This window comes from Paenibacillus sp. TSA_86.1 (assembly GCF_052691815.1).
In genome coordinates, this window is record NZ_JBQZGE010000018.1 from 1 (window position 1) to 57,671 (window position 57,671).

The window sequence follows — 57,671 nt, forward strand, 5'->3', positions numbered from 1 at the left end:
TTTCATTTAGTGTATCTGAGGTGAGTTAAAGTGTCCAATTGGATTAGGGGGCTTTAAAGGTCATGATCGTTAGCATTTGGAAACACACCCGGTCCTCACTATTAAGCATCTATTCCAATATCCATACAAGACTGCAATGCACTTTCACTCGGGTTTGCACTTGCATTTGCACTTGGGCTTTCCCTCGGGTTTGCACTTGCATTTCCATCGGCACGCTTCCACCAGCACTTACACCATTGCCGCTGTCTGTAACTCTACAACCGACTCAGCGTGTTCGGTTTGATCTTCAACTTGAACTTGATCTTCAACTTGAACCCGTTTCCCTTGTAACAGATTCAGAATATCACGCGTCAGCGCATCCACGTTTTCCGGGAGAGTCGCCCAACTGGTACAGAAGCGAACCGCGCTGTGAGAGTGATCTACCTTTTCCCAGAATGTAAACGTATAGTGTTCACGCAGCTGTTCCAATAAAGAATCCGACAGAATTGGGAACTGCTGATTCGTTGGTGAAGCATACAGGAATTCCACCCCGTGCAACACAAGCGTATCATGAATTCTCAAAGCCATATCAACCGCATGACGCGAAATATCCAGATACAAACCGTCTTCAAACAACGTTTCAAACTGTATACCAAGCAATCTGCCCTTAGCCAGCAGGCCGCCTTTTTGTTTCATAATATAACGAAAGTCCCGCTTCAACGCGTCATTCAAAATGACCACCGCTTCGCCCATCAATGCACCGATCTTGGTTCCGCCAATGTAAAACACATCGCACAGACTCGCAAGATCTGCCAACGTCATATCACAATCTCTGGATGCAAGAGCGTAACCCAGACGTGCTCCATCGATAAAAAATGGCAGACCACACGCTCGGCTCACCGCATACAACTCTTCAAGTTCAGCTTTGCTGTACATCGTGCCATATTCGGTCGGTTGAGATATGTATACCATGCCCGGCTGTACGCTGTGCTCCGGTGACGATTCCTGCTTGTGAGCATCATAGATCGCTTGAACTTGTGCAGCGGTGATTTTGCCATCCAGACTCGGAGCCGTAAGAACTTTATGTCCTGTCGCCTCAATCGCACCCGTCTCATGGACAGCAATATGACCGGACACCGCTGCAATGACACCTTGATGTGGACGGAGAATAGAAGCAATCACCGTTGTATTGGTCTGCGTACCTCCGACGAGAAAATGTACATCCGCATCGTCGTTACCGCAAGCCTGCCGAATTAACAGACGGGCACGCTCACAGTGAGCATCTGTGCCATACCCACTCGTTTGCTCCATATTAGTCTCTATTAATCGCTGAAGAATGCGTTCATGCGCGCCTTCGTTATAATCACATTCAAATCGTATCATCGTGCCGTCTCTCCTGCCTTCTTGTTCAACTTCTCTTGGATGTTCATCATGGAGGTATAGACCTCATGAATCTCTTCTTCACTCAGGTTTTGCATTAATTTCAAAATCTGCTGATCGGATCGGTCATTCAGTTCTTCAAACAACACCTGCCCTTTATCCGTCAGACGAATCAGGCTAACCCTGCTGTCTTCCGTAGAATCCACCTTAATGAGCAGCCCTTCCTTGGTCAGCTTGTTCACAATGCGGCTCATATAGCTGCGATCAATCGTGAGTGTGTCGACCAGATTGTTTGCAATGCTTTCGCCGCGCATGCCAATCTCGATAATGACCCGTACTTCGGCAAAAGAATACCCTGTCCCGAGAATATGCTTATCAAGCACCCCGAGTATATTCGTATAGAAACGGTTAAACCGTCGTATATCCGTCAAAACTTCCGGTTGAATATGCTGAGAGTTCATCGCGAAGCCTCCCTATTAGTGGACAATGTCAACATTATGATATTCAGGTTTGTGGACATTGTCAACATTATTTTTCCATATTATTTGGAACTACACCCGTCAGCAATATAATACAACTTGTATGTGGCGTAGTGGAGAACTGGTCTAATCCATTCATACCTCACCTCCCATTAAATCAATCTGCCTATTACAAAGGACATTTCTATACACGTTGTGCTTGATTAGGCGCAAAAAAGCCGCGCAATGCGCGGCTCTATTCCTCAAATGAATCTGGCGAAGCATCCTACGAGTGCTTATGTTGAACTTGATGCAATCGGCTATAGATGCCTCCGGCAGCAACCAACTCTTCATGATTGCCTTGTTCAGCAATACCATCGGTATTCACCACAATAATGCGATCCGCATTTTTAATCGTAGTCAGTCGGTGAGCAATTACCAGTGTTGTTCTGCCAACAGACAATTCGGCAAGAGATTGCTGAATGAGTGCTTCCGTTTCCGTATCCAGGGCAGATGTCGCTTCATCCAGAATTAGAATCGGCGGATTTTTGAGGAACATGCGGGCGATGGACAACCGTTGCTTTTGCCCTCCAGACAGCTTGACTCCACGCTCTCCAATGATTGTATCCATGCCGTCCGGCAAGCTCAGAATCAAATCTTCCAATGAAGCACGGCGGGCCGCCTCCCAGATCTGATCCTCGGTTGCCGTCAGGTCGCCGTAAGCAATGTTTTCTTTAATCGTGCCTGAGAACAAAAATACATCCTGCTGTACAATCCCAATATGTTTGCGTAGCGATTGCAGCTTAATATCACGAATGTCGACGCCATCTACTGTGATTCGGCCTTCCTCTACCTCATAAAAGCGCGGAAGCAGGCTGCAGATCGTCGTTTTCCCTGCACCCGAAGGCCCGACAAATGCTACCGTTTCCCCCGGACGAACTGACAAACTAATTTGATTCAGAATACGCCGGCTGGATTCATAACCAAAGGATACATTTTCGAAGCGAATATCCCCCTTCACCTCACGCAGTTCAACCGCATCGTTGCGATCTGCAATTTCAGGCTCGGTGTCAATGATCTCCAGATAACGTTTGAAACCTGCAATCCCCTTTGGGTAGCTCTCAATTACGGCATTAATCTTCTCAATCGGGCGGAAGAAAATATTCGACAAGAGCAGGAACGCCATGAAATCGCCCATGTTGATTCTGCCATCGATGTAAAACCACGCTCCGCTAATCATCACAAACACGGTCACCAGACGCATCATCATATAACTGACCGAGATGCTTTTAGCCATCGTTTTATACGCGAGCAGTTTGGTTAGACGGAAATTAGCATTATCTTCAGCGAATAGCTTTTTCTCATGCTCTTCATTGGCAAAAGACTGAACAACACGCATACCACCTACGTTATCTTCAATACGTGCATTGAAATTACCCACATCACCGAAGAGTCTCCGGTATGTCTTCGTCATCCGTCCACCGAATATGATAATAACCCACGCCATAATCGGGATAATGATAAACGTTAGCAAAGCCAGTTCCAGGTTGATATTGGCCATCAGCCAGAACGATCCAATCAGCGTCATCACAGCGATAAATACATCCTCTGGTCCATGGTGAGCCACTTCGCCAATATCGTTAAGGTCATTCGTGAGATGACCGATTAGATGCCCGGTTTTGCGATTATCAAAGAAACGGAAAGAAAGCTTCTGCAAGTGGGCGAACATTTTCTCCCGCATATTTGTTTCAATGTTAATCCCCAGCATATGCCCCCAGTATGTAACGACATAATTCAATACCGTATTCAGTGCGTAGATGGATAATAATACGATACATGCAAGTAAAATAAGTGGCCAGTCCTGTCCAGGCAGCAGCTCATTAATGAATTTACTAACCGCAAGCGGAAATGCCAACTCCAGCAACCCCGCGAATACAGCACAGCCAAAATCGATTAAAAACAGTTTTTTATACGGTCGATAATACGAAAAAAAACGACGAAGCATTTCGATTCACACTCACTCTCCATATTCATATTCAGTTATACAGTGTATATCATACTATACAGTCTACCAAAACATGTAAACCTATTCTCCTTTTTTTCTACAGCCAAAAAGCCTTCTTCATATCATCGAGAAGACTTTTCGCGTGTTCTTTCTGAGACTACGATCGGATCATGAATATAATCGAACGATTTACTTCACTTTACTTTTTCAATGAAACTTCAAAACGAGAACCCGCCTCACCCGCAAATACAATCCGCCCGTTTTCGGGTAAGACTACTTCATTCTTGCCACTAATTACAGTGTGATTAATACAAACACCCGTCTGGTCATATACGGCAAAGGCCCCTTGTGCAGGCATCTTCACTGTCATTAATTTGCCTTTGGCTGCAGCTGGTACCGAAAACCATCTGGCATTAGCATCCGGCTGAATCGTTATCTTGGATTGCTTGCCTGCATAGAGTGCTTGAACAATCTCTTCACTCGCGTATTCATAACCTGTTAAATGAATATACTCTATACCGTATTTCTTGGAAAAGTAGATATCCCTCACATCCCTGCCAGCCATACCGGGAATCTGGAGTTGGTTCACTGCACGATCTGCTCCAACAATCTTGTGGTTGATCATATACCCGGGAACTCCATTCACTGTATCCAATGGAATCATGGATGAAGCATGGAGGTATGCCGTTGAGGTATATTTCTCATTCATCAAGTAATACCTCTGCCCATTGCGCTGATCCCATGCAGCCTGAATATCCTTGGACAATGGATTGTTTTCGAGCTTTTGTGCCGAATATTCCGAGAAAGCCAGTTGTCCTAGCCCAGGTACAGACAGATAGGATCGAGACCACAAGTAGACATGATCGTTTGACTCTTCAACCAATTTTAATTTTTTGGTGCCTTCTTTATTCACAAACGTTCCATCCGACGTATAGATGTACTGATCCGAAGGACTATTCGGAACCATTTGTGGAGTAATTGACAGTTCTCCAGCAGGGTTCACATCCACTTTCGATATGGCGTTATTTCCTCCATAAAATCCTGCATACTCAGACATCGCTTTTGGCATATCTGCTTTCACAGGTACACCGAACGATTTAACCGGCTTGCGTTCTTGAATGATATCTTTGGACTCAAGTGCGCTAAGTAATAGTTCGCTCGCTATCAATTGATCGAGTGCGCTCGAACCTCCTGAAGAAGTAACGGCTGCAGCCATATTATGCTCTGGAAGTACGACCAGGGATGAATGATAAGAGACGGTATCCCCGCCCTTCGTAACAGCCTTGATGCCGTAGTCACTGAATGGGAACAAGTCCACACTATCCCACCCTAATCCGTAAGCTATGGAATGTTCACTCTCTTCTGGCCACATACCTCTTTGGTATTCTTCTTGCTCCATCGCTTTCACCGACTTGTTGGAAAGAATCCCTTGGACCTCACCCGTGAAAATTTGTGAAAATTTCACAAGATCCTTAGCGGTGGAATATATGCCTCCGGTAGCGATAATATTATAATTCTCTTGTGGAAGCTGAACCTCAGACAAAGGAGAATAAATGGCCGCCATTTCTGCCGTGTTAACCACATCCTGTGGTGTTTTGGTATGATCCATGTTCAGAGGTCCTGTAAAATATTGGTGTATATATGCCGTGAAGCTCAACCCACTCACTCTCTCGACCAGAAGTTCAGCCAATGTAAATGCATCGTTAGAATATACCGAATACGCCCCTGGCTCTGCCTTCAGATTCTGAGTCGCTAATTGGTCCAAGAAAGTATCATGTGTGTAAGTATCATTATCCCCGTACAATGTTGAATTGTGACTTGAAGTGCCGAGGAGACCAGCCGAATGATTCAACAACATGCGCGGTGTGATTTGTTTGTAGCGAAGATCTTTCATCTTAAATTCCGGTATATAGTTCGTCACTGGCAGATCCAGATTCACCTTACCTTCATCAACAAGCTTCATAACAGAAGCTGTAAGGAACATTTTACTTGTTGATCCTATGCCATAGATTGTATCCGCTGTAAGAGGTACTTTCCCATGCTGATCATTCTTGCCTGTCTGTCCAGAGACTATAATCTCTCCCTGATCCATAAGAGCATACTGCACACTTGTTGTCCCGTATGTTTCGGTTAATAACTTGGCCTTTTCCATCACCGTTTTCTTGGTTGATTCATACGTCAGTTCACTGCTCTTATTGATAGCCGGTGCAGCCATAACCGTCCATGGTGTCAACAGCATCACCAGACTCAACACAGCGATTGAAGTACGTTTCATGATTACTCTCTGTGTCATGCCCTTGTTGATCTTTTTTTTGTCTTGTATTTTCATTCACATCTCCTCCTCATCTATAGTCATCACAGCCTTGATTACAGCTCCCCCGGTTCTACGAATTTCACCTCAGGATACATATCACTCGGACCTTGAACAAGGTTTCCGCCCGTTCCTTTCAAATGCTTGTTGAAAAAATCAAGTACATATTGGTCAACGATCCGCGAGCCTCTTTTACCATCGATATCTCCCGTGATGCCCGTCAGTTTAATCAACGGTGAATAGAATTGAAGATCCGTGAAATTGAAGTGCTGGGTTCCTTCTACATAAATTACATTGCCTCGATGATGGATTACATTTTTCATAATGTTCAGCTCATCATTAAGTTGTTTAATCACTTCGTTATCTGAATCTGTATTGTTTTTAAACTCTTCCAACCATGCCTTGAAAACTCCTGATCTGATGAACATAAACGGCTTATTGATAACGTCTCGATTCTCCACTTCGTATAGTGAGCCATCCATATTAATTCCGGCCTTAATTCTCTTATCTAAATATGTGGTATTAAACGCGGTAGCCCCCCCAAATGAATGACCCATTGCGCCCATATGATTTAAATCTATCTTTCCTTGGAATTGACTCTCGATTGCGCCTGAATTCAGCTTTTCTATCTGATCCATTACAAACTCCACGTCTTGTGTCCATATTTCCCCGACTTTTCTACGGTCGTCAATGGTTTTCATCTTGGTTCTATAATCGGTTACACGTGCATCTGGAAAAATCGTAGCAAAAGTACTATACGTATGATCGATGGTTACCACGATATAGCCATGACTGGCCAGATTCTCGGCCTGTGATGCATGTAAAACCCTGCTGGTTCCCATGCCATGGGATAACAGGACTACAGGATAAGGACTTGTTGAGGGCAATATTTCTACATCTTTATATGAGTTCGTTTTACTATACTTCCAGTAATCAAACACAAAGTCAGGCAGGTTTAAAGAATTAGAGTATGTCTGAACATACTCCTTGAACATTTCTTTATCTTCAGGGAAAAGAAATTCACGCTTGTTGTTATCTTTATTTTCAGTAGGATACCAAATCTGAATCATGAGTTCCCTTTTATCACCCTGCTCCTCAGTGAGGACCTCATCTCTGCTTGAATCCGTCATATGAAAGGTTTGAGTGCCCACTTTCTCTGGTCCATCGGGTTTAGGCAAATGAAAGACAGGCAAGTACACCATCAAACAGACAGATAAAGCCATTAAAATAATGATTAACGAGGCTGCACTGTATTTCAACAGCTTCCCTGTTTTGATCGTCATACTCTTCTTCACGTGCTTGAATAGAACGATGATTATAAGCAAGCCCGTCAGGATATAGATCAACAGCATCTGCCATCTGTATCCCTCAGCCAACAATTGAACTACGAACAAAACGCCGCTAACCATGCCCAGAGCCACACCCGTTTTGTGTGCCTTTCTTTTATCAAACCATAAATTAATGAACAGAGTGAAACAAGATAGCGTTAAAAGTATTTCAAATAATCTCATTTAGATCCCTACCTTTTTTAATAGCCCCACTTCATCGAGTGTTAGATCCATGTACATGTATTGACCTGGCTTAACCAAATATTAATGAATGAACATGTACTGTCCGTGACGGTTATATGAACACCATATGAACTAAGCAAAAAAAGCTGCGTTCCCATACAAGCGAACTTGTACACGAACACAGCTATAGGGAATGTCATAATCATTAATCAATGTCTTACCAAGAGGAACGGGCTATCCTGCCGTGGGGGAACTGATGGGCAGTGTAATAATAAACGTCGTTCCTTGATCTATTTTACTTTCCACCTTAATATCCCCTTGATGTAACGAAACAATTTGTTTGGTGATCGCAAGTCCCATTCCGCTGCCGTCATACTTGCGGCTATGAGAACGATCGGCCTTAAAAAAGCGCTCAAATATGCGCTTTTGATCCTCGGCAGGAATACCAATGCCATCATCCGATATCCGCACGGTTACATGCCTGATATCCCGTTCCATCCTGACGTGAATTAAACCGTTATCTTCTGAAAACTTAATCCCATTGCTGATAATGTTGGTCCATACCTGATTCAATTGATCATGATCTGCCTTGACTTGCACCTTCTGTAAATCCAGCTCAAACCGGATATTTCGAGCAGACCATTGGGGCTGTAATGCAACAATAACTCGTCTGATCTGCTCATCGAGATCACGAGTAGTGAGTTGCAGCTGATGGGATTGTGACTCAAGCATACTGAGCTTGAGCAGACTATCACTCATTTTAGACAATCGTTTCGCCTCTGAGATAATAATGTCAAGATACCGTCCTCGTTCCTGATCCGGTAACTCTACCTTCTTCAACGCTTGAGCATACCCTGATATGGAAGTAAGCGGTGATTGTACCTCGTGTGACACATTGGCAACAAAATCTCTTCTCATCTGCTCCAGCTGCTGCAGATCCTTCATCATATCTTCGAAACTGCGAGCGAGTGTGCCCAGTTCACTAGATTGCTTGATATTCAGCTTTACATTGAAATCACCTGCTGCGATACGTTTGGTTGCCTGAGTCAATGTTTTGATCGGTCTTACCAGATACATGGAAGCAATCAAAATGATCAGACTACCGGCGGCCAGAGATGAGGTGGCAAAGATCGTACCCCATTGGATCACAGCAGCAGCAGCGGGCGGTGACAAGGTTTCCAGAAACATAGCCCGAGTTCCGTTGCTCGTCCGGACGGGCAATCCCAGCAGAACTGTGCCCAGACCATTCGGTGTCGCCTCTACTACTGCTCCTTCGAGTACCTTCTGAAGCTGCTCTTTCGTCACTGAAATCGGGTTATGATCGATCGCCTTTCCGTACGTTTGGAACTGTCCTGACGGCTCATACATCCGAATATAGTATAAATCGAGTTGCTTCATTTTGTTGACGAATGCATCCGCTTCAGATAACGGTAGCGTTTTGTATATCTGTACAACATCCTGACCAAAGTTCCGTATATTGATATGTGAATTCTCATTGAGCTGATCTTCAAAAATCCAGGTGGACAAGAGGAACGCAATCACGGTCCCTGCAATTACAGAAACCAGAAAAGTCACAACGACCCGGATATACAAAGACTTAATCATGCTTGACCTCTAACCGATACCCCAGTCCACGCACCGTTTCAATCTGAAAATCAGAAGTCGTCGCAAAACGTTCGCGCAACCGTTTGATATGTACATCAACCGTTCGATCATCCCCTGTGTAATCCAGCCCCCAGATCTGATCGATCAATTGCTCCCGCGTATAGACTTGTCCTGGCGTTCCGGCCAGCTTGTATAATAATTCAAATTCCTTGAGTGGCAACGTTAACGCCTCTGTTCCCAGAATAACTTTGTAACTCTGACGATCCAGTGTGACGTTCCCAAATTGAATCATGTGGGTGGAGCCAATCTTGTAACGTTTCAGCAATGCCTTCACACGCACAGTTAACTCCAGAGGATCAAACGGTTTTGTTAAATAATCATCTGTTCCCAGCTCGAAACCTTTCACCTTTTCCCAAGTCTCACCTCTTGCTGTTAACATCAGTAAGGGCAGATCTGCGTTCATTTGTCTCAATTCTCTGCACAAAGCCCAGCCGTCCATAATCGGCATCATAATATCCAGCACCACCAGATCAATGGAGCGTTCCTTGTACAGCGTGAGCGCCTGACGGCCGTCTACAGCCTCTACGGTTTCGAATCCGTCATTTCGCAAAAACAAACAGACAAGCTCACGAATATTCGCATCATCGTCTGCAACTAATATAGTAGCCATATGTTTCTCCTTCTGGGGATAAACTTGTCGTTATCCGGTTATCGATTGATAACGACATTTCATTAATTGAGTTCATTCGTCATTTCATTCGGGTGCCCTTCGCTTACTCCAGGTCCTTCAGGGATATTGTAAACATCATATGTTTTTTCATCAATCCCCGAATAGGCACATCATGTGTTCCGCTTTCCTGAAAACCCGCTTTTAGAAGCACACGTATGGAGCCTGTGTTGTCTGGAGCAGCCCCCGCCTCCACTTGCGCAATGTTTGTTTCATATTTGGCAAAATGAAGCACTCGTTTCAACGCTTCGCTCATATAACCTTTACCTTGATGGAGCCGATCCGTTGCGTAACCGATTACCCATTTTTCTGCACCATTCAGTTCAATTCGAAACAGTGAAATTTCACCCGCCAGTTCATCTGTATCTTGAAGAAAAATGCCGAAAGAATATCGGGTTCCTTCTTTGGCTTGCTCAATCCATTTCTCAATTAACCCAGTCTGTCCGTCCAGACTATAAAATGATTCATCTCGTTCACCCGCCGTTATGCTCTCGATTGCCTCTCGGTTACCCACCTGAAATTCCTGAAGCAGCGAAGCGTCTTCTTTCGTCCAAGCTCGGATATAAATTCGTTCCGCTTCATATTTCATGTTCAATCATCCCTTACTTTGTATTCAGATTCCCTAATCTACCATCTCATCCAAGGCAGTCTCCAGTTCTTCAAGCCGTGTTGTTAGCGAATCCACATGAGTTTTTAGGTCAGATGTAATCGGAATCCACTCATGTTCGTACCGCTTCAGCTCTTCAGTAGCTGCATCCCGTTCTTTTTTCACTTGAGCGATCTGCTGTTCCAAATACATGATGTCGGACAGGCTTGCTCCGCCTGATAAACGCTGTGAATATGTCAAGTGCTCACCTCTTTACGCAGCTATTTATTCCACACTCATCTCAATCGCTTTACTTACATCATACGCTTCGATGTTGATTTCCGCTTCCATATCGAGTGACAACCTCGCAAGTTGACTACCGATATAAGGCCCCATGGTCAAACCCGAAGCACCGAGTCCGTTGGCTGTGATCAGACCTGACCATCCCGGAATCCGTCCCATGACCGGTAGAAAACCTGGCGTGAACGGGCGAAAACCAACACGAACCTCATCTATCGTACAGTTTGCTAGGTCAGGTGCCAGCTCCAGTCCTTTGTTCAATACTTCCTGCATACCTCCGGCAGTAATTCGTGTGTCGTATCCCTCAACATCATTTTCATGTGTAGCGCCAATAACCATCTTCTGATCTGCAAACGCCAGTAAGTATTGATCTGAAGGTGGCATAATTACAGGCCAACTCCCTGTGTTTTGTTGATCAGTAGCACGTAAATGTACAATCTGAGCCTTCTGATAATGGACTTTAAAATGAATCCCCAGCGGTTTCAGCAATTCATTCGCCCATGCACCAGCACACACCACAACCTGATCCGCTACATATCGCTCCGATTGCACCTTAACGCCAGTTACTTGTTCGCCCTCATAGAGAAGCTCGGCTTCTCCCTCAATCACACGAGCACCTTGCCGCTGTGCAGAGCGGATTAACGCATCACGCAGCGCTCTTCCATCCACGCGGGCAGCGCCGCTGATATGTACAGATGAATACCCTTCCCCAAGTAAAGGAAAACGTTCACGGGTTTCTTTTTCATCCAGACATATAATGTTTCCAATCTCGGGTGCATCTTCCCTACGCAGTTTGGCCCGTTCCACCATCTTGTTAATCTTGTCCAGATCTGTATGAATGCTGAGTGCGCCTGTCTGCGCATATCCGGTCTCGGTTTCTCCATCCCGCTCTAACTCAGCAATAAGCTGAGGGTAATAACGCGCGCCCGCCTTGGCAAGCTGATACCAGTCCTGATTCCGGCGTTGTGACAACCATGGACAGATGATACCAGCAGCCGCATCCGTGGCCTGCCCTGCATCTTTCCGATCAATAAGCAGCACTTCCGCTCCTGATTTTGCTAAATGATAAGCCGTAGATGAACCTAATATTCCCGCTCCGACTACGATGATTTTATTCATGCAAGTATCCCTTTCCTTCGTCCATTCATTCACATAGCGTAACCTTTTTCACATTCTGTTGGCAAGCTGAGTCACACAGACACGGTTTTCGAAAAACCAACATTCAAAAACGTTAACGAATTTAAAATAATCCCAATTATGTAATATAATTCTTTTTAGGTTTCTTTCATGCTCTCATCATGTTACCTGCGCACAAGACCTTTTAACGAAAAGAGGAATAATTCAACGATGCCGAAACCTAACATGGGAAATCTGCTGGAGCCCGATATGCCTCTCGTGATTACAGGGCAAAACCGGTTGACCGTTAATGAATTAATGGATTGGAGCGACCATTCACGGGATTACACCATTGTACAGTGCATCGGAGGAACAGGGAGAATTGCAGCAAAGAACCTTGAGTTTTCTGTGCGCAAAGGAACCGCTCTTATCATGTTTCCGGAGGTACCCTATCGTTATAACAATTCTGACACTACATTACAGTTCGATTGTTTGTCATTTAATGGCTATATTTTGCCGCGTTTTCTGCACTCCTTGCAGATCGGAGAGCTGCGCGCCTTCAAACCGGATGGCATGCTTGGCCTCCTTTTACGCGAGATCACACTGGCGCTGCAGTCCCGTCACAAGGATTATATCTGGCATGGCTCTATGCTGCTCTATACATTTTTAGTCAGGTTAACTATTGAGGGTGAACGTTATAGCACTTATGAGCGCACAGAAGCACGATTGCGACTGGCAGAACTTGTGGCTTTTATGAAACAAAACTATCAGCAAGACCTTGCCCTCTCCATATTGGCCGAGAAGATGAACGTGACCGAGCAGCATTTGAACCGGATATTCAAGAAGGAGTTTCATATGACACCGCTTGAATACCTGGTTCGATATCGCTTGCTCAAGGCAAAAGAAATGCTGGTGCAGCAAAAAGATGTAACGGCACATGAGATTGCCAGAGCTGTCGGTTTTAACAGTGCAAGTTACTTCGGTTCTGTATTTAAAAAATACGAAGGAATCTCACCTATCGAGCTACGCAAGCAATTTCAAGAATAGAGGAGCTCCATACTTATCTCGGCCAGCGAGGTTAACCGGCGTTCATGCTTGGAAAATTGCAGCTTGCGCGTAACCTCGTTTGGCACGATATAACAACGGATACCTGCGGTATTTGCCGCCTTTAACCCATTCGGCGAGTCTTCGAATACAATCGCTTCGCTGGCTTCGACGCCAAGACTTTGCAAGGTCAGAACATACAGTTCAGGGTCTGGCTTCACTCTTTTTACATCCTCTGACGTATGAATGATATCAAAGTAGTGCAACAAGTCGAGTTTCAGCAAATATCCGTGTACCCAATCCCGTGTTGAACTGGATGCAACCGCCAGCTGAATTCCATGGTCTCTGGCTAATTGAAGCAGTTCAAGCACTCCGGGAAGAATAACCGCTTGTCCCAAATATGCTTCGTATTTCTGTTCAGAGAGCAATTGCATACGCTCGTAATCGATTTTTCGTTGCAGTGCCTGCTCCAGATATTGATAGGGATGAAATTCTTGGAAAGACGTACCCACGTTTTTCGACCAAAGCTCCAGCTCCAGTTCAACCCCGTGTTCTGCATAGATGTCGCGAAATGCATAGTACCAAGGCGTCTCTGTATCGACAATTAATCCATCAAAATCAAAAATGAGTGCTTTTACCATCCCTTTACCCCCTTCACCAATGGTGAAGAGACGAGTTAGAAGCGTGCAGTCAAGTCCGGCTGGGTCATGCTTACGGATAAAAAGTGGCACGTACAACCTGTTCCCGTTGGAGACTGTGCAACAACTCCGGCTCGAATCTCCCCATCCATCGGCATACCGAAATAACGAATCAACTTCCATTCTTCCCCATCCGGGGAGTAAAAGAAGGACAGGCATCCCTCCACTTTTCGTATGCGCAGGTAAGGATCAGATACCGGAACCTCGGTGGAGTTGCAATCATCGGATGATCCTTCACGCGTGACTACAGACACAATCGTTGCCGCTTTACCATCATATTCAAAACATAGTTTGCACCAGTTTCGCTCATCGACCATGACCATCAGACAACCTGAATCATATTGATGTTTCATATCGACCGTCAGCTGTGTGGTCATCTCAAAATCACCTGATACGGGCAAGGACAGGAACGGGGCTGTCGCCCGAATATGCTTGCCTGCCGGGTCTTGGAAAAAGTCAGATTCTGCTTGCGCCTCTACGATCAGCCCGCCTTGATCCGTATATGACCAATTGTGCGGCTCATTCATCCAGCTCAGATGCTCTCTTGCTTCCATTCTCATTACATTCATCATTCAAACCTCCCAAGGATATCTGCACTCAACTGTATTTTCCCCGCTTTATATATTCGGCTAATATACAGAAAAGCCCTTCTTCTACATATTTTTGTAAGGTTCTATCACTTGGGGATGCTGCTGTGGATCATGTAAAAACAACATGATAATCATCAACACAATGTATAATGCCAGAATGACGCCGAACAAAAGAAGCGGATTATAATGATACAATAGTCCGGTCAAGTACCCGGAAGGGATTGCCGTCAACGTCATTACCGTCTGTACAGCCGAGAACATGTCCGCCTTCTCATGTGTACCCAGTCGGTTCATCAGCAACGAATCGCGATACGTTTGCAGAATGAAGTTTCCCGCTGCAAGCACAGTAAGGGTGAGAAACAGCATCACCATATTCCCGGCCGGTATCAGAAGAAATAACACGGCGCCCGCGGTACTGAGCACAATGGAAAAGCTCACATACTTCTCTTCCGACCTCCGCTTCAGGCGCGGTAGAATAACCAGATATAATAACATGACTGTAACAGCGGTCACGACCGGAATAAATGAAATAACACGATCATCAAAGCGCAACTGCTCCTTAAAGTAAATAACCTGAAAGAAGTTCAATTGCAGCACGAGATTAGACAGCACTGTAATTAAAATAATAGGAAACAATCTGCGCTTGTAGAAAGATCGTGCAAACAGACGCAGGCTATCGCCAAGGCTGCGAAGTACACGGGTCTTGCTGTGTATACCCATGAGCTCTTTGCCAACTTCGGTCTCATCCGTGTAGCGATTGCGAATGAAAAACATCGCTGTCATCAACAGACCGCCCACAAAATAAATGCTGGCCAGCGTAGGTACAATGCCAAAGTCCGCAATCACAACACCTGCAATCGGCGTGAGCACTCCCGCACCCGTGATGATCATGTTTAAAATGGCGAACACCTTGGATCGTTTATGTTCTTCTACGTCTTCGATGATCAGGCAATTGAAAGACACCGTGACAAACTTTGACGTCGCATTGAGCAAATATGCAATAAGGAACAGCCAGAAATTTTGTGAAAACGCCCAGATCAACATCGGTACACTCCAGGCAAGCAAGTCAAAGATCAGCGTCGTTCGTTTACGTCCCAACTTGTTGGTCACAGACCCTGCGAACAGCTGAAATACGAAGGCAAAATAAAGATTCACCGAATTAATGATACCGATCTCAATGTCGGACAGGCCGGCTTCCTTCATATACAAAGGGGCATAGAACAACACAATCGTTCCCGGAATGGCCCATACCGGCTCAAGTAAAATGGAATACCGCGGATTTCTCGGCAAATCCCGAAGCAGCTTCACTCCATATCCCTTCTTTCTCTCTGCGAATCTCCACAACCTTACAGGATCAGAGCCGTTTTCACCGAATTCATTGGCAGCTTTTCACCGCTACGCAGGTCATAACCGATCGTGCCATTGAATGCCTGCTCATAATCCGTCAAATATTCTTTGGCCGTTACCATCTGCTCCAGTTCAGGAATGCTCTGTGCGAATTTCAGCGCTGTGCTAATCATGGAGTGTACAGCTACTGCACCAATGATACTGATTCCATCGTTAATGACATGGGTTGATTTAAAAGTTACTTCGTAGCTGTCGTCATATCCCATGGGGATAATCCGTCCGCCTTTGGCAATCAGCTCAAGTCCGACATGAAGCTGATTCCCGACAGCATCCACGATAATGTCAAACTTTTTGTTATTGTTGATTTCGTATACTTTCTCCAGTGTTAGATCCTGTGGGTAGTACACATGATCCGCGATACCTTCTGCAAATTGTTTGCGGTAAGGGTCAATTTCCGTACCCACTGTGAGTCTTGCCAATCGTTTACTCACAAGCTGGCACAGTGAACCAATGGCACCTGAACCAAGTACGAGCACAGAATCACTGGGCTTCACGCCTGCTTTCATGAAAGTTTGCAGCACACAACCCAAGGGTTCAATCATCATTGCCGTTTCCCAGCTCATGGAATCCGGGATGGGATAGATATATTTTTCGTCTCCGACAAAATATTCGGCAAAAGTCCCATGTGTGGTCATCCCTACCTGATAATCATCGAAATTCTCGCAGTAGATGAACAAACCTTCACGACAATAAGAGCAGTAACCGCAGGATTGGGTCGGGTCAACGAGAACCCGGTCTCCTACATGAATGCCGCGTACTTCCTCTCCCACCTCAACAACGGTTCCTACGCCTTCATGACCGATAACCGTGCCTTTGTTAGCAGGTACTTTACCTTTGACAATGTTCAGATCCGTGCCGCAGATACCTGATCCGTAGATTTTCACTTTGACCTGATTTGCCTTCTGAATGCCAGGCTCCTCAATCTCCTGCAGTTCCACCTGTTTTAAATCCTGATATACGAGTGCTTTCATAGAAAAACCTCCTGGTTTATTAGGTAATTTCAATTTATTGTTCAGAAAATTCCAGATTGGCATATTTCAGATGCTTCTGGTTCTCTTTCCAATCAGACAAAATCTGAAGTAGCGCCTCCTCCACCCAGATCAATTCCTCCCGTGTGTGGGTATCGGAGAAGATAAAGTAACCTTTGGTGAAGATGCCATAATGAGCCATTCTTTTCACAACAAATTCACGGAACGGGTCGGTCTGAAAGTTGTGTTCTTCGATGGAGTGAATGTAAAAACTTGCATAGGTCCCTTTTAGAGCTAACTGCTCGGTAAGACCTAATAGTACAAGTTCGGATTCCAGTTGTTTCATGATCCGGGTTGCAGGTTCTCGCCATGTCGGCCACACTTTTGCCTTTTTCATCAACCTTTCACAAGCAATAGCGGCCGCGAGGGCTGTTGTCTCACTGGAATGAGCATTGCTAAACCGAACTTGTCCAGCAAGAGACATCAGGTGTTCTGGACCCAATACTGCTGCAAGTGGAAGCCCATTGGCCATCCCCTTCGAAATGCAGAGCAAGTCCGGCCAGATACCATATTCGCCCGCAGTTGCTTGCTTGCCCATTCGTATTCCCGAAGTGACCTCGTCGAAGATAATAATGATCTCCAAGGAACGACATAACGTTACCACCTTCTCAAGTTCATCCTTCTTCCACTCGTTCGGGCACAAGACGATACAAGCGATATCCTCCAGAGCAGAAATTTGTTCCTGGATATGTGTATAGGAAGGCTTGTTGATCCAGACCGTGGAACGCTCAATCTCAACCGGAATACCACGTTCTTTCGTCTGACTACCGTAATAACCGTACGCAGACCAGTCGTGCCATCCATGATATGCCGTTGCAATCACCTTACTTTTACCGCTTCCCGCACGGGCCAGCCGCACCGCGCCACTTACCGCATCTGCGCCGCTTTTGGTGAAACGAAGGGACGGATAACGCCCCTCAAACCGTTCCACAATTAACTCGGCACATTCCAGTTCAATATCCGCTGGAAGCGAAAAGCCCGTTCCTTTTTTCAACTGATGAATCACGGTAAGCTGAATTTCACGTCTGGCATGACCCCAAGGAACTGTACCCATCGCCATCTCACAATCCAGCCATTCATTACCGTCAATGTCCGTAAATCGGGAATGATGTGCCTCCGTACAACAGACGGGGGTGTGTCCAGGGAACAAACGCTCTGGAGCTTTGGCTAATGTGCTGCATCCACTTGGAATCACCTTTTTGACTTTTTCCAACCACTCCAGATTCTGGGTAAACCTTGCGGCACGATCCAACGTGTTCTTTTGATCGCTCATTTTGAGGTGCCTCCCTTTTGCTTGATTGTGGTATGTCGCCGCTTAACTCATCGCACTTTGGTCCCCGGCCAGCATCCATCATAGATTCGATCCATCGTAATCACATTGCCGTACAGGTCAATGATTAGATCTTTGTCCCGGTGGGCATGTCTCATCTCAATCCAATAACGGTTCTCTAGCAAACGGGCGAAGTTGTCCACCAGGAAAAGCAACCTGTTTTCGCTATGAATCAGCTCCTTGCCTAACACTTGAGGCAACCAGATCGCTCCATTGGAGTTAAAACGGTTGGAGTAGTCACGCACTTCGGCAAGTGGAGCAATTCCCGTCTCTTCGAGCTTGGCCCAGAATGTATCCGCGTCACTACGCACTTCAGCAAGATCGATGCCGATCATCGGTAGATGTTCATATTCGCGTTGATGTTGCAACTGTTCTTTTAGATGGCTGAATACGAAGGGCCATACGTCAGCTTCGATCTGACTGCCCCATTTTTTCCAGAATCGTGCCAGATTGTTCTTACGGTTGAAGTTGCGATGAATGCCGCTGCTTCGTTCCCAGTGATATGCCTGTATGTTGGGGTTAATGACCGTATCATACCCCGCCGCTCTGGCACGCATCTGATAATCAAAATCTTCATATCCGTTGAAAAATTTCTCATCGAGATTGCCAATCGTCTCATACACCTCCCGCTTCATACCAAACATTGCAAACACAACAAGCTGCACTGAGAAGGTCTGTTTCGGGATATCATCCGGGGAGGCGTTCAGGAACAAATGTCGTCCAATCGTGTCAGCAAACGCGATACCACAATGCTGCACACCACCAGTCTGCGGATATAACAGGACCCCACCGATCATGCCAATCGTAATGTCAGTGTCCAGCGTTTCTTTCATCATGGATTGCCAATTTGGCTGTAGAATAGTGTCAGAATCCAGGAAGAAGATATATTCTCCCTCAGCACGACTCAGAGCATGATTAATGGATACAGCACAGCCAAGTGGAAAATCATGCTGAAGAATCTCAATCGTTACATCTTCTCTAACGTCTTGTTTCAGTCTGTCCAGATGCTGGAAGACCGCTGATCCGGAACCATCGTTGATGAAAATAATCTGAGTTGACGGACTAACGGTCCGAAGCAGCGAATCAGTAAAGAGGTTCAGAATGTTGTAGTCCTGATTGACGGGTACAATAATCGTGTAAAGCATAAGATCCCTCCTAATAAAGTGCATAATCATGAGACGAAAACGTACAGGACATAGACATAAGCAGTGATATAACTAACGCTTCCCCTTTAGCCTCCTTCATCCAAAAAGTTGGTCTTAATTTGGTGATAATTTGAATATAATAGAAATTTATATCATTTATTGGAAGTTTTAAATCCTAAATTCTGAACACTATCAAGATCTGAATCTTGATATACATCAAAAAAACTCTTGATTGGGCTCCACATCTCATGCGGCAGACCTATCAAGAGTTACTCCGTAATATCTATTCTTTTCCTAGATTAGCTTTCCACTCTCGCTGTCAGCCAATCGGATTCTTTCGCACCGAGATTTGTAATGAATTGCTGCAGCGCATGAGAGATCCACTTCCGGGCATGAATAACGAGTTGAATTTCGAGTGTAAAGTCCGTATGAACTAATGGTAACACCGTGAGCTTCTGTCTCTGGATCTCATCCATGGCAATCATGCGTGGCAAAAGCGAGATACCTGGGCCAGCCATAATACTACGTTTAATCGCTTCAGGGCTGCCAAGCTCCAATCCCACTTTATAGGGGATTCCATTGGTTCTGAGCACCTTCTCCAGCAGTTGTCTGTAATTGCACGAATCCTCCGGCATGATCCATTCCTCGTCCGCCAGATCACGGAGTGCAACCTCGGACCTAGCCGTAAGTGGATGATCCGAGTTCACGATGAGCACCAGCGGCTCCTCCCGAATGGTGATCCATTGTAATCCCGACTCGGGTGAAGCATTCGCAAGAATAAGACCGACATCCGCTTCGCCTTCTCTTACTTTTTGCAAAATCAGATCTTCTCGATCCGTCTGCAGCCGAATCCCAAGCTCGGGATATTGTTTCCGTGTGGTCTGAATGGGCACAGGCAGATAGTAAGACGCAAGCGAATCCATCGTTGCGATGGTAAGTGAACCCCCGCCCTGCTTGGTCAGCTTCTCTTGCGAATGTTCAAATATTTCTAGCAACTGTCCGGAAAGCTTGAACAGTTCTTCTCCGGCCGAAGTCAGCCGAATTTTATTGTTATTAAATCGTTCAAACAGCTTGACCTGATAGATTTTCTCCAGCTTTTGAATCTGGGTTGTGACACTGGACTGTGCGTAGCCAAGTTCTTCGGCCGCTTTCGTAAAGCTTTGTCGCAAAGCAACCTCGCGAAAGGTTTGAAAATAGTTTAAATCCATCATGTACTCCCTCACATCATCAATATTATTGATAACACCCATCATCTATTATAGCTAACTATGATACCTTTTCCCATGGTAAAGTGAATGAAATGGAATTCCAACATACATTTGGGGGTTATACGATGTTAACCGAACAACAAATTCAAGGCATTTATATACCTGTAATCACACCTTTTACCCAGGAGCGCGAACTTGATCTTCCTTCGTTCCAAAATTACATCAAAGTTATGGCAAACAGCGGTATTCATGGCTTGGTGATTAATGGTACGACAGGAGAATCACCTACCGTGACATGGGATGAAGTGGAACAGCTTGTGAAAGCCGCGAAAGAAACACTGAGCAGCATTAACTCGTCCGTACCCATTATGGTTGGAACTGGAACGAATGACACCGCTTCAACGGTAGCGAGAACGAAGAAAGCCGTAGCACTCGGCGCTGACGCTGTTCTTGTCGTTACTCCATACTATAACAGACCAACGGAAGAGGGCATTTATGAGCACTTCCGCATGGCAGCCGGGGTAGGCATCCCGGTGATGGTATACGAAATTCCAGCCCGTACAGGGGTTAGAGTTTCCATAGAGATGATGAAGAAAATTATGAACATCGATGGCGTTATTGGCCTTAAAGATAGTACAAATAACCTCGACCTCATGACCGAACTGGTACGTTGCGGCTCCAAGCCCATTTTGTGCGGAGATGATACATTCTTCTACGATATGTTAACGAAAGGTGCAGCTGGCGGTATGATGGCATCGGCAAGTATCAATCCAGAGCGTTTCCTGGAAGTATATAACCGTTTTGTTGCGGGTGAAAAAGAAGATTCTCATCGTCTCTACACACAGCTCGTTCCGTTTATTAAACATCTATTTGAGGAGCCTGCTCCAGCTATGCTGAAACATCTGCTTGCTCAGCAAGGCATTATCGCTTCTTCTCAGCTGCGTCTGCCTTTGATGCCAGCATCCGAACAGTTAAAAGCAAAAATTGCACTGTAAGGATTGTTCTTTAGTATAGGTATAGGTGAAATAATAAAAAGCCGCAGTTTCTTCTGCGGCTTTTGCTGTTCACTTTTTTAACAATCCATTCAAGTAACAACGTAGAAATTCTTGCTGTTGATATGTTCCTTTTTAGATCATCTCGCAACAAAACCGTGATAGAATGTATCCACTACAAGCGCAGGTGCCGCATTTCTGGCAATATTACCACTGATCACTTGCTGCCATGTCAGAAAGACGATGGAATACAGAACCTCCACAATCCATGTTTTGTTCACATCCGAACGGAAAAATCCTTTCTCCTGAAGCACACCAATGGCATGTAGCACCGGTTCTCTCAGCTTCTGATCTGCTCCTTCAATCTCGGCGTTATAATTGACGGTTGCATCATGAGCCAGAAAGTATATCTTATCACCCAGTGGAATCAGCGCTTCAATCAGCTCCGGAATATACTGTTCGACTCGCTCCTCATCAAGCTTCACATGCTGCAACGTCTCGTTAACAACCTCAATCGCACGCAAAGCCAGATGAATCATCAGTTGCTCACGACTCTCCACATAGCGATGTAACGTTGCAATTCCGATATTTGCAGCTTCAGCAATGTCGTTCATCGACGCATTCGGCTTCTCTATAAGCAGCTTCGTTGCTTCGTCCAGAATGGTAAACATTCGATTTTGCTTGAACGTTAACTTCTCATTTTTCATCACAAACGACACCTCGGAACCAAAATTGTATTCCATTCCAATAGAACGTAAATTATTCGAGCGAACTAATCCACCTTGGCTCCGAAGGAGCGTGCAATCAGAACGGCCTGTTCACGATCCATACGTACCCCTTTTAAATCCAAAGATTTCAGATCAATTCCGTCTAAAATGGCACCCCGCAGATCAGCTCCCTGTAGCTTCACCTTGCTCATGGATACTCTCGTGAGATCACAATCACGCAGGTCAGCTTTGGATAAATCACACTCGGTTAGATCGGCTTCAAAAAATCGAATACCACGCAAATCCTGTTTTCCGAGACGCGTATGTCTCAGATTGGTATAAGACCAGTCTCCTTTTACAAGAGTAATGCCATCCATCTGGGCACCGGAGAAATCCGATCCCGTCATTTTGCAGGCCGTAAACTTGGAGGCAAACAAGTTTGCACCACCAAACAGGCAGTTTTCAAACGCAGACTCCGTGTGCATGGATCCATTCATCAATGCTCCCTTGAAATCACATTCAATGAAACGGCAATGGCTCGTTTCGATCTCTTCCATGGAAGCGTTCATGAACGTGCAGCGCTTGAACACACAACGAATTAACTCGCCGTAACGCAGATCACGTCCCTCAAAGTGAACACCCTCATATTCCTGATCCTTATATTGATACATTCCTTACACCTCGTTTGGTATCGTCTAACGTCGCAGTCATTTTTGACCAATAACCTATTTTAATAACTATCTATTTCTACTATACCATATGGATACGACCGAATTAGACAAGTACTTTTGACATTCTGTACATAGATACGGCTGGTTTGTCGATCTTTCCTACCTTGTTGTATCCCAGACGTTCATAAAGCTTGATCGCACCCACATTCTCCTGTCTGACCGTTAACGAAGATTTGAAATATCCTTGCCGGACGGCCTGCTTCTCCACATGTCCGATCAACTCTGTTCCGATCCCAAGCCCCCTGCTTTCGGGTAAAGCCGCAATGATCCCGATATGATATTCATCATTCTCTGCCTCTTTTAACGTCACCATCGTATAAAACTCTTTCCAGTTCCGCATGTTGTATCCGATCAGCTTCCATTTACGTATATCCAACAGCTGTAAGAACGTCGTCCATGCCAGCTTGTTCATCAGCGTCGTCGGATAACACATGATCATACCAAGTGTTTTCCCCTCCCGCACCGCTTCATAAGCATACTCGTGACTAAAACGATTATTGCGTGCCTTCCATAGCCTCTGAAATGTGTTATCTATAACTGCGGGTTCTCTGGAACCAGCCAGAGAATACTTCATATAGTCCAGCGCCATCTCTGTTAATTTTCCTCCAACGGCGGTTTGAGGCTTTGCTTTTACAATGGATATTTGGCTCATAAGTGTCACTCCCAATCTTTGTTTTTTATATTCGCTTGTTATGGTTTCTTGTTTTGGTCTCTTGTTATCGCGCTCTAAAGCTTGGACGGATGAGGTTCGGATGCCATACCATCCACAAAAACGTTCACTGCTTGAATCGATAATCCTGTAAGATGTTCAACCTGATCAATGACCTTATGTTGCAGCTCTCTACAGACTTCGTGTACTTTACTGCCATAACGAACGATAATTTTGACGTTGATCTCCACGCTATTGTCTACTCTGCGAATCGTAATGCCGTTTTGCAGGCTTCGACCACTCCATATTTTGCTAACACTTTCAACCAATCCAGCCGACATGGAAGAAATCTCGCGGGTAGCCCCCGTTATTTTACCGACCATTTTGGAGATGACATTATCCGATATTTGGACATGGCCTATTGTTTGTTTGATCATCATATGATCGCCTCCATCATTTTTGATAGACTTAACTATCATTTAATTAAAATATATATCATCCGAAAGCCAAATTCAACTTTTACTGTATATAACAAAAAAAACCGCATGAATCGCGGTTTTCGTCTTCTTTCATATGAGGCTTTCTTCTATGTTAGAAGTTTATATTAGAGGTTATCTCCCCGAATTAGTTCTTCGTCTAATCAGTTATAAATACTCGTTAAACCAGGCATTTACCTGTGCGAAGCTGTCTACTCGAAGAGAAGGTTTACCACTTTTGAGCAGGGAGTGGTTGGAGCCCGGGTAACGAATCAGCTTGGCTGTTTTACCATAACGCTTCAGCGTGGTATACAACTCCTCTGCCTGTGCAATCGGCGTCCGATAATCATGTTCGCCATGCATGATAAGCAGCGGTGTTTCGATGTGGTGCGCATGAGCGAGTGGAGAACGGGACCAGAGATATGCAGCATGCTCCGCCGGATTGCCTCCAATCACACCCTCCACATAAGAAATACCGATGTCACTTGTGCCGTACATGGATAGCCAGTTAGAGATACAGCGCTGCGTCACAGCAGCTTTGAAACGATTGTTGTGAGCGACAATCCAGTTGGTCATGACACCCCCGTAACTGCCGCCTGCAACACCCAAGCGGGATGCATCCAGGGTCGAATACGTTGACAGCACATAATCCACAGCTTCCATCAGATCCCGATAATCACCGCCTGCGAAGTCTCCACGACAAGCTCTTGCGAATCCCTGTCCATATCCCATGCTGCCACGGGGATTAACCCATAATACTGCATAACCTTCGGCAAGAATTGTCTGCATCTCATGACTGAATGTTCCGGTATACATCGCATGAGGACCACCATGAATCTGTAGTATTAACGGCAGCTTACGGTGAGCCTCTGATGCATCTAAACCTTGGCTTGTAGATGCAGATGGTGACCACTCGGATGTAGCAACCTTAGTTTCAGCCGCATTTGTGTCTTGCATAACATCGGGAATCGCTAGCCAGCCTTGAATCAACCAGCCGTCCGATGAAGTGAATTCAACTCTTGTCGGCACGTTTACAATCCGTTTAGCCATAAATTCATCATTGCGACGAGTGAGTCTAGTCATTTTACCGCTTCTCATCTCTACGGTGTACAGCTCTCCCGGACGATTATCCGTCAAAGCAGCTACAACCAACGTTTGCTCATCCACTGAGATTGTATATTGATACACATCTTTCTCGCCTGCAGGGGTGATGACTTCGTAGCTGCCGTCCGTCCGAATCCGGTAGACATCCACATTTCCATGATGCGTTCCCAGAACAAATACTCCCTGATGTGGAAATGAGCGACTAATGATTGGCGAAGGAGAAGCACTTGCCGACTTCATATCTCCCAGCGCAGCATTGCCGATCTGCATATCTAATTCAGGTGCGAATAGCCTGGGTATCCCCCGCTGCACTGGAAGGGTAAAGAGCTGATGATGACTCCCGCTTCCATGTTCACGATCACTGGCAATCAGGATGAGTTGCTTACCATCAGCTGTAAAAGAGAACTGGCTGATCTGGAGAGTGGAGTCCGTTACTTTGAAAGGTTCTTCGACTTCTCCTGTCCCCGACTCAACACTGACCATATAGACGTCCGTGTGATGAAGTAAATCCGGATCGACTCCTTCCTCCTGTACTTGTTTAGAAATAAATGCAAGATTCAGGCTGTCCGGTGACCAGACTGGTGTAGTAATATTCCACAGTCCGGACGTTATCTGTTGTATGTGTCCACTCTTGATCTCGTATAGAAACAGATGACTGTACTGACCATCCCACCACCCTGCACCCTCGGCTTTTGGCGTAGTACGCTCATAGACTTTGCCACGCACTGAAGGTGCCTGCTGAGCGGACGGTCCCACATTTACCTCTTTCGCCGACTGATCAGTCCCGGATGGAACAGTACTCAACGGAGTGGGATCAGGCTCTACTTTACTGGTAAACGCTATATATTTCCCATCGGGTGACCAGACGTAACTCACAATTTTACGTTCAGGAGATATGAGCATGTCCGGTTGCGCCCCTTCCGCCCGAACGAACCATAGTCCTTTACCAGCCTGAGCTTGGCGAATAAACGTCAACTTGCTGCCGTCCGGTGACCATGCTGGCGAGGTATCTTTTGTGCCATCCGTCAGCGCTACATCTTCTGTACCATCAAGCGAGATTCCTCGAATCTGTGTGTTATATTCGTTCTTCATCTGATCCACTGTCTGTTCAACGTATGCAACCTGTCCGGTTGCACTGACCACCGGCTGACTGATCCAGCGATAGTGAACAAGATCCTCCGGTGTAATCTGGCTTTTTTTCATATCCATATCTCCCTTCCGTCATGATTTTTGAGTTGACTCCGTGCGAGGATCAAGCACATCCCGTAACCAATCACCAAGGAAAATAACACCGAGCACGGTAAACGTAATCGCAAGACCCGGAAATGTCGCAACCCACCAGCTCGTGGCTACATACTGTCGTCCATCGCTCAACATGCCTCCCCACGATACATCCGGCGGTTTGATCCCCAGTCCCAGGAAACTCAGCGAAGCTTCCATGATGATCGTTGTGCCTACATTCATACCGCAGATAACAATAAACGACGATATTACGTTAGGCAAAATATGTTTGATAATCAGACGTCCGTTTTTGGCACCGATAGACCTAGCTGCAAACACGAAATCACGTTCTTTGATGCTGAGCACTTCACTTCGAACTACACGGGTGAATGGAACCCAGTTCGTTACACCGATCACCAAGATCAGTGTAGTCATACCCGGACCAACAATAGCCATGACAACAAGCATGAAAAGTATCGTCGGAATAGCCATAAACGCATCGCCCACACGCATAATAACGGCATCCAGCCATTTTCCGTAGAATCCCGATATCAGTCCCAGAATTGCTCCAAGAATACCCGAGACAATGACCGCCCCCATCCCTACAATCAAGGATACGCGTGCCCCATACACGATACGGCTCCACATATCTCTGCCGAGGTTGTCGGTTCCCAGCCAGTACTCAGCCGTTCCACCTTCAAGCCATGCAGGGGGTTTGAGACGATTCAGCGGATTCACTTGTGCCGGATCATGACTCGTTAACAGAGGTGCGGCTATAGCAATCAGGACAACAACCAATACAAGCACTGCACCGAATAAACCGGTCTTGCTGATGATTAGCTGTTGCCAGATGGACTGAATTCCGGCAATCGTGCGCTGTCTGTTGTGATCCTGTTCTGTAACCAGAACAGATGGTTCACTGCCGTCTCTCATCGATCGCACCTCCTTCTAGTCATATTTGATACGTGGGTCCAGCAGTCTGTAAGACACGTCCGTTAGAATATTTACAACCACCACAATAAATGCAATCACAAACACAGCTGCTTGTACAATCGCCATATCATGCGTATTTACGGCCACAACCAGCAGTTGCCCCAAACCGGGCCAAGAGAATACCGTTTCTGTAATCAAGGTACCCCCGATCAGACTGGTGAACTGAAGACTCATGATCGTCACCACCGGAATTAATCCGTTGCGGAACGCATGTCTTGCAATTACCGTCATCCGTCCGAGACCTTTGCTGCGAGCCGTACGAATATAATCTTGATTCAGAATCTCGAGCATGCTGGACCGGATCAGCCTTGTCATCTGTGCAGCAAGTCCTACACCCAGCGTAAATGCAGGCAGAATCAGATGTGATAACCCTCCCCGACCCGAAACGGGCAAAACGCCCAGTATAACCGAGAACAGCAGGATCAGCATAATACCCATCCAGAAGTTCGGCATTGCCTTCCCGATTACCGAAATACCTGAGATGAGCAGATCGGTAAACGTATTCCTTTTCACTGCCGAGATCACTCCCAGAGGCACTGCCATCAATATCGCAAACAACATTGCAGCTACAGCCAGTTCAAAACTGGCTGGCAATCGCTCCAGCACCAGTTCCAGTGCAGGTTGCCCGTAACGGAAGGATTGTCCGAAATCCCCCTGTATCGCATTGCCCAAAAATTTCACATACTGTGTGTACAGAGGCTGATCCAGCCCCAATGCCTGCGTTAACACAGCCCGGTCTTCTGCCGTAGCGGTTTCAGGTAACATCAAAGCAACAGGATCACCCGTTACCCGAACCAGAATAAATACGATTAATGACACAATAAACAGGACCGGAATGACCTGCAGTAAGGATTTAAATACGTATTTGCCCACTCCCGGCTCACCTCCTATTCCCAAAAAAAGAACGGCAGGAACATGTTCATTCAGTCCCTGCCGTTCCGACTTACTGATGCAATGACAGGTGGTTATAAGCTTGATTTTACTTTGCAGCAGGTGTAATCTCGTCCGCGTAGAACATCTCATCACTGCGTGGTGCAAAGTTCACTTTGTCATTGGTTCCGTACACGCCTTCCATCTGATACAAATATACGGCCGGGCGTTCTTCAGCAAAAATCTGCTGTACTTGCTGGTATTCTTTTTCACGAGACTCTGGGTTCATGTTCACAAGTGCAGATTGCAGCAGCTTCTCCACTTCCGGATTGTTGTAGTCCGATTCCCCTTTGGCTTCTTCCACCATATAACGGTTATAGTTGTTCGAAGCATCAAACAGGGAATTACCAATACCAATCATGAAAATTTCTTTGAATGATTTGGAACTGTAACGCTCGCTGAATGCACTTGGCTCCAGTACGTCCAGATTAATTTTGAATCCGGCCTGATCCAGCATCGCTGCAACAACTTCAGCCTGTTCCTTGTACTGGGAAGAGACCGAAATGGTCATCTCTGCTTTCCCCTCAGCGTAACCAGCTTCTTTCAGGAGTTGCTTTGCTTTCTCCGCATCGTACAACGATTTTTTATACAGTGACGGGTCTGCACCGAAGTTGCCTGGTGTAACAGATGTACGTGTAACAATGCCCGCTCCGCCGGCAATGCTATCTACAATACCTTGTTTGTCGATCGCCAGATCAATCGCCTCACGCACCTTGGGATCAGCTGTGATGCTGCCCTCAGTCTGACGGAAGATCAATTGGAGAACACGCTGAATTGGTGCTTTGACTATCTTTTTGTCTGCTTCGCCTTCAACACGTGCAATGTCCGTAGGCGGGATTGCTGCAGCAACATCAACTCCGCCCGCAAGCAATTCGGAGACACGCGTGGAAGCTTCTGGGATCACACGGAACACCACTTCATTCCACTTCGGCTCACCGCCAAAATATTTTTCATTTTTCACGAGTTCAATTCTGTCGTCTTTCGTCCATTTGCTGAACTTGTATGCGCCAGTACCCACTGGCTCTTTCAGGAATGCATCCATACCCTTGTCTGCAATATATTTTGCTGGCAGGATGCCAGCACCCATTTTGGACAAACGATTAAGCAACAACGGATCTGGTCCATCGGTAATGATATCTACCGTATGCTCATCCGCCGCTTTAACTTCAACGATGTTTTTGAAATAACTATTTTGTTTCAGCGTATTATCTTTAGCTACACGTTCCAGCGTAAACTTTACATCAGCGGATGTGAAGGGATCACCATTGTGGAACGTTACGCCTTCACGCAGCTTGAATCTCCATGTTGTATCATTCACTTGCTCCCATGAAGTAGCGAGCGCAGGCACCTTTTTCTGCTGGCTGTCGTTTTTGATCAAATAATCAAACACGTTCACAAGCACAGCTTCACTGGCTGTATTGTTATTGTTATGTGGATCAAAGCTTTCAATATCCGTTGCCGCCGCAATCGTTAACGTGCCACTGGCAGCTGCACTTTCACTGCCGCCTCCCTCAGCTGTTGTATTGTTCGTCGTACCTTTACTGCCTCCGCCACAAGCACTCAATACCATCACGATTGCCAGCAAAGTAATCCACAAGCCTGTCCATTGTGTCTTTTTCATTGTGATTCTTCCCCCTTGGAAGTTGTATTCCTAGCCAAAAATTCAAGTGCAATTGCTGACAACAGGCCTACGCCATAAGGCATGACCGTTTCGTCAAGATCAAATCTCGGATGATGAAGCGGATATCGCGTATGCTCCTCTTCATTTCCTGATCCTAACCGGAAAAACACACCAGGTACATGTTCGCAATAAAAAGCAAAATCTTCCCCGCCCGTAGACGGTTTGATATAACTCCACCCCTTCTGCGCATTAACCTCATCACAGACTTCAGTCAGCAGATCAACCATACCAAGATCATTCACGACGACCGGATAACCGTCACCATAGACGACCTCACATTTGGCTCCGAATGAACTGCACACCCCACTCACCACTTGCTGGATCAGGGCTGGCATCCGTTCACGCACAGCAGGAGACAAGGTGCGAACCGTTCCGATCATCTCCACTTCAGGTGCAATAGCGGTTCCCATGTAACCTCCGGTGATTTTACCAATCGTGACAACGACCGGTTCAAGCGGGTCAACCATGCGGCTGGCTACATTCTGCAATGCAGTAATTACCTGAGCCGATACGGCAATGGCATCAATCCCTTCATGCGGTCGAGCCGCGTGACCTCCCTGACCATGAATCTTGATGACGAGTGGATCAGCTGACGCAAAAGCAACCCCCTGGCTCACCCCCACTGTTCCCGTATCCTGACTAGGCGTCATGTGAAGACCCGCAATCGCATCCACCTTTGGATTCTCCAGCACCCCATCCTGGATCATGGCTCTTGCTCCGGCAAGTCCTTCTTCAGCAGGTTGAAAGATGAACTTGATGTTGCCCGACTTGGGTCTGCCAAGCCCTGTGAGCAGTTCAGCTGCCCCCATCAAGATGGATGTGTGAGCATCATGACCACAGAGATGAGCTTTTCCCTTCACCGTTGAACGATATTCGACCGTTTTCTGGTCCTCAATAGGCAAGGCGTCCATGTCAGCCCGAAGTGCAAAGGTAGGGCCATCTTTCTCTCCACGAAGCAGTCCGATGACTCCGGTCTGTCCAACATGGCGGGTAACCTCAAGTCCGAGGGCTTCCAGATGATCAGCTACAATAGTAGAAGTACGGTGCTCCTCATAACCGATCTCCGGATGGCGATGCAAGTCTCTGCGCCAGGCACTTAACTTGGCTTGTAATGGCTGAGCCAGCTGTATTAAATCGGATTGTTTCATTGGCTGTCATTCCTTTCGTGTACTTCTGCTTCAGGCACCAGCCGTGCATAGATGGCATCGGCCGAGAACTCGATATGTCTTTTCATCGTATCTCTGGATCTTATGCTGTCTCGTGACTTCAGCGCTTCAAGAATCTCCATATGTACCTCATAGTTCACGGAACGGATTCGTTCATCGTAAGGCATTAGATCGAGTGCCGGATTAATCTTCGTTCGAATTTGTCTGACCGCTCTTTCACAGTATGGATTACCAGAAGCTTTGGCTATGGTCAGATGGAATTTCACATCCAGTGCTCTGAACCACTCCCTGGTACAATCCGGCTCGATGCTCTGCTCCATGTAGTTATGAAGAAGTACCAGCTCACCTGCGGTGATCCGCTCAGCAGCCAGAAAAGCCGCTTCCGGCTCAATAATCGTCCGATATTCAAACACTTTGAGCATCTGAGCCCAGCCGCGTTTGATCTCTTCTCTCGTACGTTTATGCGAGTTGGCTGTCAGTGGAAGGACGAAGGTTCCACCTTTGGCTCCAACCCTTTTTTCAATCAGTCCTTTATCTTCCAGTGCGGAGAGTGCTTCACGAACCGTAATCCGGCTTACATCGAACATCTCGGCTAAATCCCGTTCAGCCGGAAGCTGCTCCTCACTCATCAACTCTTTTAAAATAATGGCTTCCTCCAGCTGCTCCCGAATAAATTCACTAACCTTTTTAGTCGATACTTTTTCGAAATGAAAGGAGAATGGATTAGACATCTAAACACTCCGATCTGTATATGGTCTAGACCTTATACCATTAATATAATTCCGACTAAACTGATATGCAATACTTTTTTTGATAAAATCCAACATTTATTTTATTCATCATCTCAAAATTACCATCTCTTGATGAAGATTAACTTGACCAACAGAAAAAAAGAGGCTCTGCCACGAGTCAGAACCTCTTTAAGTTGAGAATATGCACCTATCATTTTTTTTCTGCAAACGAGAACGAATAGGAAACTCTTTCTCCCCTAATTGCCAATCTTCTATAGCTCTTTATTGGCAAAAGATCTGAAATTCCGGGTTACAGCCAGGCGCTCGCTTCCTTCGAAATAGAATTGATCCTCCGCTCTCCAGGTATGACTTGCCTTGTTTTGCCTGCGAAGATATACATAGTTGTAAGGTGAGGTTGCATACGTTTTGTAGCCTCTCTTTCTGCATTGTCTAAGAAACGTGACATCTTCTCCAACAGAACGATCGGTGAAGCGAACTCTTTTTAATACCTTTTTCCTGAACAGCAACGTGCCTCCCTGAATAAATTCCACTGGTTTATTGCTCTCGCCCGGTGATCTTACCAACAATGATCGGGATGCTTCCAGATAAACCAAACAGGAGTGTTTGCCCACAATATCACTTCCAGTCCGCCGGAGTGCATGGACTTGTTCTTCCAGATAGTAAGGAGAGTAGTAATCATCATCATCCATCTTCGCAAGGAGTGAAAAGCGGGCTCTCGTTATTCCGGCATTCAGACACTGCCCGAGTGATACCCGCTCAGGTACGCGGTATACGTGGACATTGGCGTATTTCTGTACTTTTTTCCGAACCAAACGCATGTTCATGCTATCCAGATTCAGAATGATAATCAGTTCCTTTCCTTTGTAACGCTGACGATTGTAATTTTGCAGGATGTTATCGAGAAATTGCGGACGATTGGTGCACACAACGATGGATACTCCCGGAGAAGTATGATGCCTGGTCAAAACATCCCCTCTTTTCAGCTCATTTTCTGTCATCCTATGTGCTTGATTCTTACCAGGTATAGACTGCTCCCTCTAGTCCTGAAAAATAACACAAAAAACCTCTGCCCGGATAAACGGACAAAGGTTTCGGAGAACAACTCTTTCATATTACTTATTACTCATAGCTTTTATTACTTATTGCTTTGTAGCACAACGAGGGCAATGGCATCCCAAAAAAGTTAATATTTATTTAACATTCTGCGTTATTGTTAAAATAAATAGCTTTTCCTGTTCGTGCCGACTCATAGACAGCTTCCAAAATTTGCGATACGACCAGTGCCTGTTTCGGTGTAACTACAGGCTCCAGATCCTGATCAATCGCTTCAATCCATTTGCGCATCTCCACATCCGGTGCATTCTCGGACTGTCCTTCATAGAAGTCCACGCCGCCCGAGCTGAGTTCAATCTCACTAGTATATAGGCGGCTGAACTTCTCGCCGTTAATACGCAGTCCATTTTTCATGTCAGCACCTGCCTCGGTGCCACTCAAACTACATTTAGCCTCATCCACATCAAGCGAGTTCAGCGCCCAGCTGGATTCCAGCATGATCGTTGCCCCGTTTTCCATAACAATCATACCAAAGGCTGAATCCTCAACCGAGAACTTCTTAGGGTCCCACGGTCCCCACGCATTCGCTGCATTTTCTCTCTGGGAGAGCTCGTGATGCGTCGTACCGAGCACGACCTTTGGCTGATAATTATCCATCATCCATAACGTCAGATCCAGTGCATGTGTTCCAATATCAATAAGCGGTCCGCCGCCTTGTTTCTCTTCATCCAGAAAGACACCCCAAGTCGGAACGGCTCTTCTGCGAATCGCATGGGCTTTGGCAAAATAAATCGATCCCAGCTCCCCAGCCTCGCATAACTGCTTCAGAACCATACTGTCCTGACGGAAACGGTTATTGTATCCGATGGTCAGTTTTTTCCCCGTACGTTCTGCGGCTTCCAACATAAGCTGTGCTTCTGCCGCGGTCTTCGCCATCGGTTTTTCACACATGACATGTTTACCTGCCTCCAGCGCAGCAATCGAAATCTCCGCGTGGGAAACATTCGGTGTAAGTACATGCACAATATCCAGCGACTCATCCTTTAGCAACTCCTGGTAATCCGTATACACCTTGGCATCAGCTGTGCCGTACTTTTTCTTCGCCTCAGTAGCACTCTCTTCCACAATATCACAGAAGGCAGCGAGTTCAACATTCTTCAATTTACTCAGACTTGGCAGATGTTTGCCGTTTGCGATCCCGCCACAGCCAATAATTCCAATACGATACACTTTGCTCATCATAAGTCACCCTCACTTTAGTATTGGTTGTTTCATTTTGCGAAAAGCCGACGGGGTTATCCCGAGGCGTTTACGAAACACAGCATGTAAATAATTCGCGTTGTTGAAACCGGAAGCAAGCGCAATCTGCTCAATGGACTCTTTGCTCTCCTGTAGATTACGACACACTGCACGCAGGCGAATGTCCTCCAGCACACGACTGAACGGCATACCTGGCTGCATCTGATTAAAAATTCGTTGCAACTGGCGGCTACTAATATTCAGCTTCTCAGCGACTTGCTCCAGCGTAACTGCTGATGTGTGATTGGCCTCTATATACTGAACGGCATATTCGTACCGGTACAGCGTCATATCCCTTACGGGTGCTTCCGCTCGAATGCCGCCAGTATCATAAGCGCGAACCGTTTTTAGTAAAATGCTAACGACCAGCTGTTTAATCGAAGTATAATATCCGACCATCTTGTGGTCACATGCTTCGTAGGCTTCGAGAAAACAGAGCATTGCCCGGTGATAATCCTGAACCGGAACATGTGGAAGCGTCTTCAGTTTCTCCATCGTTTCTTCCGATTCCGCAGTTTCCCAAGGATCGACATGCTCTCTTGGTTTGTGCATGATATCCACATGAAGACACAGCTCATCCATATCCTGCTCGGCATCAGCCTCCTGGTAATGAACAACCCCCGGCCCAGTGAGATAGAGCATGCCTTCCGATAGCGCATGGGATTGCTCATCAATGATAACCCTGCCTTTACCTCTAGGGATCAGATGAAACTCATACTCCGCATGGTTATGAAAATCGACAATACGTCCCGCGGGAAACGTCGTCAGATGAAATCGCAGCACACGAATCTCGTAATGCCCCCATACCACGGTAATATCAAGCCGCTCCAGGAGATCCTGCCGATCAAGCATTTTCTCATATGGATACAGACTCAAGATGCTTTCCTCCTTAACGCCTTACAGGCCCGTTATCTAACTTTGCAACTCAGTCAGTGCAATCCGTCTTGCTTCCTTCGCTGAGCGATTGGCTGCTTCCATTAGCCGAGTTAATTCCATTGCCATGTTAATGTTGGTGCTATCTTCTGTATCCTGCTGGATGTGGGTTACCCATTGATTGAATGCGCTTTCCATATTTTCAGCAACAGGAAGTTCGGTCCAATCGGTATACTGTCCTTCCGCTGCTTTCGTGCGAATCAACAATTTGGGCTCAGGCGTTCCATATAACAATGTGCCCTCGGTGCCATGTATTTCAATGGCAAACGGCGAGTGACTGTTCACGAATCCCGCTTCCACTACCCCGACGGCTCCTGATGATGTGGAGAGGGTTGCCACTGCGTTATCTTCAACTTCTTTGCCTGTGATATAACCGAAGTTTGCGTGTACGTCTGTCACTTCCTGATCCAGAAACAATCGCGTTAAATACATCGGGTGACAGCCCAGATCAATAAGCGCCCCGCCCTGACAGTCCTGAAGGCTATAAAAATGCTGCGGCAACCAGTCAGTGATGGCTCCATCATGAGATAATCGCGCCCTCACGTATGTGACTTGGCCTAATAATCCACGCTCAAGCACATCTTGAATGGTGGCTGTATACCCCGCATATAGACGCGGAAGAGAAACGGTCATTTTGACCCGGTTTTCCCGAACCGCTCTCAGGATAGCATTAGATTCCACTTGTGTTGCAGCAATGACCTTTTCAGTGAAAATATGCTTACCTGCCTTGGCAGCAGCCGTAATCACCTCTTCATGTAGACGTGTGGGTGCATCCACAATTACCGCATCAATGTTGTCTTGAGCCAGCATATCCGCAAGCGATGCATAGAAAGGCACGTTCAAGCGATTAGCGGCTTCCTGCCCCCGCTCTGGATCTTCATCCCACACACCTGCCATCACCGTATCCTCATGTTCCTGTGCTTGCTTAATGTAGTCCCATGCATGAACATGCCACAAACTGATTTTGCCGATTCGAATGGTCACGAGTGTCTTCCCTCCATAGTATATAATATTCTGACAATGTATCTATAAGGTATCACATGATCCATCTATTTTTAATCGAAACTCACGACAATTGATGTATAATATTACGACACGATATCTATAAAATCATATATAAATCCAACTTTCCATTCTCTTAGATATTCTCCATGTGCATTGCTAAGCCCATAAGATAAGCCGCCTGCAATCTCCCTAAACATGAAAAAGCCGCTCGCAGGCGGCTTCTCATCCAACATTTTAGCTCTAAACTTCAGCTGAATCTGTTATTTGTTCTGTATCACACACGTCGGTAACCTTGCGTAACGATTTTATGCCCCGCCACCGTCTGATGATTTTCAATCGCACCCTTCACCCGTTCAAGCACATCACTCTCATAAGTGGAGGCACACTCAAAACCAGTCTGCACATATAAATCAGCCGAATCAGCACTCAAGTTGAACCAACGTGCAATGACATCTCCTGTTTCTTCCGCAATCTTCAATGTGGAAAATGCCAGCGTCGAATTTTCGGCTTGCCAGTTAAGCCACTGTTTGCTCAGTGGTAATTTCAGTTCCCCTCTATTCGTTCCCTCTACCGGCTGTGCTTCCTGCTCATACGTATAAGCCCGTGTTCCGAGCTGCACTGTCGTCCACGGGATAGGATACGTATACGCACTTGCACAAGCACCGGATTTCGCTGCATCGCCTGCAAACGGAATAATAGCATACTCCACCGACTGAGACCCTGGACATTGAGCTTCCGGTGTCTCAAAAACACCCCAATCTCCCAACTCGGATGAAGCTCGCAGAAGAGTAACAGCGATCTTTCTTCCTACGGTTTCCTGCAAAATTTCGTATTCATTGAGTCCTTTGTTCGCGATCATCAGCCCAGCGTTACCATCGGTTACATGAACAAATGCCTGCTGATGCTGTGCATTACTCGGGTTCACCCATTCTTTCGCTGGCGTGTTCGGCCGTTTGGCAACTTCAAAGATGGAATCGGCATAATGATTGTCAGTCACCAACCCGGAAGGGAACAGTGCACGCAGACGATGATCCCTGGCCTGATTGTTGAATTCGGTCTTTACTTTGACCATATCGCTGCCCGCTTCAAGTGTATATGTTGTTGTGATCGTGAGAGGAACAGTATCCTGGACACGCTGAGCCTTACGCTCCGTGAAAGGAACCATGTAACGCTTCTCCTGCTCAAACAACTCATCTGCCCCAGCCGGAATGTTCCAACGCAGCACACTTTCCATTACAGCACGATAGGGAGAATGATCCACAAGACGCAGCTCCGCCTTGAGATGTTCGGTGGTTAACGCTTGCTCACCTTCCGGCTGACGGTACACATATTCGTTACCGATATCCCCTGTATTTTCGTAGACGTTCAGTCCGCTATATTCTGCGCCAGAACGTTTATCGGTCAGTGTGATCGTTCCGTTCTGCCCCACACTTACTCGCAGATATTCGTTTTCCATCACGTTCGCTTCAATATCAACGTTAACTTCAACGTCAGACGTCAGCTTTTCTACGCGATCACAGGCAGGCACCAGACCATACGTCTGATATCCAAGTGCCGGAACATAATTTGCCTGAAAAATCACCTTAACTTTCCGTGCCATGTACGGCTGACGAAAGCGGTCTTTCGGAAGTTCATACCCGAAGTGCACACCGAGGTCAAGGATTTCGGCTGCGCATACATTGCCTTCTGCATCAGTCACCTGATATGTCGGCAGCACGACTTCTTCCAGTCTGCGTGCAAGAGCCTGCGGATTCGGACCTTCCGGGAAAAAGGCTTTATCTACAACCAGTTCTTTCTCAATGATACCGCTTCGCTTCCACCCGGCCGTATTAAACACGGTGAACAACACCGCATCCCCTACCCAAGCTTCTTCACTCTGCACCTCAATGCATTCCGCTATTGCTTGCGAGGTCTGAGATACCAGCTTCTCGGCGAGTTGCCGGCTCTTGGCAAACCGGGTTACCATCTCGCGATGCACTTCATCTACACTACAGCCACAGATGCTGTCATGTGGATGATTCTGCATAAGCATCTTCCAGGCATGCGTAAGCAGATGATGCGGGTATTCCTTAACCCCCGCTACATGGGCCATGGCTGCCAGGGGTTCTGCTACTTTTTCCAACAACGTCTGCCCCTGCTGGTTTAACTGTTTCAGATATACACGCGCAGAGGCCGTATTGACCAGCGTCCCCCATCCATCCGTATGTTGACTGCGAAGCTCTCCTTCAATCGTTGCCAGATGATCAGGAACCTGCTGCGAGACTGCTTCGATATAATCATCAAAATTAGAGTGCACGAATTTCACTTCAGGGTACAGCTCGGAAGCGATGCGAAGTGCCTCAGGCAGATCCGTCTGAATCGGTTGATGATCACATCCGTTCATGAAGAGTAGATGTGATGTTGATGCAAATTTCTCGGCATCCTGCAGATTTTTATCCCAGTATTCTCGTGCTTTCTCCGGGTCTACAGGCACCTCCATCCCGTTACAATACCAATTGGCAAACAGAATACCGAGCACTTCCGAACCGTCCGGGGAACGCCAGATCATCTCTGAATAGGGAGATTCATACGCTTCTGCATCCACAACAGCGTTGTTGAATCCGGTAGGTTTCACCCCGCGCCCAAAGATCGCATTCTGGATGTCGGCCTGCTGCAAAATCTGCGGAGCCTGTCCCATATTGCCAAACGAATCCGGGAAATACCCGGTTTTGGAGATGATACCAAAAGGCTTGGCATCCCGATGCCCAATGAGCAGATTGCGCAGGTTAGCCTCACTACTCGTCAGAAACTCGTCCTGAAGCACATACCACGGACCAAATTGAATGCGTCCCTCACGAATGTACCGATCCAACCGCTCTTGCTGGTCTGGACGAACTTGTAAATAATCTTCCCGAATAATGGTCTGTCCGTCGAGATGAAAGTAGCGATATTCCGGGTCCCGGTCGAGTGTATCCAGCAGCTTGTCCATCAGTTCAACCAGTAACACATGATGATGCTCGTATGGCATATACCATTCCCGATCCCAATGCGTGTGTGAGATCAGATGTGCTGTTTTTTGGTTCGTCATATGTGTATCCTCCTATCCTTTTGTCGCTCCACCCATGCTGAATCCTTTGGACATATAACGCTGGGAGAAAATATAGAGTACTACCGAAGGCATCGTGTATAACATCGAAAATGCGGCCAATCTGCCGTATTCCACCATGCCGTGACTGCCAAAGAATTGATAAATCGTAACCGATGCCGGGAGTTTCTCCGGAGTCTGAAGCAAAATGTAAGGTACAAAAAAGTTGCCCCAGCTGCCTGAAAAGGTAAAGATCGCAATGGTTGCAATGCCTGGCAGCATCAGCGGAGCAACAATGCTTCGCAAGCCTCTCCAGACCGATGCACCATCAATCCAGGCCGATTCTTCCAGATCAATCGGAACGGAATCCATGAAGTTTTTCATCATCCAGATGCCGTATGGAAGAGATGAAGCCGTCAGGAACAGCATCGTGGCAATAATGGAATTCTGCATTTTGAAGAACAGGAACATCTGGAACACTGGCACCATTACAGCCGTAATCGGCAAAGCCGTCATAAACAGAATGGATAATAAAAAACTTTTCTTAAACCGCATCTCGTAGCGTGATAATGGATAGGCCGCCAGCACAGATACAGCGACAACAAGCGCCGCTTGCCCTCCTGACAGAATAAGACCTACCCCGAACGAGCGCAGATTACTTTCATCCCCAAGTACATCCTTGAAATTTTGCAGTGTCCACGTTGCAGGCATCTTGATGCCTTGCTGTGCGTTCGGATCAAAGGATGCCAGAATAATCCAAAGTAGCGGCAATAAAAAACATAGACCGAGGAAAACCAGAATACCGTACTGGATCTTGCGTTGAATACCGTGTTTGACCATCATAAGAACATGACACCTCCTTCATCGTTACACTTTTACTTTCATTGAACGGATGTAGAACAGGCTGGCGATAATGCCAATGAACAGTAACACAAGAGAAATGGCTGTACCGTATCCGAACTGGTAATTCACAAATGCCTGATTATACATAAATATAGGCAAGGTCTGTGTAGAGGTACCCGGGCCACCGCCCGTCATCGTATAAATCAGAGTAAACACACCCAGTGTCTGCAAAGTAACCAGCATCATATTGGTAACGATAGAACCTTTCACCATCGGAATGGTGATGTGGCGAATGATCTGGAATCCGGTGGAACCATCTATAATGGCGGCTTCCTCGACTTCCTTCGGAATATCATCCAGTGCTGACTGATAAACCATCATGGAAAAAGCCGTTCCATGCCAGATGTTGGCGATAATAACACTCACCATCGGGAAACTGAACAGCCACGAGATTGGACTCACGCCAAACCAGCCCAGAATCTGATTCAGTGAACCATTGTCACTGAAAAAGGCTACCATACAGAACGCCACAACAATTTCAGGGGTGACCCAACCAGCGATAACGATAATGCCGATGATTCGGCGGAAGGTAACATTTTTTTCTTTCATAAGTAATGCAAGAATAAATCCGAGCACGACCTGACCAATCACTGCGGAGAAAATCAGAAATATCAGCGTACGCCATACGCTGATCCGAAAGTCTGGGTCTTGAAACATGTTGATAAAGTTTTGGAATCCTACGAATTCCAGGCTTTTGGCTGCGGCGCCTGTCAATGCCATATTGGTAAAAGCGAAGCAGATCGTCAGCACAATCGGCACAATAAAAAACACGAGTAACAGCGTTACGGAAGGCATCAGAAACAGAAATGAGCCCGGGGCTTTTCTTTTCATACGTCACTCTCCATTCGAACCGGAAAAAGGGGAGTTTATCGCTCCCCCTCCGAATCTATCGATGTTATTTTTCTTCGATATGCTCCGCTCCAACCGATCGGGAGACATTATCCTCGAATTGCTTGATGGCATCTTCCGGTGTGAGTTTGCTGGAGGCAATGCTCTCCACAATGCTTTGTAATTGAGCGGATACCGCTGCATATTGATCATTGGCCGGACGGAAGTGAGCCACATTCAACAGCTCTTGCGCTTCCTTCGTATAAGGGCGATCCGTGTATCCTTCCACTTCTGTTGAATCGCTGCGTGGACTGAGACTGCCTTCGGCAACGACACGCGCTGTTGCATTTTCTTTGTTCATCAGAAACTCAATAAATGTCCAGGCTGCTTCTTTATTCTTCGCCTGAGCAGGAACGGACCATGCCCAGCCTCCAGACATCGTGGTCGCACCTGGTTCCTGCCCATTTTGTGTCGGGAACGGTGCAAAACCGATTTTTTCTTCTACATTCGGAATCGGAGCTGCCCCGTTTGCTGCCCATGTGGAACCAGCCCAGCTTCCATCAACCGCCATTGCCAGCTTGCCTTGCGGAAATTGCTGCTGGAACGCAATGCTTCCTGCTTGTCCGTTAAGTGCTACTTGCATGGTTGGTCCAGTTTTGTCCTGGTTGAACACCTGATCAATGAATTTGAAGGAGTCCAGCAACCCCGGGCTGTTCACAACCCACTTCTTCGTTGCATCGTCGTAGAGTGTATCCGTTGTACCATACAACAACATCTCGAGCGTCTGCATCGTTACGCCTTCACCGTTCGCTTTACCCACAATAAGATTCAGCGGCGTTACGCCGGGCATCTTCTGTTTGATCGTACGTGCCGCTTCAAGAACTTCATTCCAGCTTGCCGGTTTGAACGGAACAGGCAGTCCCGCTTGCTGGAACAGCTCTTTGTTATACCAAATGCCGCGTGTATCCGAAGTGGCTGGTATACCATATATTTTGCCATCCTCGCCGGTTACTCCGGCTTTCAGGTTATCGATAATTTTGTCTTTCCAATCCGTCCAGCCTTTCACCTGCTCGTCCAGAGGTTGTAGATAACCTGCTGCCGCGTCGGATTTAATGATGGAGGTATCCTCGGCAATGACGTCAGGAGCAGTGTCCGGCGACTTCATCTGTAACACCATTTTGGAGGTGTAATCGCCTTCGCTTGCAAGCACAGGGGCTATGTTGATCTTGATATCGGGATGTTCCTTCTCAAACTGCTCGACCAATCCGGATTTGAAAAACTTCGTTAGAGTATCCTCTGAACCGGAGGAACGGAACGATACCGTTACTTCTTTTTTTCCATCGCTGGTCGTACCCGTGGAAGAACTACCGCTTGAGCAAGCCGTTGTCAGAATAAGCAAAGAAGTCATCACAGCTGCCACTGGCAGTTTCATCGAAAATTTTCTCATGTCTCGATCTCCTTTTTTGTCCTATTTCTGTATGCGGAATCCGCAATAATCCATAACTAGTTCGCTATATAACATGTTGGACCAGGAAAACCATGGACGGGTATACTCATGTGGATCATTCGCCGAGAAACCCTCATGCGTCAGACCTGTATCCGCATCCGTCCGCTGAATCAGCTGAAGCATGTTCATTTTTTCTTTCAGATCCACGGAAGTCAGTCCCTGCATCGCCAAAGCGATATGCCAAATATATCCTTCAGGTGTGTGCGGACTACCTATTCCGGAAGCCGCGGAACCTTCGTAAAAATAAGGGTTCTGTGCAGACAAAATGAATCGGCGGGTGTTCTGATAGATCTCGTCATCTTCCGTAACATATCCTAGATAAGGTAGAGATAAGAGACTTGGTACGTTGGCATCATCCATCAAGTTGTGGTTGCCTCTTCCGTCCGTTTCATATGCATAGATCGTCCCGTAGTCGGGATGCTCCACTATTCCGTATTTCCGAATCCCTTCATCCATCTGTTCTGCCAGTTTCCGAGCTGCCTCAGCCAGCACAGGTTCATCCAGGAACGCAAGTGCAATCTCCTCTACATAGCGGAGGGCTACCACCGCGAACATATTGGATGGAATCAGATAACCGTACTCACATCTGTCATCACTTGGACGGAAACCGGACCAGGTCATGCCCGTATAAGCTGTCTCCGTGCCTCGCCCTTCTCTTCCGAGTGTATCCGTCTCGGGGGCATCCAGACGCTGAAATGTATATGGAGAACGGGTCTCATGATGTTGCTCCACTTGCCATAAAGAGATGATCTCGTTGACAGCCTCACGGAACGTGGCATTAAACTGATCGGTTCGGCCTGTATTTTTCCATAACAGGTAACTAAGCTGAATCGGATACGCCAGTGAATCGATCTCGTATTTCCGCTCCCAGATCCAAGCATTCATATCCGTTAGATCCGATTGGTGGCCATGACCACTCTCTGTTTCGTTAAAAGCGTTTGCATAAGGGTCTAACAGAATGTATCTCAGTTGCCTTTCAACCAGCCCGGCGATCATATCCGACAGTTCCTGATCTTCGGAAGCTAGAATGAGATAGGGTCTGACCTGAGCTGCAGAATCCCTGAGCCACATGGCGGGAATATCCCCGGTGATGACAAATGTTGTTCCGTCTTCCTTACGCTGAATCGTCGTTGTTAATGTATTGGTAAAGCAGTTTTCAAACATCTCCACAAGCTTGGGGTGGTCTGGCAAGCCGGCCTTCACTTTGCTGATCATCTGCTGAATGGAAGGAGAAATGTTCTGATCTTTTCTCGTTGTGTGCATGAGTCCTCCTTAAACATCAAAAGTTTAACCGCTTTCATTATCCTAAAACGAATTAAATGTTATGTCAATATGTTTAACTGTATATTATCATGTTATTTAAATGAAATAAATCAAATGGTATGTTAACTTTTGTCATTAAAGGCAATAAGATCATGCGTACAACAAAAAAGAGACTCCGTCACCGAAGTCTCCATTATATTCGTATACTCTTCTTCATCATGTCCATCAAACTTCTGAACCTCACCCACTTATTTGGGTTGAGAAACCACATGCTCTCTTACCTGACTTGTCGATGTCCCCTTCACCAAGGATGCAGGCAGTACAATACGCTTGACCCCGCTTGGTTCTTGAGCCTGCATATGCCGCAACACCATCTCAAACGCCTTTACCCCCATATCAAACTGGTTCTGTTTGAGGTGCGTAATTCGCGAGTGCCTTTCGGTATGCGGACTGTCAAAACAGAGGATGGACAGTTCTTCGGGCACGCGCATATCCAGTTGTTCTGCGGCCTCTAACGCAAGCAGAGCAATGTCATATTCAGCGGCAAAAACCGCTGTAATCTGCGGGTATTTTTCATAATGGGCAACAAGATTCTGCACGTCACGATGCTTGGCTTCAGGATCAAACTCATTCGGCAAGGACGAAAGGATCGACTCCACCCACATTTCTCGATTTACCAGTATACCCTGTTCGTTATGTGCCTCAATAAAACCTTCGATTCGTTCCTCAATCGTCGTTGTATTCACTGGAGGTTGCGTCAGAAAGGCAATGTGCTGATGCCCCAGGTCAAACAAATACTTTGTCCCTTCTCTTGCTGCTCTGACATTGTCTGTGCTGACCGAAGAAGCGGGAATGCCTTTTAAATAACGGTCAATCATCACAAACGGGAACTTTCCAACAACGAGTTTTAAAATTTCATCACTAAAATATTCTCCCTGTGCGGGGAAAATAATCAAACCGTCTACCCCAAGCTCCAGCAACTCACGAATACACTGTTCCTCTTGCTCGGGAATACCGAAAGAGCGTCTAAGTACAAGAAAACTGTCATGTTTTCGTGAAGCTTCCTCCATGCCATATAAAAGTTCCGTTCCATACATATCGCTGAAATTGGTAATGACCAGACCAATGAGCAGTTTACGTTCCTGCCTCTGTCCTTTGGTTGCTGCAGACGCAGCTTCACGCCCTAACTCATCCAAGGCAGTATCAGCCACAAAAGAACCACGTCCCGGCTGTCGAATAATTAACTGTTCATTTGCCAGCATTTCCAGCGCTTTCTTCGTTGTAATCCGGCTCACGCCGAATTCGTCACATAGTTCTTTTTCCGATGGAACACGATCACCAATTTTATATTGCTGCTGCTGTATTCGTTCTCTCAACGACTCAAATATCTGTTCATACATCGGCTTGGAAGCCGAGTCTTTCCCCAATACAAGCACCTCCATAAACACTTCACTTCATCAGTCTTATATCCTAATATATCATGTTATATCATTGAAGTGAAGGAAAGATGAGAATTATTGTACGTATGCATAGTTTAAACCAAAAAACGGCAAGCCCTAATTTCGGGCTTACCGTTTTCATGATACGCTGATTATACCTTACCGAACTTTCATTCAGACCATCTCAAAGCATCGGTAGGGGATACTCTCTTGCTGGTCAGTTTATGGTTCAAGACTTTCAGCAGGATTAGAACCTGCGCCGGTCTGGTCCGATTTCAGATCACTCCCTGCCTCAGCTTCCTTCTCCGAAGCCGGCTGCTCCTTCACTTCTTCTTGTGCAGCACGGACAAACAATCGTCCGGCGGCTTGAGCCTCGGCCTTGTTGCCTGCGGCATCCTGAGCCTGAATCACAATGACTCCACCTTCAAGTACAAGAGAAGCAGGTGTAGTATATGTGCCTGTGTATACACCCGGTTCTGTCTCCACCAGAGGCACCTCTCCCGCACCACTTGCGTTCAGATTCAGAGGCAGTTGGATTCGGAAAGAAGCTTGCAAGCCAGGTTTGCTTTTAAAGGAGACGCTGACAGGCTCACCCGATATAATGTTTACATCTTCCGCCGGGGTGATATCAGTAAGTTCCGGAACTCCGGTTTCAACGTATACTTTACGTGTTACCGTCGTTTTATTACCGGCAAGATCGGTTGCCACTATCGTAATGATGTTTTCACCTTCGTTCACCAGTACGCGTTGACTGAACTTTCTGTCCCTATCAACTTGCACGGTCTGCCCATTGACGGTGACTTTGTTAAGGAATTGCTCCACTATACTGCCCGTCACATGAACTACTTCAGTGTTGATCCGGCTTCCGTCCGCCGGACTGACAAGGTTCACCTGGGGTTTAGTCTGGTCCAAAATGATAATGACCGGAAGCGAACGATCAGTCGTTTTACCATTAATGACGGCTTCTGCGGTAATCACATTAACACCCGCCCGCAGCTTCACGCCATGTGAGAATTTCCCGTTATTTACGGTGGTTGATCCTGCAACATCCTTGCCATTGTAAAACTTGATCTGCGCTCCGGAAGCAGGAGACGTTCCGGATATCGTAAAGGTGGACTGATTGGTATAGGTATTTGCTGGCGTTGTAAGCAACGGCGCATTCACCGGATATTGAACAACCGCACGAATCATGTAATTTCCCTCTTCAGCGGGCGATGCGCTCCATGCCCCACTCACACGCTGCCAGCTCCGGGCCGCATAAGTCCCGTCCTCGTCTGTAGCCAGACCAGGAGCAGCTGTACCCGCCAAACTTTGAATATAAACGATGTAGAAATCACCTGTCACAATAATGGGCTCAGGGAATTCCACAGAAGTCCACTGATTATTCCGCAGTGCCGTACCATCGAACGGCCCGGCAAGCTGTTTACCTGGTGCTCCACCAGCGCCAGACGCATCATAAACCGCGTATTTGAAAGCTGTTCCTCCAGGTACAGGCCACTCCGTATTCCAGAACCGGAACGAAGCCCCCGTGACTTGTGCTGTTTCAAGCTCCGGAGTCATTCGAACAGCCCACGCGTTATCAGCAGCATTAAAAGCTCTTGCATTCTCGGCTGTACCGTCGTCATAAGCAATCTCACCAGGGAAACCGATAAATGGTTTCAATGAGATGTTACTCTCTACCGTACCGTCGCCCGGTACAGTCACCGTAACTTTTTTGCTGTAATAATCCGCTGCCCGCACGGACAACGTATAACTTCCTTCCAGCACCTGAAGAGTAAAGCTTCCGTCTGCTCCTGTACGAACTTCTGCTACCTTGGCATCCTCCACGACGAGCACCGAGGCATCGGCTAGAGGTTGGCCTGTGCGTTCATCCTTCACTACCCCTTTAATCTGTCCATAAGGGATCGTCTCCAGATTGAAATTGGCTTTGGCTCCACTACCATCCGTGATGGTTACCGTTTTGCTTTGCGGATAATAGCCGTAAGCCTCCGCTTTTAACGTATACTCTCCTGCAACATGTGTGAAGCTGTACTTGCCTGTTGAGGAGTCTGTTTTCACAGAGCGCCCAGTTTCAAGCACCGTTACCGTTGCACTGGCCGGCAGACTCTGCGGCTGAACCGAACCTGTTCCCGGTTTCTCGATAGCAGGCTCTTGTTGTTTGGTTTTATTAAACTCTGCCTTGTCTGTTCGGGTCACTTTATACCATGGATTATCATAGTTCGGTTTAGGTTTGTCACTCGAAAGTACAATGGCTTCATCCTTTGTTACCGTTGCTGCAGCAACACCCAGCACACGGAAATCATCAATAAACCAACCTGTTTTCACTACACTGTTATCCGAGGTTAACCGGAAGCGCAATTGAACGTCATTGCCAGTCAGTGCATTCAGATCGTAGAACACAGGCGTCCACTGCTTCCCGTTCGTACTATGCGAGAATTTGCCGAGTTCTGTCCATGTTGTTCCTCCGTCTTTGGTTGCTTCAACATATCCAAAATCATATCCACTTTCGATCTCGTACCAGTGATTAAACGCAAGCGTCGCTTCGGACACATCCTTCAGATCAATTACCGGAGAGATCAGTGAATAATTCGAACCATTTTCGTACGTGCTGTCGAGGTCGGTTGCCCACACGTTAGGCGGAGATACCGCACTTGAAGGACCGGTTAACGGGATACCTCGCTCCCATTCGTCCTTGGTTCCGGCGTGCGTCCAGCCATTATCATCGTTTCCATCAAACGAATCGATATAAATATCTTCCGGTACTTGTACCGTGATGGAAACTTCATTGGATTTCTCACTTTCATTGTCACTGTAATCCAGCGCCGCCACGGTGTAATAATACGCAGTGTTCGACTCCGTAGCCGTATCCGTAAATGAGGTTTTCTTCACCGTACCGAGAGACTCATAACCGGAACCAGCCGTTTCGGAACGGTAGACAACATAAGATTTAAGATCCTCATCATCCGAACCGGTCCAGTTCAGGGTTACGTTACCCAGGATATCCGCTGTTGCGGACAACGCTGAAGGCGCTTCTGGAGCGATATCGTCCAGTTCCTGCACCGCGAAGTCATCGATATACCAGCCAGCTTTCTGAACTGTAGCATCACTGGTCAGATTAAACTGGATGAACACCTGCTGTCCGGCATATTCGCGAAGATCTATATACTGTGTTTTCCATCCTCCGCTAGTTCCTGTGTAACTGAGCAGTTCCTCAAATACATAGTCACTATCCTCAGAAGCAATGTATACCTTGCCAAAATCGAGATTATTCTCAAGGTCATACCAATGCTTAAAGGTTAACAATGCCCCTTCGGGACTTTCGGTCAAATCAATCGGCGGAGCAAGCAAGTAGGCATTGCTGTTAGGCAAATACGTGCCTTGAAGATTCGTAGCGATGACTTTGTCACCAGAATAAGCAGCCTTCGGTCCGCTCACAGGTGCTCCCCAAACCCAAGTGCTTCCTGTACCGCCCGTAGTAAAGCCAAGCTGATCCGCTTCAAAATCCTGGAGATACCCTGGCTTCACTCCATTGGATACAGCAATGCTGTATACCGTGCTTTCGAAACCATTGTTGCCATAATCATTGACACGAATATAATACTCAACGCCCTCTGGCTCAATCAGGAAAGCTGGAATTGTCGCTGTATAAGTACCTGCTTTGGTGTCTCCTTCAATCCGGTTCATTGGCAGGTAGGTGTACTGCTTCGAACCTTTGGTTCTGGCATAAGCCTCAACAGAAACCACCGCAACATTATCTGTCACATGCGCCGTCAAAGGAATGTCCAGACCTTTAAAAGCTGTATTGACCGGAGTATGCTGCAAAACCGGCTCTTCCAGATCATCTCCGGCTGTGACCACTCTTCCGGAGACGGTTCCGATGCCTTCCAGAACCGATCCAACCGCATCCAGCGCGTTAATGATCCCGTGACCGTAACCGTTGTTCGGGGTAACCGGAAACTTGCTATCTGTTCGAGGTGTCGCCGTATCCATGATGATCTGTTCCAGCTGATCCACGTTAAGAGAGTGGTTCGCTTGAAGTAACAAAGCAGCGAGCGCCGTCGTATGCGGCCCTGCCATGGATGTGCCGTTCCATCCACCTTCATATGTACCTCCAGGCACGGCTGAACGAATGTTCACGCCAGGGGCGGATACTTCTGGTTTGATCTCATTATACGGGGATGGTCCCAGCAATGAGAATGAGCCCAAATTTCCGTTAATATCGGTTGCTCCTGTAGCAAAACTTTCCGGATAGTTGGCTGGATTCGCGACTGAAGCTGGCCCTCCCGGATTGGTCAAGGTTGTATTTCCCGCAGAAAACTCCGGAAAAATCTGAGCATCACGCCAAGCCTGAACCATCGGTCTAAACCATTCGTCGAGTCCTGCTCCGCCGCCCCATGAATTATTTACAACATCCGGTGCGAGTTCTGGATGGAGGTTGCCCTCGGCATCCACTGGAGCGATGAGCCATTGTCCACCATCCAGAATAATGGCATCCGTGGTTTCCGGATTAAAAATTCGCACTCCAATCCATTTTGCACCTGGTGCAACGCCGATCTTATTGGTGCCGTTTGCTTCGGAACCCACCATCGTTCCCATGGTGTGGGTACCATGACCGTCCCCATCAGCGGGAAGAGTTGCACGGCTATGCGGATCGTACCAGCTTAACTCTGGATTAACGACGTTGCCTGAAGCATCCAGACCACGCCATTTACTGCGAAGCGCCGGATGTGTGTAATCCACGCCACTGTCCAGATTGGCAACCACGATGCCTGTGCCGTCTATACCCCGCTCCCAAACAGCAGGTGCATTGATGTAATCAAGGTTCCATTCCACATTTTCCGTCTGCTTCTTTACGCTCGAATCCGCTTCCTTGGTAGCTGTGCCTTGGGAAGCGGAGTCTTTCACTGCTGGCTGTTTGCTTACTTCCGCCTTATCCAGATATCGCGTTTCATTCGGCAGAATTTTCTCTACCTCTGGCAGCAGCGCAAGTTGCTCCATCACTTCTTTGGTACTGGTCACAGCGAGAGAGTTCACGATAAAAAAGCTTTTATATTCTTTGACCTTGCCGAGGTCAATTTCCTTTTCAAGATAATGTTCGAGAGAGTATTGCGTCCGTGAGGCGGTTTCCCGAAGGGAACTAACCACCGAGTTACGTACAGACAATTTGGTTGCCGAAGGTGTTTCTTTGGCAATCGTTGCTTTTTCCATCGCTTGTTTGGAGACAGCCTTGGTGTCCACCTGTTCCTTCATTTTGACAAGGTAGGTTACATATTCACTGCCTTCGAATGCTTTGGTCAGTTTGGCATTCACTTTGGATGTTGAAATCTCAGCCTGGCTGGACTTCATATCGATTTTGGAGGAAGATGAGTTCTGTGCAGAAACCGGAAGTGCCATTGAAAATGCAAGGAGAAGCGAGAGCCCCATGGAGACGGGCTTGCGTAACGGTTTTAATTTAATCAAACTTTTCCACTCCTTTTACCCTGCTTTATAGTTTGGTCTAGTACAGGTACCCTTCCCTGTGAAAGAATCCAATCGTTAATCCTGCTGCGATGACATAAGAATCATAAGACGCTCTGCCTTACTTTGCTTTTCATTTCACATATCGCCTCACCTCCTTTACAGGTCTGGTTAGGTAAATACAGGGTTTATAACCGTATAAATTGGCCACAGGTCAAAATATGTGCGAAGAAATAGGGTTGGGTGAAAGACGCGTAGTTGAAGTAGCCCATCATTGGTGCAGGTGGCATAAGAGTGTGATTGGATGTCCGTAAGCATTCGTGTGGAGGATGTTCAGAAGCGTTAGCAGAACGCTTGCCATGTGGATATGTAAATCCGGGTGATGCTTGCGGGTTGAATGGAAGAATACATCTTAAATTACATATAAAAGTTAAATTTAGGCTTCAATTGGATTTTATTGGTATAGTATAGATTCAAAGTTCGATACACACAAGACCTTTATTTGAAAATATTAGAAAATAAGTCTATATCATGCTTTTATAAGCCTTTTGTCTCTAACCTTACCTCCTATTACTTTCGCAATCGTGCACAATTTAAGTTATTCAACTTCAACATCAAGGTCTTTATACCCTCTGTCACTTCAACAGTCACCCTCTCTCAATAAAATACAAAAAAGAACCAGCTTGCTCGCTGGTTCTCTCAACAATCAGATCCATTCTTGTCATCACACTTAATCCAGGTCAATTTTAAATACGACAGGTACAATGCTCTTCACACCCGTTGTGGTAATCGTCAAAGCATCTTCATCACGCTCCCACATCGGCTGCTCCTCGTATCCCAGAATCTGAACCTTCTCAATGATGCCATGAAAATGCGAAGACCCTTCGCTCAGCGATTTAATGTGCACGATTCCATTATCCGGGTATACCATTACCGTGGCATACAGACTGCTGCCTTTCACCGTAAAGCGTATATCCTCACTTGTAAAAACCTTCGTATCCCCATCCGTGAATTGCCCTTCCTTCACCTCTGTGGGTCCTTCCCCGTACGTACGCCAGAACGAGGTATCGTAGATCGCCTCTCCGTTCACTTCCAGCCACTTCCCGATGCTTAGCAGGATATCCCGATCCTCGTCCGGAATCGTTCCGTCTGCTCGCGGCCCGATATTCAGCAGGAGACTCCCATTTTTGCTGACGATGTCTACGAGATCCCGGATGATCTCTTCTGCGGTTTTATAATCGTTGTTTTCCGTATAACACCAGGAATTTCTCGCAACAGCCGTATCCGTTTGCCAAAAATAAGGCTGCAGCTCCGCAAATTGTCCACGCTCCACATCAGGAACCGCCGTGCCAAACATGAATGCTTCATGCTTGTAATTAATGGCAACGGGAATTCCCCATTCCTCACCTTTGTTGTAATAATAGGCTGCAAACTTTTTGAGATATGGCTTGAACGCTGCCGTTTGAATCCACCAGTCAAAATAAAATACTCTTGGTTGATACTTATCCACCAGTTCACAGCATCGGATGAGCCAATCTTCCAGATATTCATCTGAAGGTGGGGAGCCGTAGAGATCTTGATGATCTGGCTCCGCCATGGCAGGCCAATAAAAATCCCCGCACTGCATCGGCTCTTGAATGTCGGAATCAAATTCTTTTCCATGTGACATGAAAAACCAGTGTTCGGCACGGTGGGAAGATACACAGAAGGTTAACCCCTGCTTCTCATAGGCGGCTTTCATCTCGCCAAGCACATCACGTTTGGGACCCATTTCATATGTGTTATAGTGAGAGATAGAACTCTTGTACATCTGGAAACCGTCATGATGCTCTGCAACTGGCATAATGTATCTTGCGCCTGCTTGTTTGAATAAAGCTGCCCATTCATCTGCATCGAACTTCTCTGCTTTAAACATCGGAATGAAATCCTTATATCCGAATTCCTTATGATTCCCATACACCTCAAGATGGTGTTCATAGGCCTTGGAGCCTTGAATGTACATATTACGTGAGTACCACTCACTATCATAAGCCGGAACCGAATACACGCCCCAATGGATGAAAATACCGAATTTTGCCTGTTGATACCAATCGGGAACGATGGATTCACGAAGTGAAGTCCAGTTATCCTTGAATTTCCCACCGGCGATTGTGGCTTCAATCTGCTTCAAATATTCGATTTTGTTCATGTGCTGTTCCCATCCTTCCCTGGTTGACTACATTTGTATTGTAATGTGGCAGGAAACCGTTGCACATGCAGAACATTAACGATTAGATGGACGATAATAACTTTCAGGGAGATATGCTCATGGATCATCACACACTGCTGACCAACTATTTGTCCAATCTGCAAGTGGATCTGTTTATGGTGAACTACAACCGCTGTGGCCCGCATTGGAGAGATCTGGACTATACCCCGGACTATAGCAAGTTGTACTGGATCTGCGAGGGTGAAGGTTGGCTTAAAATCGGGGATGAGGAATATTACCCCAAGCCAGGACAGCTCTTTTTGATGCCAGAAGGGGTAAAGCAATCATACTCCTCAATTAGTGACAAGCCTTTCCTCAAATATTGGTGTCATTTTTCCGCCAAAGTCGGGGGGATCAATCTGTTTCAGATTCTGCAATTTCCGCACGTGGTGAACGTGAGTCAGCCCGAACGATTTCAGGACATCTTTAGCAGTGTGCTTACCTATGCGAATTCCAATGAAGTTTACGCCCATATGATGGCCAAGAGTAAATTGACCGAATTGCTGTCTCATTACATCATGAACCTGGAACTGGATCAGATTAGCTATTTAAACGTGCCCGTTGTTGAAAAATTGTCCACCCTGCTCACCTATATCGATACACATATCGAAGAGAACATGTCCGTTCAGGATTTGGCCCAGATGCTGCACATGCATCCGAATTATTTCATTCGTTTTTTCAAGCAACAGATGGGTATGCCCCCTATTCATTACATGACCAGCCGAAAAATAGACAAGGCCAAAGAGATGCTTAGCTGCACCTCTCTGACGATGACCCAAATTGCCGACAATCTCGGATTCAGCGATTCATATTATTTTTCCAGACAGTTCAAGAAACACACCGGGCTGAATCCCACCGAATATCGCAAGCAGATGACTGTAACTACATAAATTTCTGTGCAAAATCTTATACAAAAACAACCTTCTGTTTCTGTTCAGGAGGTTGTTCGTTCGCGTTACCTTGCATTATGCGCCTTGCGCTATGTGTTACTCGTTACTGCCAATCTCTTTTTCTGAGATAAGACTCAAATACAAATGTTCCAAAAGGAAGCACACCCGCCAATAAGCCCATGATCCAAAGTGACACCTTCCACCTTTTGACGAGGCCTAGTTGTGCTAGTGCAATCAGATATAGAGGAAATAAAATACCATGAATCATACCCAGTACAGCTACAGCTATAGAGATATCGGCGAAGTACTTTAACGGCATTGCAATAAAAACAAGCAGTAGAAAGGATATGCCCTCCCAAATACCAGCAATTCTGAATCGACCTGTGACCGTGTTCATTCCGTTTGTTCTCACCTTTCCGCAAAATTGTTTGTGAAATATGTAACTTATAACATGGCGCTTTACAACGCTGTATTTCATTCACACACAACGTATGTAAGCTCTCTCTCAGTATAAAGCATGAACATGAGTCGAATTTACTTTAAATTTGAATAATTATTGAATAGAATCGATCTGTTTCACATCATTCCATATCCGTTTCACTCACGCTAAGTTGTTGCTCGTTCAATCAACCGATATGCGAGTGAAGCCGCCTTATGCTCCTCTTTTCCCAATACGGCCCACAAATGATAAAAAGCCTGCTTCGCCTGCTCGGCAATCGGATTATGAATCGTTGTCAGTTCGAGCACACGTGACAACTCAATATCATCGAATCCCACAATAGCAAGCTGATCTGGAACCCGTATGTTCCGTCTGCGAGCTTCACTCAGGATGCCTATTGCCGCATAGTCGTTGGAACAAAGCACCGCTTGCGGTAGTTCGCCCCCGTTGGCCATTTGTCGCAAAGCTGTTTCTCCATCGGATGAAGTAAATACGGAGTACTGATATGCGTCACGCCACACGGGAAGCCCTTGGCTTGTCATGAATGTCTCATACGCTTCGCGGCGGCTTTTCGTATTCAGACTACCACTTCGGCCAAAAACATTGGCAATCCGTGTGTAACCTTTGGACACTAGATGCTCCAGCGCCAGTCTATACCCTTGAGCCTGATCCATGGCAATCGAAGGAATCTCTTCATTCCCCATGCGCTGCCAGGAAACCATCGGTCCATATTGCATATAGGCTTTCAATTCCCCCGGATCATTCACACAAGTCACGATTAATAAACCATCCACACGTTTACTCCGCAAATCCTCAAAGGCCTGCAGCTCAATTTTTTTATCACCACGCGACATATAAACAATCGTCTGAAATCCGTAGTCCATCGCGGTATCCATAAATTGGTTAATAAAGGTCAAACTCAGCTCATCAATCATCGCGGTGACAATCCCGATCTGTTTCGTTTGTCCTGTCGACAGAGAAACTGCATTACGATTCGGTATGTAATCCAGTTCTTTCATAATTTCGGTAATAATACGTCTTGCTTCATCACTAACGTGCGGTGAACGATTAATGACACGGGATACCGTAGCCCTCGAATAACCGGAGCGTTTCATAATTTCATCAAATTTGGACATTCCGATGCTCCTTTCCTGCGAACAAACACCAAATACAGTATGCCTCATCTCCTCTGCAAAAGTAAAACTTGACGTGTAACCCGTTACAACGTTTAAGCTTTTGGGGAGAGAATAAGTGAACTTCACACAGGTTCACCATGAATTAAATGAATGGAGCGATATATATGAGCAAATCTTCGAATCAAACGTATTCATTTCCCGAAAACTTTCTGTGGGGTGGTGCTATTGCCGCGAACCAGGCTGAAGGTGCATATAATCAGGGTGGCAAAGGTTTGTCCACACAAGACGTAGCTCCTCAAGGTGTCATGGGTCCAATCACGGAAGAGCCTACCGCAGATAATATGAAGCTTGTCGGTATTGATCTGTACCACCGCTACAAGGAAGATGTGAAGTTGTTTGCCGAGATGGGGTTCAAAGTATTCCGTACCTCTATCGCATGGTCTCGCATTTTCCCTAAAGGGGACGAGCTAGAGCCGAATGAAGAAGGCTTGCAATTTTATGACAATCTATTTGACGAATGCCGCAAATACGGTATTGAGCCATTAGTCACGTTATCTCACTATGAGACACCTCTGCACCTTGCCAAAGAATACGACGGTTGGGTGAATCGGAAGATGATCGGCTTCTATGAGCGCTATGCAACTACGGTCTTTAATCGATACAAAAACAAAGTCAAGTACTGGCTTACCTTCAACGAGATTAACTCCATTCTTGAATTCCCATTCATGAGCGGAGGAATCTTCACACCTAAGGAGAAGCTGAGCAAACAGGATCTGTATCAAGCCATCCACCACGAACTGGTTGCAAGTGCATCCGCTGTGAAGCTGTGTCATGAGATCATCCCTGATGCTCAGATTGGATGTATGATTTTGAGTATGCCGACGTACCCGTTAACTCCGAACCCGGATGATGTTATCAAAGTGATGGAGTATGAACACAGCAACTATTTCTTCGGTGATATGCACGTCCGTGGACGCTACCCTGGGTACATGAAACGTTACTTCCGTGAAAAAGGAATTGAAATTCATATGGAAGACGGCGATCAGGAGATGCTGCTCAACACCGTGGACTTCATCTCCTTCAGTTATTACATGAGCACATGTCAGACGGCTGACCCTGCCAAACAAGTGGCTGGTGAAGGCAATCTGATCGGCGGAATTCCTAACCCGTATTTGCCTGCAAGTGAGTGGGGCTGGCAGATCGATCCGCAAGGACTGCGCTATGTGCTGAACATGTTCTATGACCGTTACCAGAAACCGCTATTTATCGTTGAAAATGGTCTTGGTGCAGTAGACGAGTTAATTACAAGTCCGAATGGCGAGAAAACCGTGGATGATGACTACCGCATCCAATATTTGAATGACCATCTGGTTCAGGTTGGCGAAGCATTGGAAGATGGAGTAGATATTATGGGATACACCTCTTGGGGTTGTATCGATGTTGTGAGTGCCTCCACCGCTCAGCTGAAAAAACGGTATGGTTTCATCTATGTTGACCGTCACGATGATGGTTCAGGCACATTGGAGCGTTATCGTAAGAAATCATTCCACTGGTACAAAGAAGTCATTAGCAGCAACGGAAAAAGTCTGAAGCGTTAAGCTTTAAGACATAATAAGGGACCTTCTCTTCGGCAACACGGGACCAAGAAATTCGCCACAGTGCGGCTTTTCAGCTTGATCCGTTATGCCGAGAGAGGTCTTTTTTTATCCCGATGCAATAACCGCGTTATTCCCAATAACACTGCCTATTAAATCACAAAAAGACCTCTGCACTTCCGCAAAAAAATTCGGAAATACAAAGGTTTTATTTTATCTGAAAATGTCTATTCTTAAGCCATAACATGGGCATGCTTTTCTTTCATACTAATTGCGAGAACGGCAGCAACAAGTCCGGCACACACAAGGATCGAGCCAACCCATCCTGTGTTCATAATGGATGAATGGTCAATAACAAGGCCGCCAATATAGGTTCCCAGCGCGATACCCGCATGGGCTATCCCTGAGTTCGTACTAATCAATATTTCAGATGTTTCAGGTGAGGTCTTGATAATCAGACTATTTTGCACCGGTGTAACCGTCCAGCTTAGAGCCCCCCAGACACTTAACAGCAGTAAAAAAGCGATCAAAGGCAGCCCCGTGCTAAACGGTATAACCGCCATACTGATCATAAACGGAACCAGCACGATCAAAATGGCTTTAGCCGGATGAAGACGATCGGATAACATACCGCCAATACCCCCGCCAGCAACTGCGGCAAGCCCAAACATCATGTAGATCAAGGTAATCGCCGTTGCACTAGCTCCAATAGTTTCCTGTAGAAACGGTGTAAAGTACGCATATAACGTCAAATGCCCCGCCAGAACGAGCAATGTCGTGGC

General features: G+C 46.4%; 46 protein-coding genes (1 of these 46 running past the window's edge). 4 read left to right on the forward strand and 42 right to left on the reverse strand.

Annotation, left to right across the window (positions count from 1 at the left end; genetic code table 11):
- Positions 1-228: 228 nt before the first annotated feature.
- From ACUTVW_RS23740 to ACUTVW_RS23785, 10 genes are all read right to left on the reverse strand, one after another.
- Entirely contained in the window at positions 229-1,362 is a 1,134-nt protein-coding gene (locus ACUTVW_RS23740) for a threonine aldolase family protein (protein ID WP_445648027.1), read from the reverse strand.
- The gene (locus ACUTVW_RS23745) at positions 1,359-1,820 is read right to left on the reverse strand and encodes a MarR family winged helix-turn-helix transcriptional regulator (RefSeq protein WP_445648028.1); all 462 of its coding nucleotides are present in this window, start codon (positions 1,818-1,820) and stop codon (positions 1,359-1,361) included. Before ACUTVW_RS23745 ends, ACUTVW_RS23740 begins: the two co-directional genes overlap by 4 nt.
- A gap of 283 nt (positions 1,821-2,103) precedes the next feature.
- Positions 2,104-3,822, reverse strand: a complete 1,719-nt coding sequence (locus tag ACUTVW_RS23750) for an ABC transporter ATP-binding protein (protein ID WP_445648029.1) — start codon at positions 3,820-3,822, stop codon at positions 2,104-2,106.
- A gap of 199 nt (positions 3,823-4,021) precedes the next feature.
- Entirely contained in the window at positions 4,022-6,151 is a 2,130-nt protein-coding gene (locus tag ACUTVW_RS23755) for a serine hydrolase domain-containing protein (protein ID WP_445648030.1), read from the reverse strand.
- Between the two features lie 38 nt (positions 6,152-6,189).
- Positions 6,190-7,644 (reverse strand): alpha/beta hydrolase family protein, encoded by a 1,455-nt coding sequence (locus tag ACUTVW_RS23760; RefSeq protein WP_445648031.1) that lies wholly within the window; start codon positions 7,642-7,644, stop codon positions 6,190-6,192.
- A gap of 234 nt (positions 7,645-7,878) precedes the next feature.
- Complete coding sequence (locus ACUTVW_RS23765) at positions 7,879-9,249, reverse strand: sensor histidine kinase (protein WP_445648032.1); 1,371 nt, start codon at positions 9,247-9,249, stop codon at positions 7,879-7,881.
- Positions 9,242-9,919, reverse strand: a complete 678-nt coding sequence (locus tag ACUTVW_RS23770; protein ID WP_445648033.1) for a response regulator transcription factor — start codon at positions 9,917-9,919, stop codon at positions 9,242-9,244. The genes ACUTVW_RS23765 and ACUTVW_RS23770 overlap by 8 nt, the downstream gene beginning before the upstream one ends.
- 103 nt (positions 9,920-10,022) lie before the next feature.
- The gene (locus tag ACUTVW_RS23775) at positions 10,023-10,565 is read right to left on the reverse strand and encodes a GNAT family N-acetyltransferase (RefSeq protein WP_445648034.1); all 543 of its coding nucleotides are present in this window, start codon (positions 10,563-10,565) and stop codon (positions 10,023-10,025) included.
- Between the two features lie 33 nt (positions 10,566-10,598).
- Positions 10,599-10,823: a hypothetical protein gene (locus ACUTVW_RS23780; protein WP_445648035.1), complete on the reverse strand. Its 225-nt coding sequence runs from the start codon at positions 10,821-10,823 to the stop codon at positions 10,599-10,601.
- A gap of 24 nt (positions 10,824-10,847) precedes the next feature.
- Positions 10,848-11,981, reverse strand: a complete 1,134-nt coding sequence (locus tag ACUTVW_RS23785) for an NAD(P)/FAD-dependent oxidoreductase (RefSeq protein WP_445648036.1) — start codon at positions 11,979-11,981, stop codon at positions 10,848-10,850.
- A 228-nt stretch (positions 11,982-12,209) separates the two neighbouring features.
- Between ACUTVW_RS23785 and ACUTVW_RS23790 the strand changes: the two genes are divergently transcribed.
- Positions 12,210-13,025 carry a helix-turn-helix domain-containing protein gene (locus ACUTVW_RS23790; protein ID WP_445648037.1) on the forward strand — a complete coding sequence of 272 codons (816 nt, stop codon included), beginning with the start codon at positions 12,210-12,212 and terminating at the stop codon, positions 13,023-13,025.
- Here the strand turns inward: ACUTVW_RS23790 and ACUTVW_RS23795 are convergent.
- From ACUTVW_RS23795 to ACUTVW_RS23825, 7 genes are all read right to left on the reverse strand, one after another.
- Positions 13,016-13,663 carry an HAD family hydrolase gene (locus tag ACUTVW_RS23795; protein WP_445648038.1) on the reverse strand — a complete coding sequence of 216 codons (648 nt, stop codon included), beginning with the start codon at positions 13,661-13,663 and terminating at the stop codon, positions 13,016-13,018. The genes ACUTVW_RS23790 and ACUTVW_RS23795 overlap by 10 nt on opposite strands.
- A 35-nt stretch (positions 13,664-13,698) precedes the next feature.
- Positions 13,699-14,292, reverse strand: a complete 594-nt coding sequence (locus ACUTVW_RS23800; RefSeq protein ID WP_445648039.1) for a DUF1349 domain-containing protein — start codon at positions 14,290-14,292, stop codon at positions 13,699-13,701.
- A gap of 81 nt (positions 14,293-14,373) precedes the next feature.
- A complete protein-coding gene (locus ACUTVW_RS23805; protein ID WP_445648040.1) occupies positions 14,374-15,618 on the reverse strand; it encodes an MFS transporter in 1,245 nt (414 codons plus the stop codon).
- Positions 15,619-15,656: 38 nt separating this feature from the next.
- Positions 15,657-16,688: a zinc-dependent alcohol dehydrogenase gene (locus ACUTVW_RS23810; RefSeq protein WP_445648041.1), complete on the reverse strand. Its 1,032-nt coding sequence runs from the start codon at positions 16,686-16,688 to the stop codon at positions 15,657-15,659.
- A 34-nt stretch (positions 16,689-16,722) separates the two neighbouring features.
- Entirely contained in the window at positions 16,723-18,018 is a 1,296-nt protein-coding gene (locus ACUTVW_RS23815; protein WP_445648042.1) for an aminotransferase class III-fold pyridoxal phosphate-dependent enzyme, read from the reverse strand.
- Between the two features lie 47 nt (positions 18,019-18,065).
- Entirely contained in the window at positions 18,066-19,220 is a 1,155-nt protein-coding gene (locus tag ACUTVW_RS23820; RefSeq protein ID WP_445648043.1) for a glycosyltransferase family 2 protein, read from the reverse strand.
- Positions 19,221-19,519: 299 nt separating this feature from the next.
- Positions 19,520-20,431 carry a LysR family transcriptional regulator gene (locus tag ACUTVW_RS23825; protein WP_445648044.1) on the reverse strand — a complete coding sequence of 304 codons (912 nt, stop codon included), beginning with the start codon at positions 20,429-20,431 and terminating at the stop codon, positions 19,520-19,522.
- Positions 20,432-20,553: 122 nt separating this feature from the next.
- Here ACUTVW_RS23825 and dapA point away from each other — a divergent pair, with 122 nt between their 5' ends.
- Positions 20,554-21,423, forward strand: coding sequence for a 4-hydroxy-tetrahydrodipicolinate synthase (dapA, locus tag ACUTVW_RS23830; RefSeq protein ID WP_445648045.1), 870 nt, complete (start codon positions 20,554-20,556; stop codon positions 21,421-21,423).
- A 137-nt stretch (positions 21,424-21,560) separates the two neighbouring features.
- Here dapA and ACUTVW_RS23835 read toward each other — a convergent pair whose 3' ends face one another.
- From ACUTVW_RS23835 to ACUTVW_RS23940, 22 genes are all read right to left on the reverse strand, one after another.
- Positions 21,561-22,127, reverse strand: coding sequence for a TetR/AcrR family transcriptional regulator (locus tag ACUTVW_RS23835; protein WP_445648046.1), 567 nt, complete (start codon positions 22,125-22,127; stop codon positions 21,561-21,563).
- Between the two features lie 65 nt (positions 22,128-22,192).
- Positions 22,193-22,798 carry a pentapeptide repeat-containing protein gene (locus tag ACUTVW_RS23840; RefSeq protein ID WP_445648047.1) on the reverse strand — a complete coding sequence of 202 codons (606 nt, stop codon included), beginning with the start codon at positions 22,796-22,798 and terminating at the stop codon, positions 22,193-22,195.
- 103 nt (positions 22,799-22,901) lie between these two features.
- Positions 22,902-23,510 carry a GNAT family N-acetyltransferase gene (locus ACUTVW_RS23845; RefSeq protein ID WP_445648048.1) on the reverse strand — a complete coding sequence of 203 codons (609 nt, stop codon included), beginning with the start codon at positions 23,508-23,510 and terminating at the stop codon, positions 22,902-22,904.
- Between the two features lie 74 nt (positions 23,511-23,584).
- Positions 23,585-23,947: an Asp23/Gls24 family envelope stress response protein gene (locus ACUTVW_RS23850; protein WP_445648049.1), complete on the reverse strand. Its 363-nt coding sequence runs from the start codon at positions 23,945-23,947 to the stop codon at positions 23,585-23,587.
- A gap of 204 nt (positions 23,948-24,151) precedes the next feature.
- Positions 24,152-26,290 carry a S9 family peptidase gene (locus ACUTVW_RS23855; protein ID WP_445648050.1) on the reverse strand — a complete coding sequence of 713 codons (2,139 nt, stop codon included), beginning with the start codon at positions 26,288-26,290 and terminating at the stop codon, positions 24,152-24,154.
- 18 nt (positions 26,291-26,308) lie between these two features.
- Positions 26,309-27,241, reverse strand: coding sequence for an ABC transporter permease (locus ACUTVW_RS23860; protein ID WP_445648051.1), 933 nt, complete (start codon positions 27,239-27,241; stop codon positions 26,309-26,311).
- 15 nt (positions 27,242-27,256) lie between these two features.
- Positions 27,257-28,174: an ABC transporter permease gene (locus tag ACUTVW_RS23865; protein WP_445648052.1), complete on the reverse strand. Its 918-nt coding sequence runs from the start codon at positions 28,172-28,174 to the stop codon at positions 27,257-27,259.
- A 106-nt stretch (positions 28,175-28,280) separates the two neighbouring features.
- The gene (locus ACUTVW_RS23870) at positions 28,281-29,852 is read right to left on the reverse strand and encodes an ABC transporter substrate-binding protein (RefSeq protein WP_445648053.1); all 1,572 of its coding nucleotides are present in this window, start codon (positions 29,850-29,852) and stop codon (positions 28,281-28,283) included.
- The gene (locus ACUTVW_RS23875) at positions 29,849-31,060 is read right to left on the reverse strand and encodes a M20 metallopeptidase family protein (protein WP_445648054.1); all 1,212 of its coding nucleotides are present in this window, start codon (positions 31,058-31,060) and stop codon (positions 29,849-29,851) included. Before ACUTVW_RS23875 ends, ACUTVW_RS23870 begins: the two co-directional genes overlap by 4 nt.
- Positions 31,057-31,809 (reverse strand): FadR/GntR family transcriptional regulator, encoded by a 753-nt coding sequence (locus ACUTVW_RS23880; RefSeq protein WP_445648055.1) that lies wholly within the window; start codon positions 31,807-31,809, stop codon positions 31,057-31,059. Before ACUTVW_RS23880 ends, ACUTVW_RS23875 begins: the two co-directional genes overlap by 4 nt.
- A gap of 272 nt (positions 31,810-32,081) precedes the next feature.
- The gene (locus tag ACUTVW_RS23885; RefSeq protein WP_445648056.1) at positions 32,082-32,795 is read right to left on the reverse strand and encodes a glycosyltransferase; all 714 of its coding nucleotides are present in this window, start codon (positions 32,793-32,795) and stop codon (positions 32,082-32,084) included.
- A gap of 229 nt (positions 32,796-33,024) precedes the next feature.
- Entirely contained in the window at positions 33,025-34,122 is a 1,098-nt protein-coding gene (locus ACUTVW_RS23890) for a Gfo/Idh/MocA family protein (protein ID WP_445648112.1), read from the reverse strand.
- A 12-nt stretch (positions 34,123-34,134) separates the two neighbouring features.
- On the reverse strand, positions 34,135-35,058 hold the full coding sequence (locus ACUTVW_RS23895) for an AraC family transcriptional regulator (RefSeq protein ID WP_445648057.1): 924 nt from the start codon (positions 35,056-35,058) through the stop codon (positions 34,135-34,137).
- Between the two features lie 36 nt (positions 35,059-35,094).
- Complete coding sequence (locus ACUTVW_RS23900) at positions 35,095-36,099, reverse strand: Gfo/Idh/MocA family protein (protein ID WP_445648058.1); 1,005 nt, start codon at positions 36,097-36,099, stop codon at positions 35,095-35,097.
- A 295-nt stretch (positions 36,100-36,394) separates the two neighbouring features.
- A complete protein-coding gene (locus tag ACUTVW_RS23905; RefSeq protein ID WP_445648059.1) occupies positions 36,395-39,187 on the reverse strand; it encodes an alpha-mannosidase in 2,793 nt (930 codons plus the stop codon).
- Between the two features lie 12 nt (positions 39,188-39,199).
- On the reverse strand, positions 39,200-40,024 hold the full coding sequence (locus ACUTVW_RS23910) for a carbohydrate ABC transporter permease (RefSeq protein WP_123063799.1): 825 nt from the start codon (positions 40,022-40,024) through the stop codon (positions 39,200-39,202).
- 27 nt (positions 40,025-40,051) lie between these two features.
- Entirely contained in the window at positions 40,052-40,918 is an 867-nt protein-coding gene (locus tag ACUTVW_RS23915; RefSeq protein ID WP_445648060.1) for a carbohydrate ABC transporter permease, read from the reverse strand.
- A gap of 64 nt (positions 40,919-40,982) precedes the next feature.
- Positions 40,983-42,362 carry an extracellular solute-binding protein gene (locus ACUTVW_RS23920; RefSeq protein WP_445648061.1) on the reverse strand — a complete coding sequence of 460 codons (1,380 nt, stop codon included), beginning with the start codon at positions 42,360-42,362 and terminating at the stop codon, positions 40,983-40,985.
- 21 nt (positions 42,363-42,383) lie between these two features.
- Complete coding sequence (locus ACUTVW_RS23925) at positions 42,384-43,685, reverse strand: glycoside hydrolase family 125 protein (protein ID WP_445648062.1); 1,302 nt, start codon at positions 43,683-43,685, stop codon at positions 42,384-42,386.
- A gap of 248 nt (positions 43,686-43,933) precedes the next feature.
- Entirely contained in the window at positions 43,934-45,121 is a 1,188-nt protein-coding gene (locus tag ACUTVW_RS23930) for a GntR family transcriptional regulator (RefSeq protein ID WP_445648113.1), read from the reverse strand.
- Positions 45,122-45,346: 225 nt separating this feature from the next.
- Positions 45,347-50,584, reverse strand: a complete 5,238-nt coding sequence (locus ACUTVW_RS23935) for a S8 family serine peptidase (protein WP_445648063.1) — start codon at positions 50,582-50,584, stop codon at positions 45,347-45,349.
- A gap of 727 nt (positions 50,585-51,311) precedes the next feature.
- Entirely contained in the window at positions 51,312-52,769 is a 1,458-nt protein-coding gene (locus ACUTVW_RS23940; RefSeq protein WP_445648064.1) for an alpha-L-fucosidase, read from the reverse strand.
- Between the two features lie 119 nt (positions 52,770-52,888).
- Here ACUTVW_RS23940 and ACUTVW_RS23945 point away from each other — a divergent pair, with 119 nt between their 5' ends.
- Positions 52,889-53,719: an AraC family transcriptional regulator gene (locus tag ACUTVW_RS23945; protein ID WP_445648065.1), complete on the forward strand. Its 831-nt coding sequence runs from the start codon at positions 52,889-52,891 to the stop codon at positions 53,717-53,719.
- A gap of 103 nt (positions 53,720-53,822) precedes the next feature.
- Here ACUTVW_RS23945 and ACUTVW_RS23950 read toward each other — a convergent pair whose 3' ends face one another.
- Positions 53,823-54,116, reverse strand: coding sequence for a DUF3817 domain-containing protein (locus ACUTVW_RS23950; protein ID WP_445648066.1), 294 nt, complete (start codon positions 54,114-54,116; stop codon positions 53,823-53,825).
- Between the two features lie 209 nt (positions 54,117-54,325).
- Positions 54,326-55,294, reverse strand: coding sequence for a LacI family DNA-binding transcriptional regulator (locus ACUTVW_RS23955; protein WP_445648067.1), 969 nt, complete (start codon positions 55,292-55,294; stop codon positions 54,326-54,328).
- A 164-nt stretch (positions 55,295-55,458) separates the two neighbouring features.
- On the opposite strand from ACUTVW_RS23955, the gene ACUTVW_RS23960 reads away from it, so the two are divergent.
- Positions 55,459-56,892, forward strand: coding sequence for a glycoside hydrolase family 1 protein (locus tag ACUTVW_RS23960; protein ID WP_445648068.1), 1,434 nt, complete (start codon positions 55,459-55,461; stop codon positions 56,890-56,892).
- Positions 56,893-57,122: 230 nt separating this feature from the next.
- On the opposite strand, the gene ACUTVW_RS23965 is transcribed toward ACUTVW_RS23960, so the two are convergent.
- A protein-coding gene (locus tag ACUTVW_RS23965; RefSeq protein ID WP_445648069.1) for an MFS transporter crosses the window boundary here: on the reverse strand, positions 57,123-57,671 show its final stretch. 615 nt of this gene lie beyond the right edge of the window; the window shows 549 of its 1,164 coding nt (coding positions 616-1,164); its start codon lies beyond the right edge, outside the window; the stop codon is at positions 57,123-57,125.

Coding starts and splice junctions, on each gene's coding strand:
- ACUTVW_RS23770 (WP_445648033.1), bottom strand. CDS start 9,919: ATGGCTACTATATTAGTTGCAGACGATGATGCGAATATTCGTGAGCTT.
- ACUTVW_RS23790 (WP_445648037.1), top strand. CDS start 12,210: ATGCCGAAACCTAACATGGGAAATCTGCTGGAGCCCGATATGCCTCTC.
- ACUTVW_RS23795 (WP_445648038.1), bottom strand. CDS start 13,663: ATGGTAAAAGCACTCATTTTTGATTTTGATGGATTAATTGTCGATACA.
- ACUTVW_RS23920 (WP_445648061.1), bottom strand. CDS start 42,362: ATGAGAAAATTTTCGATGAAACTGCCAGTGGCAGCTGTGATGACTTCT.
- ACUTVW_RS23835 (WP_445648046.1), bottom strand. CDS start 22,127: ATGAAAAATGAGAAGTTAACGTTCAAGCAAAATCGAATGTTTACCATT.
- ACUTVW_RS23905 (WP_445648059.1), bottom strand. CDS start 39,187: ATGACGAACCAAAAAACAGCACATCTGATCTCACACACGCATTGGGAT.
- ACUTVW_RS23940 (WP_445648064.1), bottom strand. CDS start 52,769: ATGAACAAAATCGAATATTTGAAGCAGATTGAAGCCACAATCGCCGGT.
- ACUTVW_RS23960 (WP_445648068.1), top strand. CDS start 55,459: ATGAGCAAATCTTCGAATCAAACGTATTCATTTCCCGAAAACTTTCTG.
- ACUTVW_RS23840 (WP_445648047.1), bottom strand. CDS start 22,798: ATGTATCAATATAAGGATCAGGAATATGAGGGTGTTCACTTTGAGGGA.
- ACUTVW_RS23850 (WP_445648049.1), bottom strand. CDS start 23,947: ATGATGATCAAACAAACAATAGGCCATGTCCAAATATCGGATAATGTC.
- ACUTVW_RS23915 (WP_445648060.1), bottom strand. CDS start 40,918: ATGAAAAGAAAAGCCCCGGGCTCATTTCTGTTTCTGATGCCTTCCGTA.
- ACUTVW_RS23820 (WP_445648043.1), bottom strand. CDS start 19,220: ATGCTTTACACGATTATTGTACCCGTCAATCAGGACTACAACATTCTG.
- ACUTVW_RS23745 (WP_445648028.1), bottom strand. CDS start 1,820: ATGAACTCTCAGCATATTCAACCGGAAGTTTTGACGGATATACGACGG.
- ACUTVW_RS23880 (WP_445648055.1), bottom strand. CDS start 31,809: ATGTCTAATCCATTCTCCTTTCATTTCGAAAAAGTATCGACTAAAAAG.
- ACUTVW_RS23855 (WP_445648050.1), bottom strand. CDS start 26,290: ATGAAAAAAAGCCAGATTACACCGGAGGATCTTGTTCACTATCGCTGG.
- ACUTVW_RS23825 (WP_445648044.1), bottom strand. CDS start 20,431: ATGATGGATTTAAACTATTTTCAAACCTTTCGCGAGGTTGCTTTGCGA.
- ACUTVW_RS23740 (WP_445648027.1), bottom strand. CDS start 1,362: ATGATACGATTTGAATGTGATTATAACGAAGGCGCGCATGAACGCATT.
- ACUTVW_RS23860 (WP_445648051.1), bottom strand. CDS start 27,241: ATGAGAGACGGCAGTGAACCATCTGTTCTGGTTACAGAACAGGATCAC.
- ACUTVW_RS23810 (WP_445648041.1), bottom strand. CDS start 16,688: ATGAAAGCACTCGTATATCAGGATTTAAAACAGGTGGAACTGCAGGAG.
- ACUTVW_RS23815 (WP_445648042.1), bottom strand. CDS start 18,018: ATGAGCGATCAAAAGAACACGTTGGATCGTGCCGCAAGGTTTACCCAG.
- ACUTVW_RS23765 (WP_445648032.1), bottom strand. CDS start 9,249: ATGATTAAGTCTTTGTATATCCGGGTCGTTGTGACTTTTCTGGTTTCT.
- ACUTVW_RS23755 (WP_445648030.1), bottom strand. CDS start 6,151: ATGAAAATACAAGACAAAAAAAAGATCAACAAGGGCATGACACAGAGA.
- ACUTVW_RS23875 (WP_445648054.1), bottom strand. CDS start 31,060: ATGAAACAATCCGATTTAATACAGCTGGCTCAGCCATTACAAGCCAAG.
- ACUTVW_RS23950 (WP_445648066.1), bottom strand. CDS start 54,116: ATGAACACGGTCACAGGTCGATTCAGAATTGCTGGTATTTGGGAGGGC.
- ACUTVW_RS23775 (WP_445648034.1), bottom strand. CDS start 10,565: ATGAAATATGAAGCGGAACGAATTTATATCCGAGCTTGGACGAAAGAA.
- ACUTVW_RS23890 (WP_445648112.1), bottom strand. CDS start 34,122: ATGAGCAAAGTGTATCGTATTGGAATTATTGGCTGTGGCGGGATCGCA.
- ACUTVW_RS23870 (WP_445648053.1), bottom strand. CDS start 29,852: ATGAAAAAGACACAATGGACAGGCTTGTGGATTACTTTGCTGGCAATC.
- ACUTVW_RS23945 (WP_445648065.1), top strand. CDS start 52,889: ATGGATCATCACACACTGCTGACCAACTATTTGTCCAATCTGCAAGTG.
- ACUTVW_RS23925 (WP_445648062.1), bottom strand. CDS start 43,685: ATGCACACAACGAGAAAAGATCAGAACATTTCTCCTTCCATTCAGCAG.
- ACUTVW_RS23800 (WP_445648039.1), bottom strand. CDS start 14,292: ATGATGAATGTAATGAGAATGGAAGCAAGAGAGCATCTGAGCTGGATG.
- ACUTVW_RS23760 (WP_445648031.1), bottom strand. CDS start 7,644: ATGAGATTATTTGAAATACTTTTAACGCTATCTTGTTTCACTCTGTTC.
- ACUTVW_RS23955 (WP_445648067.1), bottom strand. CDS start 55,294: ATGTCCAAATTTGATGAAATTATGAAACGCTCCGGTTATTCGAGGGCT.
- dapA (WP_445648045.1), top strand. CDS start 20,554: ATGTTAACCGAACAACAAATTCAAGGCATTTATATACCTGTAATCACA.
- ACUTVW_RS23910 (WP_123063799.1), bottom strand. CDS start 40,024: ATGGTCAAACACGGTATTCAACGCAAGATCCAGTACGGTATTCTGGTT.
- ACUTVW_RS23845 (WP_445648048.1), bottom strand. CDS start 23,510: ATGAGCCAAATATCCATTGTAAAAGCAAAGCCTCAAACCGCCGTTGGA.
- ACUTVW_RS23750 (WP_445648029.1), bottom strand. CDS start 3,822: ATGCTTCGTCGTTTTTTTTCGTATTATCGACCGTATAAAAAACTGTTT.
- ACUTVW_RS23785 (WP_445648036.1), bottom strand. CDS start 11,981: ATGAATAAAATCATCGTAGTCGGAGCGGGAATATTAGGTTCATCTACG.